A 57,671-nucleotide genomic window follows, 5' to 3' on the forward strand; every position below is an offset into this window, starting at 1 on the left:
GTTTCTTATGCCCCCACCATTGATAAGCTGAAAACAAAAGAAGAGCGCCGGAAGGCATATGCAGAAGCGTTAACCGCAAAGCCTGACATTGTGGAGTCTGACCGGCCGGTGGAAATCTATGAAGTGCTAAGTGAATGATTATGAGGGGATGTGTGGTTTTTGAAGTGTTACATCGCTCTAGATATATTTTAATATGCAATTGGTCTGGTATAAAGCCCGGCATTGTATATATACAATTGATTTTGAATAATCTTGCTAATAGAATTTAAACAAATCATTTTATGAAGAAAATTTTTGCATTGCTAATGTTAACTACAGTATTACTGTATTACGGCTGCGATAATTTTGAAGATCCGGCAATTCCGGAGATCAACAATTGCAGTTTGTCTTTGACAAATACGGAGGGAATTCCGTTATCAAATGTTTGGGTAAAGGTTTATTATTCTGATATAAAACCTGATTTTGTAGTGGATTCTACATTTACTTCTGTTCTTGGAAAGGCGAGCCTCCAGAGTTTGGAGCCCAGAGAATATACATTCAAAGCTTTCAGAACAAACGGAGAAGAGTTGGGAATAACAAACATAGTTGTTACAAACGAAGATGCTTCCAATAATGTAGAATGGTCGTTAGACGTAAGTATTGCTAATTATACTTTTACTATTGTTGTGGTTGATAATAAGGGGAATCCGATTTCTGGTCGCAAAGTGGAATTGCTGACAAGAGATGGAGATAACCTCATTACATTGAAGGAAGGACTTTCGAATACTGAGGGGAAAGTTGAATTTGCAAAGACCGTTGCAGGAACATATTTGGTTTATGTTTACGACGACGATAATTTGTCTGTTTTCGATCAGGCAGAGTCAACCGTTGGTGCTGCAGAGAAAAATACTGAGACTTTCCTTGTTCAGAAAATTTTCCATAGCTCTGATATTGTGATAACAGGTTTTGTGCATGATCCGCGTGGTTCCGATAGTCCTAAAGCCGGAGCTGTTTCCGGGGATGGTCTTGTTCATCCCGGACAGTACGAATATGTACAACTGATGGCGCTGAAAGACATTAGTTTCGCCGAAAATAATTACAGTATTATTTTTACAAATACCACTACTCCTACAGAATACGGATGGGCTGCAGGGTTATACGATGAAACAAGCAAAAAAGTATATCAGATAAACCTGACGACCGGTTCGGTAAAAAAAGGACAATATTTCTATGTTGGCGGAAGCGCCCGGGCTATTTGTAGCTATTATCAACTAACACTTAGTCCTCAATTGAGCGCAGACGTATTTTGGGGCATTGATTATGCTGCTCAAGCCGGAGGAAATGGCAATGGAGCTATGAAGAACGGAAGCGGCCTTATGGGAAATGGCACCGGAAAATCACAGTCTTCTGTAACAAAAAGTGCACCGGATGGAATAGCTGTATTTAAGGGAACAAATGTGGATGAGAACACTGTTCCGATGGATGCCGTTTTTTACGGAACATCTGTTACCTATCAGGCATATCAAATGCCTAATAACGATATATACAGCCGGACGAACTCTGATACCGGAGAGGAACAGGCTTTGTTCGGTGAAGGTTCCAATACTTATTTGTTCCCAGTTGGAGCTCAGGATTTAGGTACTTTTATTAAGCTGGGAGGAAAGGTTACTCCGAACGAATGGCTTACTCCAAGAAGTGGTGCCGTTTTTCTGTTTAATATGAAGGATTACCCCGGAGCATCGGTTGCTGATATTGAAAATTCGGCAGACTGTACCGTCTTTGTAGATAAGTAATATCAATAAAATTATATTTCTGATTATCATGAAATTAATGCATAAAACTAATTGTATAATATTGAGTTCGGCTTTTTTCATCTTTTTGATGGGGAGCCTGACTCTGCGCGCGGAAGGGAACGGGTATTCTTTCCCGTCAGCAACCGTTGCTCAGCAAGACTTAACAGTATCGGGAGTAATCAGTGATGAAAAAGGAGAGCCGCTTGTTGGCGCGTCGATCCAGATTGTGGGTACTACCATTGGAGCTGTTACCGATTGGGAAGGGAAGTTCAGCATTCAGGTGCCTGAAAAGAATTCAAAATTGTCATTTTCTTATATTGGCTACAAAGCCGTTACTGTTGATGTTAATGGCCAGTCGAGTCTTAACGTAACACTTGAAAGCACGATGTCAGACATCGATGAGGTTGTTGTTATTGGTTACGGAACAGCTAAAAAAAGAGATTTGATTGGCGCCGTAGATCAGGTTACTTCCGAAACGCTTGAAAGTCGTGCAACGCCAAGTATAACACGTAGTTTGCAGGGGCAAATTCCAAACCTGAATATCAGCATGAGGGATGGAAAACCTAACCGGGAAACCAGTTACAACGTCCGAGGGGAAACTTCCATTGGAGCCGGAGGTAATGCGCTGATTTTGATTGATGGTGTTGAAGGTGACCCCAGTACGTTAAACCCTCAGGATGTTGAGAGTGTTTCGGTGTTGAAAGATGCTTCTTCTGCGGCGGTTTATGGCGCCCGCGGAACATTTGGGGTTGTTCTTATTACAACAAAAAAAGCAGGTAAAGGAAAACTCAGCGTAAATTACGACGGAAGCGCATCCTTTTTAACGCGAACAGTGAAGCCTTCGTTTGTAACCAACGGTTACGAATGGACAACTTCTTTTTTAGATGCATATTATGGCTACAACGATTATTCTGCATCTGACCCAACATCAATCAATAATGTTTTCCCGTTTTCCCGGTCGTGGTACGAAGAATTAAAGCGGAGAAACGATAATCCGGAGCTTCCGCGTGTAAGGGTGAATAGCGACGGGAATTACGAATATTTTGGAAATACAGATTGGAATCAGTTGTTGTACAAAGATTGGACGCAGGGAACCGACCACAAATTGAGTATTAATGGCGGAAACGATGTGGCAAGTTATTACGTCTCGGGAAGGTTTTTCGCCCAGGACGGAATTTACCGTTACAATTCAGACGATCTGAAACGCTATAATTTTAGGGCAAAAGGACAAATTAAGGTGAGTCCGAAACTGACCATTGATAATAACTTTTCAATGGACAACAATAAATACCATTACCCGCTGATGTCATATGCCGACGAATTGGTGCAGCGAAACCTCGAACACCAGGGGTATCCCATGGCGCTGATGTTCAATCCCGATGGTACTTATACTTATTCTTCTATTTATAACGGAGTAGGAGATTTTCATAATGAAACATCTTTTCAGGATGATAATACGCTGAACGTGCGGAATACTGTTGGGGCTACTTATACGCCGGTAAAAGATGTTTTGACATTTAAAGGCGATTTTACCTACAGTTACAAAGATTACCAGCGTACCCGTGTTAACCGCTACGCTCCCTATAGTGAAGGCCCCGGGCAAAATGCCGAAAAAGGACAGTCGTTGAGAAGGATGTGGAATCAGGAAACAAATTATTTTGCTTCGAACTTAACCGGTAACTATACTCCAAATCTGGGTGAAAATCATTCGTTGAATATTTTGGTTGGTGGCAATGTGGAGTCTTCTACACGAAGAAATATTTACAATAGGCGCGACGGGTATTTGTATCCAGATAAACCAAACTTCATTCTGATGGATGGTATAAATTACGTGATGGAAGAAAGAAGTATCGATTGGGCTTTTATCGGAGTGTTTTTCAGGGCAAATTATGCATATAAAGGAAAATATCTTTTCGAGGTAAGTAGTCGCTACGATGGGTCTTCCAAATTCCCGACCAACGAACAATGGGGTATTTTCCCTTCGGCATCGTTGGGCTGGCGCATTTCAGACGAAGGTTTTATGGAAGGCACCAAAGATTGGTTAGATAATCTGAAATTGAGAGCTTCCGCCGGTACTCTGGGTAACGGTAATGTAAGCCCGTATTCTTACCTGCAATTGATGGATGTTGGAAAAACATCTCTTTTGCTCGATGGGGGTTTTCAAACTTATACCGATTTGCCAACACTCATTCCGGATAATCTGACCTGGGAAAAATCAACAACTTATGATGTCGGTCTTGATGCTGACCTTTTTAAAGGCAGATTTAATTTAGGGTTCGATTGGTACCGAAGAAATACTACTGATATGTATGTTACCGGGCCTCAGCTTCCGCAAACGCTCGGAGCAAATGCCCCGAAAGGTAATTATGCCGATTTGAAAACCCTGGGATGGGAATTGACAATAGGCTGGAAAAATCGTTTTAAACTGGCTGGAAGAGACTTTGCATACAATGCCAAATTCATGCTTTGGGACAGTCAGAGTTGGATAACAAAATACCTTGGCAACGAGAATATGTTGCTGAGTTCTTATTACGAAGGCCAAAAATTGGGCGACATTTGGGGATACACTGTTGAAGGTTTGTTTACAAGTGAAGAAGAAATTGCCGCTCATGCCGACCAGTCAAAAATACCGGTTTCAAAAGGGAAAATGTTGCTTCCGGGTGACCTGAAGTTTAAAAATCTTGATGATGATGATATTATTTATAGAGGAGCCAATACTCTTGATGATCACGGTGATTTAAGCATAATCGGCAACGAATTGCCACGGTATCAGTTTGGGTTCAACCTGGGAGGAAACTACTGCGGTTTTGGTCTGAATGCATTCTTTCAGGGAGTTGGTAAAAAAGATTGGTACCCCGACATCGAATCGGGATATTTCTGGGGACAGTACAACCGTCAGTATGGATATTATCCGACTGACCAAGTTGGAAATATGTGGATTGAAGGTGTAAATGAAGATCCCAATGCTTATTGGCCGCGTTTAAGGTCTTATATGGCAAATTCTTCCAGCAAACCAATGGGAGTCAAAAATACCAGGTACCTGCAGAATGCTGCTTATGTCCGTTTAAAATCAGTAACTCTGGATTACACTTTACCTGCTGATTTTGTTTCTGACATAAAACTGACATCGGTGAAATTTTATGTGACAGGTGAAAATTTGTGGACATGGACAGGCTTGACTAAGCATACCACTAATTTCGACCCTGAAGTAATTGAGTCTGGCGACCCTGATCAGGCAAGTAATTCCAATAGAGAAAATGGCTATAGTTATCCGATGTTGAAAAGCATCACATTCGGAGTTAACATAATATTCTAAATAAGTGCCTTATGAAAAAAAGTATAATATATATGTTGGTTCTCATGAGTGGTGTGTTTGCTGCTTGTGAAGATATGCTGGAAAAAGAGCCGATACACCAGTTGAATGCTTCTACGTTTTTTAGCTCAGAAAACGACCTGAAAATTTATTCGTATTCATTTTATGAAGATAATTTGCCAACAGCCAATGGCGTTGCAAAGGCCGACGGAACTTCTGATTATGCCGCCATTAACAGTCCTTCTGTTTTTCTTTCCGGAGACTGGAGTTCTATTGACCAGTCGGGGTGGGGAGTTGGAAACTGGAGTGCGTTGCGTAACATCAACTATTTCTTGGAGTATGCACCGAAAACTCCTGTTTCTGAAGAGGTATTAAATCACTACATCGGTATTGCCAGGTATTGGAGAGCTGTATTTTACCTGGATAAAGTTCAGACTTTTGGGGCAGTTCCGTGGTACGATAAAGCGCTAAATCCGGATGACCCTGATTTGAAAAAAGCACGGGATAACCGTGAATTTGTAATGGATAAAGTTATGGAAGACATTACTTTTGCCGCTACGCACATCAGGGAAACTAAAGATACATACAGCAGTCTGGTGAACCGGTTTACTGCCCTGGCAATGAAATCGAGAATTTGTTTGTATGAAGGTACTTACCGGAAATACCATACGGAGCTGGGGCTTTCCGATGCCAATACCTGGCTGAAAGAAGCTGCATCTGCTGCAAAAGAATTGATTGAGTCGGGCCAATATGGCTTGTACAACACCGGAAATCCTGAGAGTGATTACCGTGCGCTGTTTGTTGCAGAAGATTTAGCCGGAATGCCCAAAATTGCAAGGGAAGTAATTCTCGCCCGTAACATGAATACCGAGTCGAGGGTCTGGCACGAATTAACCTGGAATTTCAACTCTCCAACAAATGGTAGTCGTTGGTCGTTGATTAAACAGTTTGTTGATACCTACCTGATGCGGGATGGCAGCCGGTTTACTGACAAGCCAAATTACGACGAAGTTGAGTTTTACGATGAGATGAAAAACCGGGATTACCGCTTGAGTCAGACTATTCGTACCGAAGGGTACTTCAGGGAAGACGGAACAATTGCTCCTCCTGATTTTGCAGTGACACTTACCGGTTATCATATTAAAAAGTGGAGTTTAGATGATTCCTGGCACGACGGACAAGGGCAGTGCACCAATAATATACCAATTATCCGGTATGCAGAAGTGCTTCTGAATTATGCAGAGGGCAAAGCTGAATTGGGCGAATTTGGTCCGGCGGAGTGGAATCAAACCATTAGGATTCTGAGAGAACGTGCCGGTGTTTCGGGCGCTGAACCGCAGGTAGCCGATGATTATTTACAAAGTGTTTTCTTTCCCGGAATTTCAGATAAGTATCTCTTGGAAATCAGAAGGGAAAGAGGAATTGAATTGTGTTTCGAAGGCTTCCGTTATCAGGATTTAATGCGATGGAAACGTGGCGATTTGCTGGCGTCAGAAAATATGCTTTGGAAAGGAATTTATATTCCTGCAAAAGATGTAAACTATGATTTGAACGGCGACGGAAAACCAGATGTTTGCATTGTTGATGCGAAACCATCTACCACTACAAGCGGAGTGAAATATGTCATACTCGGAACAAATATCAGGTTGTCAGAAGGAGATAAAGGACATTTAATTTGGGCGTGGGGCGTTGATCGTAGCTGGTCGGACAAAAAATATTTGCGCCCGATTCCGCAAACAGCAATTACCCTTAATCCAAACCTTTTGCCTCAAAATGAAGGATGGGAATAATAAGTTAAAATTTATATTGGAAAGCAAGATCAGGTTCATAAGAATTGCTATCCCGAAATGCAGGCAAGTTTTGTCCTGCATTTCCTGTTTTGGTTAGTCGTTCATTTATGGGTTGATCTGATGTGTAAAATTATATGATTATGTGTAGACAAATTTTTGGGTTTTTTGTTATTCTGCTCCCGTTTTTGTGGCTGATTTCATGTGATAAGAATAGCACCTCCGATTTGGAGGCTTTAACTTTTACTCGGGAAAACTGGTTTGTAAGTGAAGGAGAAGCCTTTCAGCTTGTGTTGGAAGAAACGGTTCCTGCTGAGATGAAACTGATATGGAAATCAACTGATGAATCAGTAGCTTCTGTAGATAGAAACGGAGTTGTTTCGGCTAAAAAAGCCGGTTTTGCTGAAATTACGGTTCTGCTGTCTGAAAGTAAAGTTACTTCTTCTGTTAATGTATTTGTGTTAAAAAAAGCGTTGGATAAAATTGGGAGTCAGCTTTCAAACGAATTGATATACAGTAAGGGAACATATTTGGTTCGCAATACGGTAATTCAATGTTTTGATATTGCTCAAGACGGCACTGTTTTTTATGATCAGCTCGGAGGGGGACTGCCGCACGTTATTTTTGTGGTGAGAGGCCAGGCAAACCAGCCGTATTCCGACTACATGCAACTAAAATATTTTGGGCACGGAACAAATATGGCTATCGAAGAACAAGGAAGCAACGCGTATGTTTGGATAAACAGTAACGGTACCAAAAAAAGTGACGGCTCGTACGGGAGTAATCAAACTTTTTCGCGGTTAAAATATGAGGCCGGCGGAGTTGCTGAAAAATATTCAGGAGAAACTTATTATCTGCCTGAAAAAACAAACATTCATCCGGCAGTTGACGTGGAAAATGATTTGCTTGCCGTTACCACCTCTGGTGGGGGCGACCCATTTCGTTATTTTTATTTTTATAAACTAAGTGAGGCAAAGGCGTTGGCCGAAGAGCAGGTTACCTTATCTGCACTGACTTTTGGTGGCGAAGAGGCAGGAGGGCCAATGGAGCAAACCGAAAAAAGAACATTAAAAGTAAAGAACCTTGGCAAACTAACTCCGGTTAGTTTTTTTAAGGTGTCGCAATCTGTTAGTCCTGAAAAAACTGGGTATTATGCTTTTCAGGGCTTTGATGTTGCTGATGGTTATTTGTATTTCTACGAAGGCGAGGGAAATGAGAATACTGTTTCCAGTGGACCGTCAAATGCATTTGTTTCGGTATTTTCCATGGACGGAACCCTGGTAAAAATAAAAACGAAGATTCAGGCCATATCAGATTTGAATGATTTGGAAAAATATGGGATTACCGCTACCGGGTATATGGAGGCCGAAGGGATCAAAGTAAAAAATGACGGAGTTTATTTGGGTTTTGCCTCCAAGTCAACTGATGATAAGCGAAAGGCAAATATTCTCGTTTACAGGTAAGATGCGATTTTGGTTAGGCTTTTTTTTTGTTGTCATTAAAATATGATTGTCTAAAACGATGCATCAATACAAACGCTTTTCAGAACGAATTTTTTTATTGGGTTTATATCAAATGTTTTTTGTATCGATATAGGAGCAGCAATTGTATAACTCCTTTGCGTCCGGAGTGTAACTATATCCGGGCGGTTTCTTTTATGTGGGAGTGATATTTTTGTCTGATTTTTCAAGGACTTATTTAATAAAAAAGCATAAAAACGATTGTCTTTGATTTCTTTTTATGTATGTTTGCATGTAATAAGTGTATGAAAAGAAAGAAAAGGAAATTTTTAAAAAGTTTGCTCTGTTCCTTTTGATTCGGTGGTGAAAATGTGGGATGGGAGAGTTTTAGGAATAACTGATTTTGGGAGGTTGTAGTTTTGTTTTTCGAAAGAAATAGCAATCAAAATAAGGATGCAAACTCTTTTGTACAGAAGTAATCTTTTCTGAGCTTTAATTTTGTTGGGGGGATTTGGAATAATTGCAGTATCGATTCAGAATAGTTTATCGATTTGATGAATTAATCATCACTTTCAATTAAAAAGATGAAAAATAAATCACAAGCGTTTTTTAATCATATTGGGTTGCCCGGGCATTTGTCGTGGGGATACCTTGGGGTCTTAATCTTCATGATGGGAGATGGGATTGAACAGGGGTGGCTGAGTCCGTATCTGGTTGAGCGGGGATTGACTTTAGAAGCTTCTGCCGCTTTATTTACTGTATATGGGATAACAATCGCCATTTCTTCGTGGTTTTCAGGCGTGTTGGCCGAAACCTATGGCGCCCGAAGAACTATGTTTTACGGCTTGCTGCTTTATCTGCTCGGAACAGTCGGTTTTGTTGGACTTGGAATTCCTGATTTGAATTATTCTGTTATGTTGATTGCATATGCTGTTCGTGGTTTTGGATATCCTTTGTTTGCCTACGCCTTTTTGGTGTGGATAACTTATGGCACTCCAAAAGAGCAGTTGGGGCGTGCTGTTGGCTGGTTCTGGTTTGTTTTTACCGGGGGGCTCAATGTGCTAGGCGCCTATTATTCCAGTTGGGCAATTGTTCGGTTTGGTCATATTTCAACTTTGTGGACAAGTATATTCTGGGCGCTAATAGGGGCTTTTTTTGCATTGGTTTTAAATAAATCCAAAAAGTTGGAGAGAAAGCAAGCCGATTCAAAAATGAAAGATTTGATGAAAGGAATTACCATCATGCGCGACGAGCCGAAAGTTTTACTGGGTGGAATCGTCCGGGTGATCAATACAACGGCGCAGTTTGCTTTTCCTGTGTTCCTTCCTATGTATATGGCAGAGCATGGTTTTAGCACCACCGAATGGTTGCAGATTTGGGGAACCATTTTTACTGGTAACATCATTTTTAACCTGATTTTTGGGTTTGTTGGCGACCGTGTCGGGTGGCGTAATACCATTATCTGGTTTGGTGGAGTTGGTTGCGCAATAAGCACGGTACTGTTTTATTATTCTCCTTTGGTTGGAAATGGAAACTTTTGGATTGTAATGGCCGCAGGAACTTTGTGGGGAGCTTTACTCGCCGGTTACGTGCCGCTTTCAGCATTGGTTCCGTCTCTGGTTAAAGACGATAAAGGAGCTGCAATGGCAGTTTTGAATTTAGGAGCGGGACTTCCGGTTTTTGTCGGCCCGCTGCTGGTGGGTGTGTTTTATAAATTGATCGGAAGTGAGGGTGTGATTTGGCTGCTTGCCGGACTCTATTTGTTGAGTGCCGTGCTCACCCGCTTTATAACATTACCGAATAATGCAAAAACAATTTAGTATATAATATTTCAATAGAAGTGTGCAACAGAATAGATTTCACTGAAATGGGATTGTGAAGAGTGTGTGGATTTTGTTTGTTGCTGAAAGAATTAAATAATTTTAAGAGAGATGAAACTGAATGTAAAAGAAGCGTTGGAATCGGCCCGGGATACGCGGGCTTTAATTATTGACCGGAATATTATAGCGCAGGTTTCCGATTTGTTTAGGGCAAATTTCGAAGGGCGGAAGGCTGTTGTGGTGTGCGACCAGACCACTTTTAAGGTTGCAGGAGAAAAGGTGTACCAATGCCTGAAAAAGGATGGATTAACAGAAATGGAGCCGTTTATTTACGATGAGCCCAAGCCCTATGCGGAATTTGGAAAAGTAGAGAAGCTCGAAGAATTTCTGAAGAAAAACGATGCTATTCCGGTTGCCGTTGGTTCCGGTACATTGAATGATTTGACCAAGCTGGCCTCTAGTCGTGCCGGAAGGCGCTACATGTGTGTTGCAACTGCTGCATCAATGGACGGATACACTGCATTTGGCGCTTCCATCACATTTGAGGGTGCCAAACAAACTTTTTCGTGCCCGGCTCCCCAGGCTGTTATGGCCGATGTTGAAGTAATAAGGCAGGCACCGCCGGTAATGACCGCCTCTGGCTACGCCGATTTATTTGCAAAAGTAACAGCCGGAGCTGACTGGATTATTGCCGATGCGCTAGGCGTGGAACCAATCGATGCACGGGCTTGGTCAATTGTTCAGGATGGGCTGAAAGAAGCATTGGCCGATCCGATAGGCGCAAAAGCTGGTGAGTTAAATGCCATTACTCCGCTGGTTGAAGGGCTGATTTTAGGCGGTTTTGCCATGCAATGGTCTCAATCGAGCCGGCCGGCATCCGGAGCAGAACATCAGTTCAGCCATTTGTGGAATATGGAACATCATACATACAATGGGGAAACGCCGTCTCACGGATTTCAGGTTGGCATTGCCACTTTAGCAATTACCCGCTTGTATGAGAAAATGCTTCAGACTCCGTTCGAAACGCTGGATGTGGATGCATGCTGTAATCAGTGGTGCGAATGGCCGGTTTGGGAACAGAAGATAACAGAGAGATTTAAGGATACCGATTTTCTGGAAACAGCATTAACGCAAACAAAAAATAAGTACATCAACAAAAAGGCTTTAAAAGAACAGTTAACGAAACTGAAAACTGTTTGGCCCGAGTTGAAAAAGCGTTTAAGCGAACAGTTGGTTCCTTCAGAAGAAGTTGAAAAAAGACTGCGTGCTGTTGGTGCACCGGTTGAACCGGAACAAATAGGAATTTCCCGTGAACGCATGAAAGGTTCATTTATCAGGGCTTCGCATATCCGGTCCCGTTTCACCATTTTAGACATTGCAGTAAGAACAGGCTACTTGGAGCAGTGGCAGGAAGAAATATTTGAATAGTAATTATGTTTGACGAGAGAGTATTTTTATCATCCTTTCCGGATGAGCAGGCGTTGTACGCTCACTTGCGAAATATTAAGCATGTGGCTCTGGATATGGATGGCACTATTTATAAGGGGAATACGTTGTTCCCCTACACAAAGCAGTTTTTGGCCGATTTAACTACAATGGGAATTGGTTATTCGTTTTTAACCAACAACCCGTCGAAAAGCACCGCAGGTTACCTGGAGCATTTGGGTAGCATGGGCGTTGTGGCGACAAAAAAAGAGATTTATACCACAGCGCAGGCCACGATTGCTTATTTAAAAACACATCATCCTGAAGTAAAACGGCTTTTTATTCTGGGTACCCCCAGTATGATTGAAGAGTTTGAACTGGCAGGTTTCGTATCTGTTCCCAACGATCCGAAGGAGGAGCCTGACGCTGTTGTTGTAGGGTTCGATTTAACGTTGGCCTACGACCGCTTGTCACGCGCCGCGTGGTGGGTATCGCAAAATAAATTGTATGTCGCTACCAATCCCGATTATGTGTGTCCGACAGATGAGCCTGTGGTTTTGGTTGACTGCGGTTCCATTTGTGCTGCCATCGAAAAGTCAGTTGGCCGCGAGCCCGACGTTGTTCTGGGAAAACCTCAGCCCGAGATGCTTAATGGTATTTTGGAACTTCATCACCTGAAAAATGAAGAAGTGGCAATGGTTGGAGACCGGATTTATACAGATATTCTGATGGCGCACCGTGCCAATAGTTTAGGTGTGCTGGTGTTGTCGGGAGAAGCAACCAAAGAAGATGCAATGAAGGCTGTGCCCAGGCCAAACCTGGTTACACCTACCATTGAGACGTTTGGAGAACTTTTAAAACGGTCGCGGGCAATTAGCCGAGATTATGAAACGAACGTGTAAGAGAGTTACATCTAAAAAAAAAGCGTGAGTTCGTAGTAACCATTAGACTAAATTATTATTGACGAATGAAAGGGGTTATTGGAGCTGATTTTGGGTCGGATTCTTGCCGGGTAATATTGGTTGATGCTCATTCCGGAACGATTTGCGCAACAGCAACGCGTTTCTATCCGCGATGGATGGAGGGCAAATACTGCGATTCGGAGAAAAACAGGTATCGTCAGCATCCTTCTGATTATGTTGAAGCCTTCGAAGGAGCGGTGAAAGAAATGCTACAAAACGCAACCCGTGAGCAAAAAGATAGCATTGCCGGAATTGCTTTTGCCACAACTAGTTCTACAGTCTGTTTGACCGATGTTAACGGCATTCCGCTGGCTTTATTGCCTGAGTTTCGCGAAAACCCGGATGCAATGTTTGCTTTGTGGAAAGACCACACCGCGGTAAAAGAAGCAGAAGAGATAAATGAACTGGTGCATCAGTGGCCGGTTGATTATAATAAATACATTGGTGGGCGCTACTCTTCGGAATGGGTCTGGTCGAAAGTACTTCATCTGTTGAGAAACGATAAAGAAGTTGCTGCACAGGCCTTTTCGTGGATCGAACAATGCGACTGGCTGCCTAATTTATTGTGTGGAATCAATAATCCCGAAAAACGAAAATACAGCCGTTGTGCCGGTGGGCATAAAGCAATGTGGCACCAAGAGTGGGGAGGCCTTCCTTCTTCGGAATTTATGCAGAAACTGGCGCCCGACTTTCCCGGGTTTTTGTTTTGCCCTTATCGCGAAACCTACACTGCCGATACCGCAATTGGAACCTTGACAGAAGAATGGGCGTCAAAGCTCGGGCTTCCCGCCAATGTTAAAGTTGCTGTTGGCTCAGTAGATTGCCATGTAGGAGCAGTGGGCGCTCAGATAAAACCCGGCTTTATGGTGAGTGTTGTGGGAACATCAACTTGCGATATTCTTGTGGCCGAAAAAGAAAAAACAGGTGCTTCTGTAGTTCCGGGAATTTGCGGGCAAGTAGATGGCTCTGTTTTACCCGGATTGATTGGCTTTGAAGCCGGACAACCTGCTTTTGGCGATTTGTATGCCTGGTTTAAGGAGTTGTTAGTTGGTCCGTTGGAGCAGCTCTTGCCTCACTCCGGCTGGCTGGATGAAAATTCTCGCGAACGTTTATTAAATGAAATACGGGAGCAGATGATCCCCTGGCTGACGGCCGAAGCCGAAAAATTGCCGGTTGATTCCAATGCGGTTTTGGCAACCGACTGGATTAACGGGCGTCGTTCGCCTGACGCAGATGAATTGGTAAAAGCAACAATAACCGGCTTGCACTTGGGTAGCAATGCACCAGGTGTTTTTAAAGCTCTTGTAGATGCTTCGGTATACGGATTAAAAGCGATTGTGGATCGCTATTCCGAAAATGGAATGGAAGTGAATGAAGTGATTGGTGCCGGCGGAATTGCACAGAAGTCGTCGTTTGTTATGCAAACCATGGCCGATGTACTGGGGCTACCGGTTAAAATTACCAATGCAAAAGAATCATGTGCACTGGGGGCTGCAATGTTTGCGTCAGTAGCAACCGGAGTTTATAGAAGCGTGGAGGAAGCACAGGAAGCGATGGGGCAGGGATTTTCAAAAGTATATTACCCACGAAACGAATTTGCAGCGATTCATCAGAAAAGATATCAGGAATACCTGAAATACAAAAAGTAACTGGCAGAGAAATCGGGCGCAAAAGAATAAAGAAAGAATTGTAAACTTAGGAAAAAGGGATAACAGTGAATAACATTGAAATAGTGAAAAAGGCAGCAGACAATATTCGCAGACGAGGTAATGTTGACAGATTGCCCGGCGATTGGATTGACGGCCGGCTTGCTAATTACGTTTGAAAAACTGATTGGAACCCGACGGATAGTGTAGGAACTGAATTTTTTCGGCTACTCGGCACCCTGTGAAGTGCTGGATGAAAAGTTTGGCTTCATGGGGACAAACGTTTTTAATCAGGAAAAATTACTGGCTTGTTCCTGAATGCAATAAAACAATGCTGCAGTATTTAAGAAAAAACAAATCTGATAAAAAATAAAATTAGAACGATGACGAATATATTGAGTTTTCTAAAGCCGGCTCCCGAAAGGGAGCAAACCATTACCGACCAAAGTGAGTTAAAATCGAAATACAAATATTGGCGGACACGTGTGCTCTACACAACGATGATTGGGTATGTGATGTTTTATTTTGTGAGGAAAAATATTTCGATTGCAATGCCTGCCATTGAGGCTGATTTGGGAATTTCGAAGGCTGACCTTGGGCTTTTTCTGACCTTGCACGGAGTGGTTTACGGCATTTCAAAATTCGTTAACGGTTTTTTTGGAGACCAGACCAATCCGCGGTATTTTATGGCGTTGGGGTTGTTCCTTTCGGCCTCAATGAGTTTGCTGTTCGGTTTAAGCAGCGGCGTGTTGGCGTTTGGTATTTTCTGGTTGCTGAATGGCTGGTTCCAGGGGATGGGATTTCCTCCCTGTGCCAACAGTTTAACCAACTGGTTTTCGCCTTCAGAACGCGGCGTTAAATTTGCCATGTGGAACACTTCGCATTCTATTGGTGCAGCTTTGGTTTTATTGCTCAATAGTTTTTTGGTGGTTTACGACTGGCGTTATTGCTTTATTGTTCCGGCGGCTTTGGCATTCGTTGGTGTGCTTTTTATTCTGAACCGGCATCGCGATAACCCCGAATCACTGGGGCTTCCGCCTGTTGAAGTTTATAAAAACGAGAAAGCAGAGGTGAGCGTTGAAGAAGAGGAAGAAAAAGGCGATTTCAAGCGCTTTGTCAGGAAACATGTATTTGGGAACCCGGCAATCTGGTTTCTTTGTCTGGCTAATTTCTTTTTGTATACTATCCGGTACGCCATTCTCGACTGGGGGCCAACTTTTCTGACAGAAATGAAAGGAGTTGATTTGCAGAAAGCAGGGTGGCTGGTAGCCGGTTACGAAGGGTTCGGTATTTTGGGAATGCTTTCCAGCGGCTGGATGATGGACAAGGTGTTTAAAGGCCGCGGAGGACGTGCTGCTCTTATTTATATGGCCATTTGTTCGGTAGCAGTGTTCTTTTTCTGGAAACTGCCCAACGAAAGTCCGTTTTTCTACGGAATTCTACTTTGCGTTGTCGGGTTCTTTATTTACGGTCCGCAGGCGCTGGTCGGAATTATTGCTGCTAACCTGGCTACTAAAAAGGCGGCTGCCACAGCAATCGGGCTTACCGGGTTGTTTGCTTACCTGAGTACGGTTTTGTCGGGCTGGGGACTTGGCTACCTGGTAACTCACCACGGGTGGTCGCTTGGATTCCTGCTTCTGGTTATATCCGGAGTTGCCGCTACCGTCTTTTTCGCTTTTACCTGGAACTCAGGTTATATTGAAGAGAAGACAGCTTAGTTAGAAGAACATTAATCATTTAAAACGAAATAGCAATGAAGACAGGAGTTATTAATCTGCTGATTTTTTTGACTGTTTTTGCCTGGGGAAAAACGACATTGGCACAAGAACGGAAATATTCTGTTTACTGGGAACGCAGAGCCAGTTTGTTTGAAAATTTGCCAACCAGCAAAAAGGATATTATTTTTTTGGGAAACAGCATTACCGACGGAGCAGAATGGGCGGAGCTTTTTGATAACCCTCGTGTGAAAAACCGGGGAATTAGCGGTGATGTTACCAGTGGAATTCTGAACCGTCTGGATCCCATTGTTAAAGGAACCCCTGCTAAAATATTTCTCTTAATCGGAATTAACGATGCTTCGCGTGGCATTTCTGTTGATTCAATTGTCGGTAACATTCGTTTGATTATAGAACAAATTCAACGGGAATCTCCCAAAACGCGCCTCTATTTGCAAAGCGTGCTGCCGGTAAATGATGCATTCGATAACTACAAAAAACATGCTTCGCGATGGATGATGGTGCCCGAAATAAACAAGAAACTAGTGGTTCTTGCCAGCGAGAAACGGATAAGCTACATCGACCTTTTTAGCCATTTTACAGATGAATCGGGCGCAAAATTGAATCCTGCCTACACCAATGACGGACTCCATTTGATGGGAGAGGGTTATTTGAAGTGGAAAGAATTACTGGAACATTATGTCAATAACTAATTGCTTTTTTATTTTTTGCAGATAACCCAGGCAAACTAATGTTTGCGAAACTTTGCTGCAAATAGCACATCTGTAGCTGCTATTAAAATGTATACAAAAATAGAGAAGAGGACTTTTTGCAAAGTTTCTCTTCTCTATTTTTTTTGTCACATTATTAAACAAATTATTTTTTCTTGTTAACCCTTTTTTCAATAAAAAGCCCAAAGCATATTGTTGTTAGTTGCTTTTTTATAACAGTGTTTTAAACAGGTATGAGACAGAAATAACCACATAAATTGCATTAGTTCGAGCAGTATTAATGAGGTTCTTTATTGGGTGTGCGGAAGAAAAGGTTCTACCTTTTCTATGTGTTTAGCACGTAATGTATTTAGCACGTAAATGAAATACCCATTTGAGAGAGCCTTTTTGTTTTTTCCTTTTTATTAGAATTGCATTTCGAAAAAATTAGTGGAGTTGTAATGTCGATAATTTTTTTTACTTTCAATTTTTATAAGCCAGTTAGCTAATTTTATATGGTCCGATTGAAGAATACTCCATATCTCATAGTTTTTATCTATTGTAATTTTGTTCTTTTGGGTTACGCCCAAGGGCAGGATTATTCTAATTTATTTTTTAATAGTTTAAATAGTTTAAACGGACTGAACTCTGATGTTGTAAATTCTGTTCATCAAGATAAAAATGGGTTCCTGTGGTTTTCAACATCAGAGGGAATAGTAAGATACGACGGTTATGAATTTCAGAGTTATAAGAATTATCCAGATATCGGTAAGTTGTACGGGCTTAATATAAATGCAATAGAATCCGATAAAAACGGAGGAATCTATATCTGTTCAGACTATGGTTTTTACGCTTTTAATAATTTGTTGGAACCGATTTTCGAAAATTTGACAAGTATGTTAAATGGAGTTGTTGTTTCAGATGTCCATCTGGGTAACGACGGATATATTTATATTGCTACCGACCAGGGATTTTATATTTTAAATGCAAATAATACAGAGATAAAGTCGATAGTGCCAAAGGAAGGTAATGGATTAACCACAGCTATTATTAAGCAAATAGAAGAAGATAATGAAGGTAGAATTTGGGCAGGAAGCTGGCAGGGCGGGTTGCTTAAATTGAACCCAGATAAAAAATCTTTCACTGCATATAAAATTTTTAATGATAAGAGCGCTGCTGTTTATAAAAACACAGTGGTTTCTTTAATGATCGATAGTCACGGGTATATGTGGGCAGGGACATGGTCTTCAGGGATTTATGTGCTGGATATTGGTTCGCCGGATGAAGTTCGAGTAATAAAACGTTTTAACTCAGTTCCAGATGATAGCCGGACTATTCCCGGGGATATTATTCATAGTATGATTGAAGATGAATACAATGGCATTTGGATAGGAACGCCCGAAGGTGTTGCTGTAATTCGTTATCCATTAACGAAAAATTCAAAAATTATTCGTTTTCAGTACTCAAAATTGCCAGGAGATATACTAGTGAATGAGATAAAGAATGTATATCGCGATAGAGAAGGACTTATTTGGCTATGTACTAAGGGAGGAGGTGTTTATTATACCCACATAGAAGCGAATGACATTGAGCATATTGAAATTCCTGATATAGATTCCAGAGTAAAGAAACAGGCTGTACATGCCATCGCGATTGACCATGAAAATTGTTTTTTATTTGGTGTGTCGAGTTTAGGTTTTGTTTCCTATAATACATTAACGAGCAAATTTCATTCTTATAAACAACTCCCTAAGTACCAAACGATAGCTAATTATATTGATTTAAATACCGCGAGAGCATTTTTGTGGGATCGAGATTCAGCACTATGGATTGGAACCAGGTACAACGGGATTTTGAAATTGGAATCTAGAACAGGTCAAGTGACCTTTATAAATTCTACTGTTCATAGTGAAAGCTTTACAGGGCGTGAGGTTTCCTGCTTGTACTCAGAGCCGGATGGTACCGTATGGGCTTGTACAGAGAACGGACTGCATAGGATCCATCAGGGAGATAATAATGAAATATTTATTGAACAGGTAAATTTTGCAGAATCTAATTTGGGGGTTCTTGGCCCAATGAACTTTACCGGTATCATTAAGCGAAATGATAATTATATTGTCGGAAGTAAAGCAGCCGGTCTTTTTTTACTGTCACCTCATAAAGGCGATTTTGAGATAAAAAGGTGGAATGGAGATAAGGACTTAAAAGTAAATACTGTATATATGGACTCCAAAGGTCGTGTTTGGGTCGGAACGTGTGGAAATGGATTAATGTTGTTGGATTCTAATGATAGTTTAATAAATCCCTATGACGCTAATATTACTTTACTTGGAGATGTCATTTACGCTATTAATGAAGACAATTATGGAAATATTTGGTTGACAAGCAACAAAGGACTGGCCCGGTTGAGTTACAAGGAGGGTGATACGTCAGTGAAATCTTTTTCCTATCTAAATGGACTTCAGGGTAATGTGTTTATTCCACGAGCCTTTTTTAAAGATTCTGACGGTATTTTTAGTATAGGGTGTTTTAATGGTGTTTATCGTTTTGATCCTCTGAAAATTACAACAAATCAGCATAAACCGTCAGTTGTAATTACTGAAGTATTAGTTGAGGGAGAAAAATATCCGTATGTACAGGGGCAACGCAACGCAATAAAACTAACTCATCTGAAAAACGATTTGAATGTTGTCTTTTCATCTCTTTCTTATTTGTTTCCCGAAGGAAATCATTTTGCATACAAGATGGAAGGGATTGATAAGAGTTGGAAATACGTAGAGGCGAACATGAGAAGTGCAAACTACAGTAATCTCTCGCCAGGGAATTATGTCTTTAAGGTTAAAGGTTCAAATAGTATGGGAGTATGGAACGATACACCGGTCGAGATTTCAGTTGAAGTGGTCAGAGCATTTTATAAAACGTGGTGGGCGATAGCTTTTTATATAATTTTTGCGCTGTCAGTGCTTTTTGTTTTTTATTGGCAGCGACTTAAGTCAATCAGGGTGAAGCAAATGCTCGATATACGAGAAATAGAAAAGACGGAATCAGAAAAGCTCCATCAATTTAAACTGCAGTTTTTTACTAATATTTCACACGAATTGCTTACTCCACTATCAATACTATTATCTGTTATTGAACGAATAGAAGAAAGAAAGGACTACTCTGCTGAATTGTTCGGTATGATGAAACGTAACACTCTTAATTTGAACAGGCTTATACGTCAGCTATTGTCATTTCGGAAGGTGGAAACCGGACATATGAAGATACAGCTTGAGACAATAAATTTGAGCGAGTTTGTAGAGTGCTGCGCAGGGAACTTTAGAATATTGGCAGAAAAACGTAAAATGAAACTTGTTGTTGATGTGCAAAAGGGGCTAAAAGGAATAATGGATCGGGAAAAACTGGAGATAATTATTCATAATCTGTTGTCAAATGCTTTTCGATATACCGACTCTGGCAGAGAGGTTTGTTGTGTGCTCAAAGAGTCAGAAGATAAAAATTATGTAACAATAGTAATAAAAGACTCAGGTAAAGGAATTGGTGAAAATGAAATGAAAAATCTGTTTAAACGCTTTTATAGCTCGAGTACAAGTGGAAAAACAGAGGATTCAGGTATTGGTATTGGACTGAATCTAACTAAAAGCTTAGTCGATTTGTTAGGTGGAAATATAACAGTAAAGAGCGAACTTGGAAAAGGAACCGAGTTTTTAGTTGAACTTCCTGTCTCAGAAGAACTAATTGACGCAACAAGTCTGAATAAAGATGAAACTAATCTCGCATACAGCATGGAGTCCGGTAGAGATGACATATATGTCGTCGAAGAAGAAAGAATTCAACAATTTTTAAAGTCCCATGAGCCTTTTACAATTCTAGTAGCAGATGATAATGATGATTTTAGAAAAATTCTAGTAGATTCACTTCGGGATAACTTTAAAGTTTTGGAGGTTGCAGATGGCAAAAACGCTTTAAAAACTGTAATGACTACTCATGTAGATTTGATTATTTCAGATGTAATGATGCCTAAACTCAACGGATGGGAGTTGTGTCAATCGATTAAATCTAATCTTTCAATTAGTCACGTTCCAGTAATTATAATAACTGCAAAAACAGGTGACGAAAACAGACTTGAAGGATATCAGGTAGGAGCTGATTCTTATATCGAGAAACCTTTGAATATGAGATTGCTAAAAGTGCGGATCGTTTCTCTTTTAATGCAGCGTGAAAAGTTGAAGCAAGCATTCTCTACCGGGCTAAATCTTGTTCCGGATAAAATAGCAATAACCCCGATTGACGAACAGTTTATTGAAAAAGCGAAGAGACTTGTTGAGAAAAATTTATCGAATACTGAGTTCTCTGTAAAGGATTTGTCCAAAGGTTTAAACGCAAGTAATTCTATGTTGTATCGAAAGATGAAGAATGTATTGGGACTCAATCCAAATGAGTTTATCAGGAGTATACGTTTAGGAAATGCAGCCAAAATGCTGGAAAATAGTTCTTTCACTATTTCTGAAGTAGCTTTCAACTGCGGCTTTAATGATCTAAGTTATTTCGGGAGTTGTTTTAAAAAGAAATATGGAGCTACACCAAGTGAGTATCAAAATGGTCAAAAGCAGTTTTGAATTGGAAGGTAGTATAATTATGATTGGTCATATGTCTGGCAAAAAAGGAATAGTAATAAGAATGTTTATTAGATAGGAGCATGTTAATCGCCCAGAATACTTTTGTTTCTATTTGTCCCCATTTTATTTTCAGAAAGGCACTTATTCGGAGTAGCTATGGACTCTATGAAAAATTGTGCCTTTTTGAGCAATGCAACACGGATAAATTTGGAATGAGTGTTGTCCCCATACCAAAGTTTTTTGCTAAAGACCCTGCTCAATAAATATACAGCGAAAAAACTGCATGTAGGTTATCTGTATTTTTATATTAATTACCCCTCTAATGCCAAATAAGAATAACTAACATAATCAATATTATAAATTATTAATCAGATAATGCAATATATTATTCGTATTTATATGCAATGTGCTTGTAGTCAATGCTTTTTGTTTTTATCTGGTTTTGTCAGAATTATCATATTCAATGATTAGATATCCATAACAAATCGTATCCATGTTCAATACTTTTGGAATCAGAACTAGGCATGTATTTAAAATGTGCCAAATCAATGAATTAATAAATAATCTAAATTCTATGAAAAAAATCCAATTAACTGTTTTTACGCTACTGATTGTTGCAGTGGGTTGGGCTCAAAAACTTACAGTTAAAGGCATCGTTTCTGATAACGGCGAGCCTTTGCCTGGGGCAACAGTTATTGTAAAAAATGCATTAGCAGATCAAAAAAGAGGAACAGTAACTGATTTTGAAGGCAGATTTAGTCTTGATGTCGAGACTGACAATGTTCTTATTATATCCTTTGTCGGATATAAAACTGAAGAAATTCAAGTTGATGGACAGACATTTTTTAAAATTAACCTGACTAAAGACTTCACAGAACTTGAACAAGTTGTTGTAGTAGGTTACGGTGTTCAGCAAAAAGCATCATCAATTGCATCAATATCGCAAACCGACGGCGAAGAACTGTTGAGGGCGGGAAACGTAACAACTGTTTCGCAGGCTTTACAGGGGATGTTGCCTGGTGTTACTGCAATTGTAGATAATGGAAAACCTGGTGCAGATGCAGCAGATATTTTCATTAGAGGCAAGGCCAGTTGGCAAAGTTCTTCTCCATTGGTGCTGGTTGATGGTGTAGAACGTGATATGAATGACATCGATCCTAATGAAATAGAAACACTGTCAGTTTTGAAAGATGCTTCTGCAACAGCTGTGTTTGGGGTGAAGGGTGGTAATGGAGTTATTCTTGTCACTACAAAACGAGGAAAGGTTTCTGCCCCGGATGTTGGTTTTTCTGCAAATTTCGGGTTTAAAATGCCAACAGTAAAACCAGAATACGGTGATTATGTAACCGCCATGGAGCTATGGAACGAGGCTTTGATAAACGACAAAGAATGGGACAAGTTGATTCCTGAATCCACAATTGATGCTTGGAGAAAAGCATATTCTACTGGTAACTATGGAGCCTACAATGATTATTTTCCTCAGATTGACTGGTGGAATGAAATGATTGACGTCGGTTATCAACGAAATTATAATGTTAATATCCGCGGTGGGACAAGTTTTGTGAAATATTTTGCGTCTCTTGGATATTTATACGACGGAGATATTTTTAATTCAGAAGAAAATGAATTATTCGACCCATCTTTTAATTATAAAAGGTATAACTGGCGATCTAACTTCGATTTTAACCTGACGAAAACAACGGTGCTGTCAGTAAACATTGCAGGGAAGTTAGGTTATCGAAACCAGGCAGGTTATCGAATTGACGGTAACGGAGAAGATGGTTGGGGGCAGGAACAGTTCTTTCAGGCATTATATCGATCAGATCAAAATACTTTCCCTATAAAATATTCTGACGGAGAATGGGGAACAGCAGAAAATGGGGAAGGCAATTTGATGACTGCTTTTGATAAAGGTCAACGTATATATAAATATTATCAGGGTTTTGTCGATTTTAAATTAGAACAGAAATTAGATGCAATAACTGAGGGACTGTCTGTTAAAGGTACAGTGTCTTTTGATTCTGAATCAGCAAATGCCTCTAGAATACAGCGTTATTCTGGCGGAAATTTCGGACCCAACGCTATTTCGTATCATCGAAAATATGATTATGCTAATCCAAATAGTAACGGTACCTATCCGCTACTAAAAGAAGAGAGATGGCCTAGTGATAATGCGCAAAATCCCGAACCATCAGCATCTTACGACTATATGTTGGGTAATGGTTTTCGAAAGTTTTTGTACTACGAAATTGCTTTAAATTATGCACGTTCCTTTGGAGATCATAATGTTTCTGCTTTAGCATTATTCAGCCGTCGTGAAAACGAAGGACTGTCTGGAACAACAACCTTTAGAATACCCCACAGACAGGAAGATTGGGTTGGACGTGTTACCTATAATTGGAACGGACGATATTTAGCTGAAATAAACGGCGCATATAATGGGTCAGAGAATTTTGCACCGGGTATGCGATTTGGATTTTTCCCTTCTGTTTCTGCCGGATGGCGTGTTTCAGAAGAACCCTTTGTTAAACAATTTGCAGAGGGGTTTTTAACCAACTTGAAACTGAAATATTCTTACGGAATGTCGGGTATGGATAACGGAGCAAATCGTTTTGGTTACCAACAATCGTATAATACAGGCGGAAGTGTTCAATTTGGAGAAACAAATTCTACAAGTTATGGCCCGCTTTATACCGAAGGTAATGCAGCCAATGAAAACGCAACCTGGGAAGAGGCGATAAAACAAAATTATGGTTTGGAAATTACGTTGTGGTCAAAACTTAGTGGCGCAATTGATATCTATAATGAGAAACGTACCAACATTTTGATGGATTTGTGGTCGCCTATCTGGTATGTTCAAAAAGCGGCTAAAGCGAATATCGGTGAAACAAAAAACCAGGGAACAGAGATTGAGCTAGCTTGGAACGATAAAATTGGGTCTAATTGGGAGTACCGAATTAAAGGGAATGTCGCTTTCAACGAGAACCGGATTGTTGCTCGGGGTGACGGAGTGAATACACCTGAGTATCAAAGACAGGCAGGGAAGCCAATTGGTTTTCAAACCCGTTATCTTGTTTACGATTTTTATTCAGATCTGGATGATATTTTTATCTATTCAACACCAAATAATACTACACTACAAGGACAAATTGTTCCCGGTGATTTTATGTATGTCGATTATAATGCCGATGGAGTTATAGATCAGGATGGCGATAGAGTGGTTATAAGGGAACTAAGTTATCCATTGAAGACATATGGGTTAACTTTAGGATGTGGTTATAAGGGTTGGAATATTGACATGACATGGTATGGTGTTACCAATATGTCAAAAGAACTCGACAAGTTTATTTATTGGGATAATGTTGACGGAGGAAATGTAATCTATAAAGTTAGTCCGGACGCAACAAATCGTTGGACGCCTGAAAATGCAGACTCTGCAACCAAACCGGTGCTTCACTCTGTAAACACTTCATTTAGTATGATGCCAAGCACTTATACTAATCGCGACGCTTCTTATATTCGGTTAAAGAATGTGGAGATCAGTTATACATTCAATAAGAAGTTTCTTCAGCAATTTGGGGTAAAAAATTTTCGAATTTATGGGAATGGCAACAACCTCATAACTTTAACTAACCTCGATAAACGCATCGATCCGGAATCAAAAAGCTCCGGGGTGTATCCCGTTGTAAAGCGGATGAATATCGGTGTACGTGCATCTTTTTAAATAAACCAAACAATTGATATGATGAAAAGAATAAATATACTACTACTTGCATTGATATTTTCAGCATGTGAAACATATCTGGATTTAGCCCCAGAACTGGATATTGACGAACCGGATGTTTTTGAAAATTATTTGTCTGCGCAAGGGTATTTGGATAATTGCTACAGAGCATTGAATGACTATATGTATTGGAAAAGTCAGACAGTAAACAGGCCACATATTGCGGCATTGTCGGATGAAGCCGCAACAACCTATATCTATTCGAAACTTGTACATGTTATGAATGCAGGCAATTGGTTTAACCAATCAGAGGCTTTGGAAGTAGGTTATGGCGATGGAAGTCTTGGGAACAGAGAAGGATACGTCATTTCCAATGCATTTTACAGCATTCGAATTGCAAATAAAATTTTAAAAAATGTGCCGGAAATGAATACCATTTCCGATGCAGAAGAAAAAGAGTTGCTTGGGCAAGCCTATTTTTTTCGGGCATGGAATTATTTTGAAATAATAAGGAGGTGGGGAGGAATGCCACTGTTTGATCATGTATTTGTTGGGGATGAGGAGCTTGATCTTCCCAGAAAAACATACCAGGAGTCAACTGAGTGGATGCTTTCGGATCTAGATCTGGCCATTGACTTACTCCCCAATGAATGGTCGGAAGCAAATACCGGAAGGATAACAAAAGTTGCTGCAATGGCCGTTAAGTCCATGGCAAGTTTATACGCGGCTAGTCCGCTTATGAATAATCCAATTGGCACGGTTCAGAATAGCGGGTATAATCAACAATGGGCAGAAAAGGCAGCTAAATATGCAAACGAAGTATTACAATATATAGATAATGAGTTGCCGGCAAAAAAAATGATGGGAGAAGATTTGCCGGAAGATCAGAAGGCAGACGCATATCGTTTCGTTTTTTATCATTATCCAAATTTTGTAAGCGAAGAGTCTTTGTGGTATCTCAATTCAACCGGAGAAAGTAGAAAAAATGATATGATTATTCATTTTCAGAATATGCGCTTTTCTAAAAATACAGGGAATTACGGTTGGGCAATAACAACTCCTTCTCAAAATATTGTAGATATGTTTGAAGTCATCAATACCACAGATGGACAGGCTTATCCATTCGATGATCCAAATTCCGGCTTTTCCTGGAGTAATCCTTATAATAACCGCGACCCCCGTTTTTACAACAATATTTTATACCCCGGAAGAGAGTGGGGATTATTTAAAGATGGTACTCCTATGTATCTTGAAACATGGGATGGTGGAGCAGACTTGAGCGCTAATGTCTTACGAACTGTTCCTACCGGTTATATGTGTGTTAAATGGTGGTGGCCCGAAGCTAATGGTTACAATAATGCCGGCTTTTCTAAATATTATTACAATACAGTTTACATCCGAACGACTCAAATATTTCTTGACTATGCTGAGGCTATGAATGAAGCTTACGGTCCGAATTTAGATCCGGAAGGCTATGGAATGACGGCAGTTGAAGCAATAAATCGCGTAAGAGCCCGTGTGGGAATGGTTCCGGTAAATAGCAAATTTACTTCTTCAAAGGAATTATTCAGAGAACGCATAAGAAATGAAAGAGCAATAGAATTAATGTGGGAAAACCATCGTTGGTTTGATATCCGCCGCTGGATGATTGCAGAGGATTTGTTCAATGAAACATATCCAATTAAAGGTATTCACGTGATTGACCAGACACCACGCGTAAAAACGGTTCCAGATAAACAATTTTCCTATTTTCCTATGGATGTAACCACTGAGACAAGGGCATTTGATAGTAAACATTACTGGTATCCAATTGCAAAAGATCATATTGATCATTTGGGAAATTTGGAACAAAACCCAGGATGGTAAATAAAAAATCAAATAAAATGATGTCATAATGAAACAGATATTAAAAAATATAGAATATGTATTAATACTTTTCTTTTGTCTCACCAGTACATTGGTTGCTCAGAATCAGGCAAAAGAAAAGTCAGCAAGAATGATTGACATTTCGGGTGTAGTAGTCGGGGAAGATAATATGCCGTTAAAGAATGTGAAGATTTTCTCTAATGCAGGAGACATAATAACCCCAGCATCAGAAGATGGTTGGTTTTCTGTGAGCTTAAAAGAAAATTCGGTTATTACAGTAGAAGCATTCGGTTATGAAACCTATGTGTGGGAAATAGCAACAACATTGCCTAACAGAACCATTGTTATGAAACAAATACCCCTTTTTACAGGGGAAAATTCGGCGGTTGAATTACCAATGAAAATTTCAGAAGAAAGAAGAAACATTGTCGGGGCAGTTAGCATAATTAAAGGAGAAGAACTGGAGTCGTATTCAGACCACGCGTTGTCAAATGCTTTGCAAGGCAAGGGGCTTGGATTGGTCTCAATAATGAATGGAGGAGGAGTGATCGATAATTCCTCAACGTTGTATCTGCGAGGAATACATCGTAGCGGAAGCAATGAAATATTGACTATTGTTGACGGAATTGAGCGTCCTATTGATGATGTTTTGCCTGAAGAAATTGAACAAATTCAGTTGTTGAAAGATGCAACTGCAAAGATTTTATATGGAGCCAGAGCTGCTAACGGAATTTTGCTTGTCACAACAAAACGCGGAGTAAAACACAAGAGAGTTATAGAAACAAGTTTCGAGAGTGGAATTGGTCTTCCTACCAATACTCCGAGTTTTCTTGATTCGTATGAGTATGCAAAATTATATAACGAAGCGAGGGTTAATGATGGGTTAAGTCCGATATATAGTGATGTCGCTTTGGAAGGGTATAAGAACAGTGAGGGGGAAAACGATTTGCGTTACCCGAATGTAGATTATTACGATTATTTTTTGAGGGATTATACGACATATTCAAAGTTTTCGTCGGAGTTTTCAGGGGGGAATGAAAAGACTCAATATGCCATGATACTCGGTTATGTGGGGTCTACCGGATTAGAAAAGATTGGAACCAACCCACGCAATAATCGTTTTTCATTACGTGGAAATCTTGATGTCCAAATATCAGAGAACTTAAGTGGGTTTATGGATATTTCGGGTAAAATAAACTCTGCGAAAAGAAGTGCAATTAATCACTCTACTGCCTTTAGCCGACTAAGCTCACATCGTCCAAACGAATATCCCTTAGTGATTTCTGAAGACTATATAGAAGCAACCAATAAAGGTGTTCCTGCGTTGGGTGGAAGCACAGATTCCCCGAATAATTTGTTAGGCAGCTTTTTGTATAGTGGTTATGCTAAGTCTGAAAACATTAATGCTCAAATGAATTTTGGATTGAATATGGATTTAAAGGCTGTTGCCGAAGGCCTTTCTGCTAAAGCTTTTATAACCTTTGATAATTATTTTTATGGTCAGGAGGTATTAGACAAACGCCCTGCGACCTATTCTCCGCTTTGGCTCACCGGGCATACCGGTTCCGATTCTGTTGCTTTTATAAAAGTACAGGATGAAAAAATAAACAAAAATGTTACGCTTGGGGGTAATAATAATGTGCGAAATGTTGGCTGGACTGGCCAGCTAAATTATAGCAGAGCTTTCGATAATCATAACTTGAATTCTTCGTTAGGGTATTTTTATTATAGAAAAGAGATTAGTGGAGCATCGCAGGATGTTGAAAATACAAACGTATATTTTAGGTCTAATTATTCTTATAAACATAAATATATTGCTGAGTTTAATGCTTCATTAATGGGGAGCAATCGTTTTAATAAAGAAAACAAATACAGAACTTTTGCCGCTGCCGGATTAGGATGGGTTATTTCAGAAGAGGACTTGTTTTCTGACATTAATTGGGTTGATTACCTGAAAATAAAAACAAGCTACGGTGTTTTAGGTTATGATGCCTCTACTCCTTATTACCTGTATACAAATCGTTGGTATGATAATGGAAACGTCCAGTTTGGAGAAAAAAATTCAGGGACAGATCAAACTCGAATTTCGCTAGATTGGATTGGTAACCCTAATCTGGATTGGGAAACTTCACGTGAGCTTAATGTTGGTGTGGAAGGATTGCTTTTCAACAATAGACTGACATTTGATGTCAACTACTTTAACGAGTTGCGCGATGGAATAATACAAAAAGTTAATTCGGAGTATTCTAGTATTTATGGAGGGCTGTACCCATATATGAATTGGGGCAAAGTTGCTAATAATGGGATTGAAGCAGAAGTACACTGGGGAGAAAACAAGGGAGATTTCAGCTATCAAATTGGTGGTAATATTATTTGGTCCAAAAATGAGGTGAAGAAAAAGGATGAAATTCTATATTCTGAGGACTATCGCAGAACGATAGGAAAATCATCTGATGTAATGATTGGGTATGTTAGTGAAGGACTATTTGGTAAAGATGTTGATTTGAATAGACAAGTGCTCCAGACATTGGGCTTTTATGGCGAGGGAGATATTGCTTATAAAGATTTGAACGGAGATGATGAAATCAATGATCTGGACAGAAAAGCGTTGGGAAATTCATTTCCAAGGGCTGTTTTAGGTTTTGATATTTCATTAAATTATAAAGGCTGGGGTTTTTATGTGCTTGGTACGGCACAGGTAGGTGTATATAAATGGCTTAAAAATAGTTATTATGCCAACTATGGAAATGGGAAATATTCGGTTCTTGCTTCAGACCGATATCACGCCATAAATAATCCGGAAGGAACTTATCCGCGGTTAACTACGACAAGAGCTGACAACAATATGAACAATTCTGATTTTTGGATTGAGAATACAAGTTTCTTCAGATTGAAAAATGTTGAACTTAGCTATACTCTGTCTAAAATACCGGTTGCTCACAGCGTGAAAATATACACCAGGGGTACAAATCTATTTTGCATCTCAAAAGTAAAAGATCTGGATCCGGAGGTAATCAACGCCGGGGTATCAAATTACCCAGTACTGTCAACCATAACTGCTGGAATTGCGGTATCATTTTAATACAAAATATACAATAATGAAAACATATAAAATATTATTCGTTATACTCTTCATAATAAGCTTTTGTTCTTGTGAAGATGTATTGGAACCTAGAATAGAGAATTCTTATGGTGATGAATGGACATGGACACTGCCGAGTAAAGCACAGGGAGTTTTAATGAATGCTTATTCAGATATTCCTGGACAATTTGACCATTATAGTGGAAGTAACTTTTTGGATGTAGCAACCGATAATGCCGTTTTAAATGATTTTGGATCTGACTTATATACCATGTCTCAAGGTGGCCTTACCGCCTTCTCAAATCCTTTACAGAACTGGGGTATTGCATATAATCAGTTCCGTAATATAAACCTTTTTCTGGAGAATGGCCTGGGTGAAAATATAATTTATTATCTCGCAGACGAGCAGATAGACGGGCAATTTAGAATGCGCTTGAAAGGCGAAGCACATTTTCTTCGTGCATGGTGGGGGATGGAATTACTGAAAGTTTACGGCGGTCTGACAGATGATGGTGAGGCATTAGGATACCCAATTATAACACGTAGCATTGGAGAAAGTGATAAACTGGATGTAGAATCCCAAAGTAGGAATACTTACGAAGAGTGTGTTGCGCAAATAATTAGTGATTTGGATACTGCTATTGCTTATCTCCCATTTGCATATACGTTAAAAGGCGATGCCGTTTATAGCGACGCTGAGGTCGGGCGTGCAACCCAAAAAGCTGCTTTTGCTCTGAGGTCTAGAGTTTATACTTATGCTGCAAGCCCTGCATTTCAGCCTGAATCTGAAGAGTCTGCTTTATCTGTTGAACAAAAGTGGATTCGAGCAGCACTGGCTGGTTATACAGCAGTAGTTGAGGGTCAGCTCGGCGACTATTCTGCCCTGAGTGAAAAACTATATAATGATGTAGCGACTACTCCTGATGAATTTTTGTTTCGTAAATATCACAACAATAGAACTCTGGAATTAAGAAATTTGCCTCCTTATTTGTTGGGAGCCGGACGCACCTGTCCTTCTCAGAACTTGGTAGATGCTTTCCCTGCGGCTAATGGTTATCCTATAGCCCGGGAAGAGGCTGATTACGATCCTCAGAATCCGTATGTTAACCGCGACCCACGATTATTATTAACAGTGTATTATAACGGTATTCCTGCCGAAGAAGACGGGCGACCTTTGGAAATTTATTATGATGTTGAAAAAGGCAAGCCCGGGCTTGATGCTCCCGGCTACAACTATCAAAATACTAGGTCAGGATATTATTTGCGAAAATGGTTATCAAGAAAGCCGGAGATGCTGAAGGTGGGTGAATTACAAAATGATTTTCACCAGCATGCGTTACTACGAAGAGCTGAAATATACTTCAACTGGGCAGAAGCATCAAATGAGGCTGTGGGACCAGAAGGTATTGCACCGGGAACAGATAGAAGTGCTGCCGATATTATACGGGACATTAGGAAAAAGACTCTGGGCATTAGTACTGACCCGTATTTGGATGAAGTAGTTGCCCAGGGAAAAGAAGCATTTCGTAAGCTCATTCAAAACGAGCGGCGTATCGAATTTGCTTTTGAAAATCACCGGTACTTCGATATGAGACGATGGAAAATGCCTTTAAATGAATCAGTAAGAGGTGTTAAGATTGAGAAAACATCTGACGGTATTCAGTTTCTGGGAACCAACCCTGATGGAGAATTGATTGAAATTGAAAAGAGACAATATAATGGAGAGAAGTATTATTATTCGCCTCTCCCATATGCTGAGCTGATTCGAAATCCTCATCTGAAAAATAACCGAGGGTGGAATAAATAAAGTACGGATATAAAAAATGATAACCAATGAAAATAAGTAAAGTACTAATTCTAGCATTCCTTTTAATATCGCTGCTTAATGCTTGTGAAGAATATGAGGAATACATTAAAGATTATGATTATTCTGCAGTATATTTTGCCAGTCAGAAACCTTTGCGCACAATCGTGGCTCGTGAAAATATGACTTTTCGTTTCGGAGTTGTGCTTGGCGGGGTACGAGAAAATACTCAGGAAGAATGGGTGAAGTATAGAATCGAGCCTGATTTGTTAAATGTGGTAGAGGGTGCCAATAAGTTCAAGTTGTTACCTGAGTCATATTATACTCTCAGTAACAGTGAACTTTTTAAAATTCCTGCAGGGGAATTTATAGGAGATGTTACATTAACTCTCAACAGAGAATTATTTACTTCAGATCCGTTGGCAACTCAAAATACTTATGCATTGCCTATAGAAATTTATGAAACATCGGCCGATAGTATCTTAAAAGGGGATGCCTCAACTGCCGCTCGAGATTACACGATCATAGTGGTAAAATATGTCAGTCCCTATCATGGTGTTTATTATCAGAAAGGAATTGAAGAAACGCTTAATGACGATGGTACCGTTGTAGCAGAGGTGGTATATTCCGAAAAAGATCTAAGTCAAAACATTTCCAAAGAATATAAAACCATTTCTTTAAACGAAATCTCCACGTCAGGTCTTAATAACGGAAGAAAGGGGAACTTGGAACTCTCTGTCAACGACGATTATTCTGTTGATATTGATGTCGTAGATAATAATTCTATCACGTTACTAAATAGTTCCGGAACATACAATTCTGAAAACTCTAAATTCTTTTTAGATTATTTATTTGCAGATGACGGAATAAACTATCATGTGACAGATACTCTGATTTTGCGCCAGAAGCCTGAGTTTGATCTTCGTTATGAGGAATGGTAACATCGAGAACCTAAAACGATGTAAAAAAAAGACCGCTTTCTCTCTTGTACGCATCTTATCATAAAAGGAGTAAGCTAAAAACAAGTTTTCTCAAATTAATTACGGATGTTGATTTGTAACGTTGTTGCATACTGTCAGAAATGACTTTGAGTGCACGTGTTTATTGTCACCTGTACATGCATTGTTTGTTTAAATGTGATTAAGTGGGTCGGTTGTTAGGAACTTAATAAGTAAGTAGTTGATAAATAGAATAGTTAAATTAAGTAGAATGAAAAAGTTTAGTAGCAAAATTGTGGCAGCATTATTTGTATTAATCGTATTAGTGAGCTGCCAGCAAGGTAATCCCAAAATTTTAATAATTGGTGACTCTACTTCTTTGGGATATACTCCTTTTGTAAAAGAAGATTTAAAAGAGGTTGCAGACGTGTTTCATAACCCGGGCAATGCTCAGCATACCGGAACAGGTCTCGAAAATATTGAAGCTTGGATTGGCGATGAAAAATGGGATATTATACAGTTTAACTGGGGGCTTTGGGACTTATGTTATCGGCATCCGGATTCAAAAGAACAGGGAAAAAGAGATAAAATAAACGGAACGATTACATTCAGCATAGATGAATATCGAAATAATCTTGATTCAATTGTTAAGCTGATAAAAAAGAAATCGGATGCCAAATTAGTTTTTGTGACATCTACTTATGTCCCCGAAAACGAGGCAGGAAGATATCAAGAAGATGTGATAAGGTATAATCAGGCGGCAATAGAAGTAATGAAAAACAATGGAGTAGAAATTAATGACATCTTCGAAAAGTCAGTATCGGTACATAAAAGACACGGAAGAGATACTAACGATGTTCATTATTCAAAAGAGGGCTACGATGAGATAGGAAAACAAATCTCTAATTTTTTGAAAAAAGAAATTGAATAGCGTTGATTGATTTTGAGTGAATAGCTGATTGATTTCAGGAATGATGGAAACGATTTCTTAGTGGTTTTTTAGTGTGGAACGTGAGATAGTCCGGAAGATCATATAGAAAATTGCTTTGTTATCGGAATACGCCATTCCAGAGTCAATAGAACAGTAGGAGAATTAAGTTGACTAACATTATTGGGCATGTTTGTATGGCGTTAGCCTTATCTCCTGAGAGTAAAAAACCGGCATAAATAAATCATTGTAGATATTTAAGTAGTAGTAAAAAACTAAAAAAGGAGGTCAAAGATGAGAAAAAAACAATTTCCCCAGTTAATCCCGATGAAGTCGGCACGAAGTAGTCTAACAAGATGCATACTATATGTGGTACTAGTGTTGGGAACTGGAATGACAAAGTTACAGGCACAGGAAAGTGTAAACTCAACAGGCGGTAATGGAAAGTAGATGGAGGATGGAGAATGGTTTTTACAGAAAAACTGTTTTGTGGGTAATCTTATTATTAACAGGGTTTAGTTGTGACAATTTTTCTATTCATAAAAAGCATTTAGTTCATGAAAGACCCAACATCGTTTTTGTTCTGGTTGATGACTTGGGATGGAACGATGTTGGCTTCATGGGGAGCAGCTATTTTGAAACTACGAACTTGGATAAGTTTGCGAAAGAAAGTATTGTCTTTGAGAATGCCTATTCTGGAGCCCCTAATGGTATGTCAAGCAGAATTTGTTTGATGTCGGGGATGTATGATTTAAATACAGAGGTACGCAACCGAACAGAATCATTACGGATAGAAAAGCTAGTTGGTGATTCAGATTTAGTATCCAATTTTACATTTTTGGAGGATAGTGCCTATACCATGGCTGAGATGCTAAAAGATGCAGGTTATGTCACCGGAATGTTCGGGAAATGGCAACTAAGTCACGATCCTACGACGCAGGGATTTGATGTAAATGTAGGTGGAGGAATTGAAAGCTCTCCAAAAAGCTATTTTGCTCCTTATCAGAACCTTGATATTCAGGCTCCAGAAGGCGAGTGCTTGACAGACAGACTGACAGACGAAGCATTAAGATTTGTTGAAAATAACCAGAATAATCTTTTTTTTCTGTATTTACCGTTTTACGCAGTTCATACTCCAATTCAAGGTAAACAAGCTATTATAAAAAAGTATCGGCAAAAGAGAGAAGAGGAGAATCAGAATAATCCTTCATATGCTTCTATGGTTGAAGTTGTGGACTACAACATCGGAAGGCTTCTTAATAAAATTAATGAGTTGGGATTATATAAAAATACATTAGTTGTTTTTACTTCTGACAACGGAGGAATTTCTGCATTTAGCAAACAAAATCCGTTAAGAGCGGCCAAGGGGTCCTGTTTTGAAGGGGGAGTAAGGGTTCCAATGGCTATTCGCTGGCCAGGCAAAATAAAGCCTCGTCGGTCTGATATGCCGGTGGTAAATCTTGATTTTTTTCCAACTTTTATGAATTTGACTCAAGGAACCCATCCCAATGCTCAGGCTCTTGATGGCACAGATATTTCAGAATTTCTACTGGATAACAAAGCGTTGAAGGAGCGACCAATATTGTTCTATTCCCCAGGCGTGTTACAGACTAATGAAAAGGGTGAATGCCTAGATCGACTATTAGATGAGGAATCGGAGGCTTCTGTCCGTTTAGGCGATTGGAAACTTCATTATTCTCTTGAAAGCAAAGAAACATTACTGTTTAATCTGAAGGATGATATAGGCGAAAATGATGATCTCTCTGTTGTTTACCCCGAGAAGACGAATGAATTGAAGAGGATATTGGAAGCGTGGGTTAATGATAAAAACCGGAGAAATTTCAATAGCGCAGGTTTGAATTTTTAATGACAGAATTGATCAAAATAATTGAAAGACGTAGGTATTTGATTTGCGATAGTGAGAGTTTTTTTGAAATGGAGGCTATTAATGTTATTAACAGAGTATTATGAAATTGAAACTATTAAGTGTTTTTTTTGTGTCGATATGTCTGGCGTATAGTAGTGTCGCTCAGGTGTCGTTTGGAAATCCTGAAAAGATAAATGATTCTTGGAAATTCCTGTTAAAGGACGTTGAAAGCGGAGCAGATCCTGATTTAGACGATTCAAAATGGAGTACAATTGAGTTGCCCCACGACTGGAGTATTAAGCAACAGTTAAGTCCTGATAATGCCAGTGCAAGTGGCTATTTGCCAGGAGGTGTCGGGTGGTATCGAAAATATGTTGAGATTCCTAAATACAATGATGGTAAAAAAGTGTATCTGTATTTTGAGGGAGTCTACAACAGGAGTGAGGTCTATTTAAACGGAGTGCTTTTGGGAAAACGTCCCAATGGTTATGTGTCGTTTATGTACGATGCAACTCCATACATAAAATATGGAGAAAAAAATGTTATTGCAGTAAAAGTTGATCATAGTCAATCTGCAGATTCACGGTGGTACACGGGGTCAGGCATATATCGTAATGTCTGGATCGTGTATGCTAATTCAATTCATGTCGAACAATGGGGAGTTTATGCCTATCCAGAGAAAGTTGGCGACGAATACGACCTTAATGTTGAAGTGTCTGTCGAGAATGGAAAGAACACGCTTTCCAAATTAACTGTTAGAAATAAACTATTTGATCGGGAAGACAAGCTAGTGGCTGAATCTTTAGAAAAAATAACTATTGAAGGAGAATCTTCAGGAACAATAAATACTCGCCTACGTGTTCAAAATCCTTTACTTTGGAGCCTTAGCCATCCAACTTTGTATACATTAAAAACCTTGGTCTATAATGAGGGAGAGCTCGTTGATGAGGTGAAGACAAATACTGGGTTTAGAACATTTTCTTTTGATCCGAACAAAGGGTTTGCTCTAAACAATGAGTGGATGAAGGTGAAAGGAGTTTGCCTTCATCATGATGGTGGAGTATTGGGGGCAGCTGTTCCTCGCGAGGTATGGAAAAGAAGACTTTTAATTTTAAAAGAAATCGGGGTAAATGCAATCCGAACAAGTCATAATCCGCAAGCCCCTGATTTGTATGAGTTGTGTGATGAATTAGGACTGCTTGTTTTGAATGAGATATTTGACGAGTGGGAATTTCCTAAACGAAAATGGCTCAAGGGCTGGAATGTTGGCATTCCCGGCTTTCAAGGTTCGTTCGACTATTTTGATGAATGGGGAGAAATAGATCTGGCGGACGTAGTTAGGCGAGATCGAAATCACATTTCTGTTTTTGCCTGGAGTATTGGAAATGAAGTCGATTATCCTAATGATCCGTATTCTCATCCGGTATTGGATGGTGGCGGCGAATCAGGTTTTACTCAACCTGTTTTTGGTGGGTACAAGAAAGATGCTCCGAATGCCAGTCGCCTGGGAGATATTGCTAAACGACTGGTGAAAGTAGTGAAGCAATATGATCAATCAAGGCCAACCACAGCCGGATTGGCAGGAGTGGCAATGTCGAATAAAACCGATTACCCATTTGCTTTGGATATTACCGGATATAATTATACGGAGAGTTTATATGAGCGCGACCACGTGAAATATCCGGAGAGAGTAATATTTGGAAGTGAAAATAGACATGACTTGAAATCCTGGAACATTGTAGAAGACAACGAATTTGTTTTTGGACAGTTCCTTTGGACTGGCATCGATTATCTGGGAGAGTCAGGCCGCTGGCCATCGCGTGGCTTTTACTCCGGCTTGGTAGATTTCGGCGGTTTTATCAAGCCCAGAGGTTATTTTCGTAGATCTCTGTGGTCCGAAGAGCCCATGGCTTACCTGGGAACTTATCCGGTACCGGGAGAAAGCGGCACTAGTAATATGGAAGATGTGTGGTCTCAATTGGAAGATGAAAACCAGGCAACAAAGAAAAAGGAGAAAGCTCCGTCGATGGATGCATGGCCAATATGGAACTATCGGAGCGGTCAACTAATCAGGGTGGTTTGTTACACAAATGCAGCTAAAGCGAAGTTGTTACTGAATAATGAGACTGTTGGAGAAACAAAGAATTATGATAAAAAGAATGGGATTATTTTTTGGGATATTCCTTATACGCCCGGAAAGCTTGAAGTGATTGCGATGGATGCTCAAAACTTAGAAACAAGTAGATCTTATATACAGACTTCCGGCAGACCGTATAAAATTAAAATACTGCCCTATGAAAAAGAGATCAAACAAGGAGGCGTTGCCCAGGTGGCGATTCAAATAGTAGACGATCAGAATGTCCCTGTAATGCTTTCTGAGGATGAAATAAAATGTCAGATTTATGGGGATGCTCATTTGCTGGGAATAGAAGCTAGTAATAATAAGGATATGACTGATTATACCGATAATGTTCATCGTGCTTTCCACGGGCGATTGATTGCATACATCAAAGCAGGAATGGAACAGGGAGAGGTAATGGTTAGATTTTCTGCGAATTGGCTAAATAGTGCAGAGGCAAAACTTCAAGTTAAATAGGTTTATAAAAAAGAATTTATATGTTAAATAAAGTAGCTGTAACAATATTTTTGCTGGTATTTGGCTGTTTATGGTTAAATGCCAAAGACAAAAAGCACCCAAACGTAATATTTATTCTAGTAGATGATTTGGGATGGAAGGATATTAGTTCCTTTGGGAGTGACTTTTATCAAACTCCCCATGTGGATGACCTTGCAAGTGATGGGGTAATGTTTACTAATGCCTATTCTGCGTGTACTGTTTGCTCTCCTTCTCGCGCAAGTATAATGACAGGAAAATACCCGGCCAGGTTGCGCTGCACAGACTGGATTGAAGGATGGAAATATCCAAAGGCTAAATTGAAAGTACCAGATTGGACCATGTATCTCGATAGTAATGAGGTTACCTTAGCTGAAGTCTTTAAGAATAATGGATATAAAACGATACACATTGGTAAATGGCATCTGGGCGAAGAAGAAAAGCACTGGCCTGAAAATCATGGATTTGATGTGAATATTGGAGGATGGGCAAAAGGCTCTCCAAATAGAAATAAAAAACAGGGATATAATGGATATTTTCCACCATTTGGAAATCCACGTTTGACTGATTGTTCAGATGATGAGTACCTTACGGAACGTTTGGCAAATGAAGCTTGTTCTTTTTTGGAAAAGAATCAGGAAAAACCATTTTTTATGAACCTCTGGTTTTATAATGTGCATACCCCGTTGCAGGCGACAGCAGAAAAAGTAGAAAAGTACAAGTCTCTTTTGACTTCGGAAAATCGACAAGATAATCCGGTATATGCAGCTATGGTTGAACATATGGATGATGCGGTTGGAAAGATTACAGAAAAGCTAAAAGATTTGGAGTTATATGAAAATACCATCATCATTTTCACCTCGGATAATGGAGGATTAATAGGAAATGGCAAGCAGCCGGTAACCAACAATTACCCTCTTCGGTCAGGTAAAGGTGATATATACGAAGGTGGAGTTAGAGTCCCTTTAGTTATTCGCGTTCCTGGCATAACTAGTCCCGGCATTATTGATTCAACATCAATGATTATTTCTCCGGATTTTATGCCGTCCTTAATCAAGCTGGCAAAGTTGGATGTTGATCGCAAAGTAATGCGTTCTTTTGATGGTGTTGACATTTCTCCGGTATTAAGAAATTCTTCAGCTAAGCTGGGGCGGAACGAGATATTTTGGCATTATCCACATTATCATATTGAGGGAGCAACGCCATACAGTTCAGTGCGAAAGGGAGACTGGAAACTTATCCATATTATGGAAACAGATGAATATAAATTATTTAATCTGAAAAAAGATATCGGTGAAACCACAGAGCTTTCATCAAAGTACCCAAAGAAAGTTCAGAATTTGAAGAGGGATATGGCAAAATGGAAGAATCGGGTTGATGCTCAGATGCCGACATCTAACCCTGACTATGAGAGATGATATTCTTGCGAATCTATTCAAGAAAAGAGATTTAAGTTAATCAATTTGGAATTTTTATTAAACCACAAACGAAAAAAACAGATGAAACGTATTTTTTTATTTTTTCAAATCCTTGCCTTTAGCTTGGTTTGCAGTAGCTGTGAGAAGCAAATAAGTGAACCTGATATTCCTGACGAAATTCCAGAAGAGGTTGTTGTTCCGAAGGAATCTCCGAAAGTCATCGTTTCTTCAGAAGAAAAGCAACAGATTAAATTGGGTATTGATGCTGAACGTTTATGGTATTGGCGTAGTAATATTAAAGAAGAGTTGGCTCAATTGGCTGTAAAAGAACTCCATGCTGAATATATACGAGTGGCTATCTCATGTGCGTATGAGCCAGAAGAAGGGGTTTATAATGAGAATGCCTATGAGCAGGAACTAGAAATGATGAATGCCATGAAAACAGCAAATCCCGACATAAATTTTTTCGCCAGTCCAAGGCCGTTGGACGAAGCTTATAGTAAAAGCGAAAAGGAGGAGGTTTGGGGACATGAAAAAAATGTGCCTTGGTCGCCCTACCCGGCTTGGATACAGGAATGGTATTCGGATGGAACTAAAAAAGTTGATGGCATAGATGTGCCTCGCTGGAAAAAAGGGAATTTTCATGTGGATAAGCTGGTGCAATATTATGCCAATTATCTCAATCTAATGAAGGAGAAAGGTTTCGATATTACATATCTTGATGCATCAAACGAACAGACAATTATTACTCCGAGCTATTGTAAATACCTTAGAGATAGCCTCCCGGTGAAGTTAGCTCCCGGGGTTAATATGCCTTTGCTCATCGCTCCTTCAACTTGGAATGTGCAGGGCGGAATAAACTGGTTAGACAGCATTAATACTGTATCGGGTGAGCAAAATGGGTTTGATATTGCCTCCGTCCACAATACTGGTAGTGGGGGAGTTTTAGAGGAGTTTACCCGTGCTGCAAACAGCTGGGGAAAAGCTGCATGGAATACCGAACTGCATGGGTGGATAGGGGTAGAGTTACAGGATGAAATATTAAATTCCGCAATTTTTTGGGAGCATATACGAGCCGGTTTCTCAGGAATAGACACATGGTTATTTTTTGGTCCGGACGGGGGAAAGGGGCACACAATGATCTGGTCTCATTGGAATAATCGTTCGATCACAAAGAGTGGAAAGTATGAAATTTTTAAGCAAGTGGTAAATAATGCCAATGGAGGTAAGTATGTCGAGGTAAGCATGCCTTCCAAAAATGCAATTACCGCAGCATTTATTAAAGAAAATACTTTGTCTTTGTGGATATTGAATAAAAGTTCAAAAAAACTTGATGATGTTGTTTTCGAGCTGGCGAATCGGGACATCTCTGGCAAAATAATTGACGTTGTTAAGTGGCAAAAGGATTTGCCGCGTTCGGGTGCCGAAAGTAAGTTTGCGGCCAAGGAGCAGAGTCATTTTAGTTATGATATTGATGGGCAATCACTCTATTTTTTCAAGATAATGCTTAATAATTAAGAAGGTTTTTGGGCTTTATTAAATATTTAGTTTGTTAATAGAAGGATACGAATATCTCGGAAAAAGAGAATAACAAATAGAAAATGAATATTAAAAGAGCTTTTATATCCATTATCATTCCAGTTTTCGTTTTTATTTTTAGTTGCTCGGGTCAAAATTATACTCCGGTTGAGCGTAATGTGCCGAGTGGAGTTGTAGTGGAGAAAGATATTAATTACGTGAGTTACAATAACCGACAGTTGTTCCTTGATATATATCGACCAAGTAATGTTGGAAATGAAAAGCTTCCGGTTTTGATCGTTGTCAGGGGCGGCGGCTGGGCGAGGGGAGATAAGGAGGGGTTTGGTCACATGGCTGCTGCCTTGGCTCAGAGAGGATTTGCATCAATTTGTATTGAGTATAGAACATCTACTGAAGCGCTGTTCCCTGCTGCGTTAATGGATCTCAAATCAGCTGTTCAGTGGATTGAGAGTAATTCCGATAAATATGGATTTGATCCTTATTCAATCGGAGCAGTTGGAGGGTCTGCGGGAGCTCATCTAGCGGCGTTACTAGGAGTTACAAGTAAAATTAATTCGCTGAATCCTTCGGCCCGGGATGAAGGTTTTGCTATTCAGGCAGTTGTCGGATTAGCTCCACTCATGGATTTTACAAAACTATCTGATAATAAAGGGATAGTCAAATGGCTGGGAAAACCTTTGGTTGTAGATTACGAATTGTGGAAGTCAGCATCTCCCATCTCGTATGTTGATAAAGATACTCCCCCGATGTTATTAATACACAGCTCCAGCGATCCTGTGGTGCATTACGAGCAGTCAATATTGGCTATTGACAAACTTGCAAAAATGGACATTTATACAGAACTGGTTTTGATCCCTAATGCACCTCACGCTTTTTGGAATTATGAAGAATGGTTTGAATATACAATGGACAAAACTGCTTCTTTCTTCAGGGCTAAATTGATTGAATAGTTAGTAGAAATTATTTTTAGACTGAGTAAATGGAAATATTGGTCGCTTCCGGTATTCTATTTTTTCGTCCTTAGCTGTGAAGCAAAAGTTTTCGGACAACCACTCTTAGGTAAAAGGTTATTTCAATAGAAGATTGGTCTGTGTAAGAAAATAATTAGAAGGTATGCGCGCCCTTAAAATAAGAAGGAATTTAGGAGGATCTGCCCTGAACGTTTTTTTTGCAATTTGAAGTTCAAAGCCACGTCTTTTAGGCGTGGCCTTTATTTTTAGATTCAAAAAAACCAAACAAGATCCCGACTTATTAAAAAAAATAAATCGGTCAGCGTTTCAGATTGATCCTTGGTCTATTAATGGGTTTTTGATGCGGGAGTATGATGAGTCTGTTCTGTCTCTTTGGGAGCAGTATCAGGCGTCTTTGCAAACAGTGGGGGTAAACAATGCCAATAGAAATAGGCTGAACGTGTTTCTTCAAAATGGCGGAAATGACCTGGCTTTGATTGACCTGCCGGTTGGTGCGAATCATGTTTCAATTTCTAATATAACCGGGTGTGTTCTATTTAACGCTGAGATAATAAATCAGAAAACGGCATTAGTAAATGTGGAATATTTGCTCCCCGGTATTTATGTGCTTTTTCTGGAAAATAAAGGACTGATCAATCGCATAAAATTTGTCAAATAATTAGAAAATAAAGGAGATAATGTAATTGCTATTTCCCTTTAGTTTTAGTGTGTTTTAGAAAACTATTTAGTATTCCAGAAAAATACCATCACAAAAAGACAAAAAACTATTAAATCGTTTAATGGTTTTTGTTTACTATTGTGTGCTGAATTGTTATTCATAAACACATATAAATATATCGCAAATTAGTTATGACAACAAAACACATTTTATTTTTTGTGTTGGGAATGCTTATGTCCGGAATATTGTTCGGTCAGATTCAGTTTTGGTCTGATGACTTTGAGGCCCCTGGATCTCCATCTTCCGGAGTAAGAACCCCCTCGAACAATATAGGTTTAGGTGACCCTTCTTCCATGTATTTCAAAAGAACAACCAATAGCGAAATCAACTTATCTTTTGATTTCTACACGGGTCAGAGTGGCTCGTATTTTTGGGCCGGAGAAAATCATGGAGGACTTTTTGGGGCTGGTAACGAAGAACAGAACATTGTCTTTTCCAGCATTGACATCAGTGGAAAAACAGGACTGACTTTCAAAGGTCTCTTCGCGGCGAATAATCAGGGGGCAGCGTTCGAAAATCAATTACTTGGGCACTCTCATAGTGATTACATCATTGTCGAATATAGTATTGATGGTGGTGCGTACCAATCTTTTCTTCGCTTTTTTTCCAACAACAATACCTCAAGTGGAGTCGATAACAAAACGCTTGCAGAAGATACAAATGGCGATGGTATAGGAGACGGAGCATTGCTGACTAAGAATTTCACAACATTCACTAAAGCAATAGCAGGTACGGGTACAACGCTAACCTTAAGAGTACTTTGTTTTTCAAATGCGGGCAATGAGGAAATGGCTTTAGACAATTTTCAACTACTTGCAGACGCTTGTGTTCCTCCTGTAGTAACAGCTAATCCTCAGGATCGGAGTATCTGTTACAATGGAAATACTACTTTCGAAATTAGTGCAACAGGTGCAACAGCCTACCAATGGCAGGTAGATGCAGGAGGCGGATTTGCAAATGTATCTGATGGAGGAACTTATTCAGGGGTAACTACTTCGACATTAACAATTACAGGTGCATCGGTTGCAATGACCGGTTATAATTACCGTTGTGTAGCCATAAACGAAACTGCTGACTGCTCAGCAAATTCAAATGGAGCAACTCTGTCCGTCTCTAATATTAATGTTTCAGGTTCAAAAAGTGATGCAACCTGTAATGGAGCAGCTAATGGAGCAGCAGGAGTAACACCGTCAGGAGGAGTAGCTCCGTATTCTTACAGCTGGTCACCATCCGGAGGAACAGGAAATACAGCAACTGGTCTTGCTGCCGGAACATACACCGTAACTGTAACTGATAATATTGGTTGTATAGCTACTCGTAGCTTTACAATCGAGCAACCAGCCGCTCTTACGGTAACAGCTGACGACCAGACCAACGTTTCGTGTAACGGTGGATCAGATGGCGCAGCTTCTGTATTGGTTTCAGGAGGAACAGCTGATTACACGTATGACTGGACTGGGACACCAACCGGTGACGGAACCGCTTCGGTGACAGGATTAAGTGCTGGAACATGGACCTGTACTGTCACTGATGCAAGTGGATGTACCGCTTCGATTGATGTTATTATCACTGAACCAGATGCGATTACGGTAACAGCTGACGACCAGACCAATGTTTCGTGTAACGGAGGATCAGATGGCTCAGCTTCTGTATTGGTTTCAGGAGGGGAAGGCACATATACCTACGATTGGACAGGAACACCAGCCGGTGATGGAACTGCTTCTGTAACAGGATTGAGTGCTGGAATATGGACGTGTACAGTAACTGATGCCAATGGTTGTACTGCTTCTGTTGACTTCATTATAACTGAGCCTGCCGCTCTTACGGTAACAGCTGACGACCAGACCAACGTTTCGTGTAACGGTGGATCAGATGGCTCAGCTTCTGTATTGGTTTCAGGAGGGGAAGGCACATATACATACGACTGGATTGGAACTCCAACCGGTGACGGAACTGCCTCTGTAACAGGATTGAGTGCAGGAACATGGACGTGTACAGTAACTGATGCCAATGGTTGTACTGCTTCTGTTGACTTCACTATAACTGAGCCAGTCGCTCTTATGGTAACAGCTGACGACCAAACCAACGTTTCTTGTAACGGTGGATCAGATGGTGCAGCTTCTGTATTGGTTTCAGGAGGAACTGCTGATTATACATACGACTGGACTGGAACACCAACCGGTGACGGAACCGCTTCGGTGACAGGATTAAGTGCTGGAACATGGACCTGTACCGTAACTGATGCCAACGGTTGTACGGCTTCAGTTGACTTTATAATTACTGAGCTGAGTGGTTTTTCAGTAACCGCTGACGACCAGACCAACGTTTTGTGTAACGGTGGATCAAATGGCGTTGCTTCGGTATCGGTTTCCGGTGGGGAAGGACCATTTACCTACGATTGGACACCAGGTAATCCTGCAGGTGACGGAACTGCTTCAGTAACAGGATTAAGCGCTGGACTATGGACGTGTATGGTAACTGACATTAATGGATGTATAGCTACTGTTGATATTAATATTACCGCGCCAACTGCATTGGTTCTTGTTGTTGATGAACAAACCAATGTCTCATGTAACGGAGGAGCAGATGGGGCTGCAAGTGTTTTTAATGCTACGGGCGGAGTTGGCGGATATCGTTATAATTGGACTCCCGGGACTCCGGAGGGAGATCGAACAAACTCGGCAACCGGCCTTGAGGCAGGTACATGGACTTGTATCGTAACAGATGCCAATAATTGTAGTAGCACTGTAAGGTTTTATATTACAGAGCCAGATGCCATCACCTCTTACATTATGGAAACAGCGTGCGAAAGCTACACTTTGAATGGCGAAACGTACAATGCTACGGGAGTTTATACTCAGAATTTGACTGCAAGCAACGGGTGCGATAGTACGCTGGTAATAGATTTAACGATTCTGAATAGTACAACATCAACCATTGTAGAAACAGCATGTGACAGTTATTCGTTGAATGGCGAAACTTATACAGAATCGGGTATATACACACAAACTGTTCCCAATGCCGTGTTGTGCGATTCGATAATCACCATCGACTTAACAATTAATAAAAGCTACTTTGAAAGTGAAACCGTAGAGGCATGTGATTCTTACACGTGGTCCGACGGAAAAGTTTATACTTCTTCCGGTACATATATACAGAACTTGACAACCGAAAATGGTTGTGATTCGACACAGCAGCTTATTCTGACTATTGCAGAAAAACCTGTTTCTACTGTGTCTTCTACCGACGGGATAACGCTTTTGGCAGAAGCCGACGCGGAAAGCTATCAATGGATTAATTGCGCAACAAACGAACCCATTGAAGGAGAAAACTCAAACATTTTTGTTGCAAACGAAAATGGCGAATACGCAGTAGTTGTTTCGAATAAGAGTGGTTGTGCAGATACTTCAGAATGCTTTATCGTAACAACTGTGGGTATTAATGAAAATAAAATTGCAGAAACCCTGGTTCATTTATTTCCAAATCCGACAAAAGGATTGGTTACACTCGAATTAACCGAAATAAGCGAAAGCGACGTGTCTGTATTTAATATGCGGGGAAAACTTGTATTGTCTTTGCCTCGGGTTCAATCCGGATACGAAATAGACCTTTCTTCTTTCGAGCCGGGTGTGTATTTTGTAAAAGGTACGCATAAACGAGGAACGTGGACAAAACAAATCGTAAAAATGTAATACCTCGAAATTTCAAAGGGGATGCTTTTCGCACTTTGAAGTGCTTTAAATAGTGTCCTTTTAAATAAGGAAGAAGCTGTCTGTTTTTCAGACAGCTTCTTTTTTTGTTGGGTTTAGACAAAGTTTTTTTTTGACTAAACAGATAGCTTTTGTTGCGAAAGAAGAGGCAGAATATTTTTTTGCTATATGAAATTCTTTCTTGAGCCGATAAAATTGATGGGAGCTGCTTCCAATACTTTTATGTAGTTGCTCATTCCTTTAGAAATAATGAGTTTTTTCGAATGTCAGGGTAAAAAGAGATGAACCTGATTCGTTCCCAAAAAATTCTTTTTGCGATTTGTTTTTATTCTCCTCTACGAAAAGAAAATGCGTCCACAGGCTTGGCTGTTTTATCACAGGAACGATATAGAAGAAACTAACTTTTACTTTTGTGTAAAATTAATTTAATACTTTTGTTGTTTTAATATTAAATCAATATTTGAGTTGAATACAAATAAGTCAAATGCTGAGCTGGTAAAACTCCTCAAAAACGATGATATGTCGGCATTTGATATTATCTATAAAAAATATTCCAGAAGATTATACGGGTTCGTTTTTCGGTATACAAAACAAGAGTCAGATACTGAAGAAATAGTTCAGGAGGTTTTTATTAAAGTCTGGAAGAGTCGCGACAAAATAAATATTTATTCATCCTTCGAATCTTTTTTGTTTACTGTAGCCCACAATGCAACGGTGAATCTGCTTAAAAAACGTGCAACAGAACAGAAATATGTGGAACATGTAAAATCTCTTCAGCACGTTGATGAAACCTACGAGCTTACCGATGAAATTCATTATAATGAATTAAAAGATAAGTTTCAGAGTCTGTTAAATGAGTTATCTCCTCGTCAGAGAGAGGTTTTTCAATTAAGCCGGGAAGAAGGGCTGACTCATAAAGAAATAGCAGAAAAATTAGATATTTCGGTATATACCGTAAAAAATCATCTGGTAACCACACTCTCTTTTTTTAGAAGAAATCTTGATAATGGATTAATAGTTAGTGGGTTATTTGTTAGTTTGTTCCTTTAGTAAAAAAAAGTCATTTTTTACTAGTCCTTCTTGTTATCCATGTTGTATTACTATTAGAATACGAACTTTATTTGATTGTGAAAATAGTTGTAGGTGGGCTAAATAATTCGAGAGCCCGTTGATAAAAAAAAGAATGACAAAAGAATTACTGGAGAAATATTTGAATAACTGTTGTTCCCCGGAAGAGGTGGAGGAGGTCAACCGGTGGATGAAACAACAATCTTTTTTTGCTGACAGTAAAAAGCTGGGAAAGAGCGATTGGGCGAAGTTTGACGAAAAGGACAGTGTTGTTTCAGACGATAAACTGGATACGCTACTTGATAAAATCCATCACAAATTAAATATTGAAGAGCCCCGTACTATTCATTTAAAAAGCAACAGGTTTATTAGCCTGATGTCGAGAGCTGCAGCTATTATTTTAATTCCGGTTCTGGCTTTTTTGTTTTATACAATTTCTGAAAATAAAAAGCTAACCCATCAAATAGCAACGGTATCAGTCGACTCTTTGGAAATAATTGCGCCGGTTGGTTCTCGAACGGTTGTTGAGTTAAACGATGGGTCGGTGGTTCATCTGAATTGTGGCAGCCGATTGAAATACCCGCAGAATTTTTGGGGACAGACACGTGGTGTGACTTTATCGGGAGAAGGTTATTTCGAGGTGGCACATAATCCTGATAAGCCTTTCGTAGTTACTGCAGGTCGTGTTGATATTAAAGCATTGGGAACAGTTTTTAACGTTAATGCATATCCCGAAAATAATGATATTGCTACTACCCTGGTAGAAGGAAAAGTGTTGGTTGAAGAAATAATGAACAGCGGCCGTGTAGAAACAGTGTCAGAAATGAAGCCGGGGCAGCATGTAAAATTCGATAAGACAACGGGAGAGATAAACTCAAGTTTGGTAAAGGTTGATAAATACATAGCGTGGAAAGATGGAAAACTGGTTTTCGAGAATGAACCCATAGACGGGGTTGCCCAACGGTTAAGCCGCATGTTTAATGTGGATATTCAGGTTGACGAAGGGGTAGAGAAATTCAATTATACCGTAACCTTTGTGGACGAGCCACTCTTTCAAATCCTTGAATTATTATCGGTGGCAACACCAATTAAGTACGAGGCATTGCCGCGCATCAAAAATCCTGATGGAACTTTTTCAAAGCAGAAAATATTAATTGATAAAAAAAAGAATAATAATGTTTTAAAAGACTAATTACTAAAAAACAACAGGGAAATGCGACTAACATTTCCCCGAAGATTACAAAAACTACCCTGTACGCTTCACTTTACAGGGACATTTTTAACTTAACAATACAAAAGTATGAAAAAAAAATTCTGTATTAATCGGAAGCGCAAGTTTTCCGGCTTAATTAAACTTTTACAAGTAATGAGGTTAACGGTTTTTCTGGTGTTGGTTTCTGTTTTTGGGGCACTAGCCAATAAAGGCTATTCGCAAAGCAAAAAGCTTAACCTAAATATGCATGAAGCCACTATTAAAGAGGTTTTAAATAGTATAGAAGAACAAAGTGAATTTTATTTTTTGTACAGTGAAAACCTTATCGATATAACAAGAAAGGTTAGCGTAACTGTCGAAAATAAAGAGATAGAGCGGGTTTTGAATCTATTGTTTGAAGATACCGACGTTGATTATTCTATCCGCGATCGTATTATCGTGTTAACAACCTCCAAAGTTCGTAACGGAGAAACTAAGGTGTTCCAACAGCGGAAAACGATTTCAGGAACTGTTACAGATAAAGCAGGTCTGCCACTCCCCGGAGTTACAGTGCTAATAACAGGTACAACCAACGGCACGGTTACTAATGTTGATGGGGAATATTCGCTTTCCGGTATTTCAGAAGGAACTACCCTGCAATTTTCTTTTGTGGGTATGCGAACACAGGATATTAAAGTTGATGAACGTAGTACCATTAATGTTACTATGGAAATTGACGCAATTGGAATTGAAGAAGTTGTTGCCATCGGCTACGGTACACAAAAGAAAGCAGACCTTACCGGGGCTGTTGAAACCGTTTCGGTGAGCGACATGAAAAGCCGCCCGCTCACCAATGCCAGTCTGGCACTTCAGGGAAAAGTAGCAGGTGCGTTTATCACCCAAAACTCGGGGCAGCCCGGAAGTGACGATGCTACAATTCTTATTCGTGGTGTTGGTACTTTTGGTAATAGTGCTCCGTTAATTATTATCGATGGAATGGAAGGGGAACTTAATGATGTAAACCCCAAAGACATTGCATCGGTTTCTATTTTGAAAGACGCTGCGTCATCTGCAATCTACGGTAACAGGGCTGCAAACGGTGTAATACTTATCCAGACAACTAAAGGAAAATCAGATAAAATGGAGGTGAGTTATACCGGGTATTATGGCGTACAGTCGGTTACCACCATGCCCGATTTATTAAAAGGCGTTGATTATCTCGAATTGAAAGCAGAAGCGTATTACAATACCAACGGCTCATATCCGGATTTTTATCTGAATGAAGAATATATGAATAACTACAGGAATAAGGTCGATCCTCAGAGATATCCTACCGATCAAACCTGGGCCGATGTACTGTTTCAACCTGCTGATATTATTGATAACCATGTGACCTTAACCGGAGGAAATAATCAATTTCAATATTCGGCATCTATTGGGTATTTAACCCAGGATGGAATTATTGTGGGAAACGAGACCGAAAAATTGAGTATGCGTATTAACCTGAGTTCAAAATACCTTAACGACAAATTGAAAGTCGACCTTTTTGCATCTGGGCACGAACAGTCAACCGAAGATATGGTTAATGGAATGAACTCGTCTCTTTACTACGTGTACCTCGGAGCCCCGACAACTCCGCTTAAAATACCGGGATACGGTTACACTGGTAATGGGTATAATTTTGCAGCATCAGAAGCAGGAGGGTATCTTAACACAAAAACAACACCCATAAATCTGCGTTTATCTGCCAGCCTGAATTTGCTGAAAGGCCTTAGCCTCACAGGTTCTTACGGCATTAATCAAAGAAAAACAAAAATAGAAAGGTTTGCCCCGGCTGTTCAACTCTATCAATATGGAGAAAGTGGAGAAGTTGAGGCTTATTACTCTACTTCGCCAACAGGCCTTCGGATAAATAATAACGAATCAATCAGTAAGCAATTTACTTCCAGATTAAATTATAATCAAAAAATATTCAACGGTTTTACCATGAATGCAATGGTCGCTATGGAGGCCAGAGAATTCCATCTTGACAGGATGCAGGTAAGCAGAGAAAATTATACGCTCAAGTTACCTGTGCTGGACAATGGAGATCCCGACAGCCAAAAAAACAGCGGTACTGCAGATGAAATATCATGGCTTTCATACTTTAGCCGGCTTAACCTGAATTACAAAAACAGGTATCTGGCTGGCGCAACAGTCAGAAGAGATGGAAGTTCAAGATTCCAGGAAAAATGGGGAACCTTTCCTTCTGTATCTTTTGGGTGGAGAATTTCAGAAGAAAACTTTCTGAAAGGAAAAGTAAACTGGCTTGATAATTTGAAACTGCGTTTTTCCTGGGGACAACTCGGAAACGAAAGTATCAATCAGTACTATGCCGCTTACGACGAACTCTCCCTTGCTTTGGTTACAAATTTTGGAAACACACTGCAACAGGCAGCAGCCATTACAAAACTGGCCAATAAAAAAACCTCGTGGGAAACTTCAGAACAGATTAATTACGGTTTAGACTTTGCGGTACTCAACAATGTTCTTTCCGGTTCTATTGAATACTATGAAAAGAAGAACTTTGATATATTAACACAAATTCCTATTTCATCCACACTGGGGTTAACTACAATTCCATTCCAAAATGTAGGAGAAATGGAAAATAAAGGGGTTGAGTTTCAGTTAAATGTTGCAAAAAAATTAGGTAAGGTAAATTTCAATGCCAACCTTAGTGCCAGCCGTACTACAAATAAAATAACCGATTTGGGCGGGCAGGACGAAATAGTTAGTGGTAATATAATATCAAGGGTTGGTTCTCCGTACAGATCATTCTATGCCTACGCTACCGAAGGAATTTACCAGTCGCAGAACGAAATTGACAGTCACTTGAAATTTACCGATGAGGATGGCAATAGTATAAATCCTTACATTGGCCTTACTCCAAAACCCGGTGACATTAGGTTTGTCGACCAGAATGGTGATAAGATAATTAACGAAGCAGATAAAACAATCATTGGTCAGTCTTACCCCGACTGGACTTTCTCTTCAACATTTAATTTTGAATGGAAAAATTTTGATGCTTCATTATTCTTTCAGGGAGTAACAGGCATTAATTATCTCAACCGCTTTTTTGTAACCGTGCCATTTGTAAGTGGAAATGCAAATACCGGCGCCTGGTATAAAGATGCCTGGAGAGAAGATAAACCAAGTGAAACAATCCAACGACTAAATGTTGACCTTACCAGAAGTGAAACTGATTCTGAATATTACCTTGAAGACGGATCGTATTTAAGGCTCAAAAATATAGAAGTGGGTTATTCGCTGCCTAAACGAATGGTTTCAGACATTGGAATCGCGCAACTACGTGTTTTTGTTAATGCTCAGAATGCTTTAACATGGACAAAAATGAGATATGGCTTTGATCCTGAAAAGCCGTCAGCAACCACTACTACACTTCAGTACCCGCAAACCAGAATTATTTCAGCCGGTGTTAATCTTAAATTCTAATCTTATGAATTCTATTAAAAATATTTTAATGCTATTTACAGGACTATTATTATTCTCCTGTAGTGATGAATTTCTTGAAAGAGAGCCTCTGGGTTTTGTTGCACCTGAAACCTTCCTGAATAACGAAGAAGAGCTAAATATGATGGTCAATGGAATTTACAATCAAGTTGACTTCATGGGCGTGGCAAATACCCATTTTAAGAACATGAACCCTTATTACAATGAAGCATTAACCGACCTGGTTTATGGGGCACAGCCCTGGCAAGGGTGGACCGAGTTTGCCAGGGGGCAGGGAAACTCGGAAAGTAACAGAGTTGAATGGAAGTGGGACCGAAACTACCAGGGAATTGCCAGAGCAAATTCGTTTCTCCTGGCAATTGAAGAAAAAACTGAACTCGACCCGGACATCAGAAAAAGAGGGATTGCCGAAGCTAAATTTTTAAGAGCATGGTTTTACCTCGATTTAATTAGTTTTTACGGCGATGTTCCATTGCTGCTTGTTCCTGGCGACTTGGAAAACAGCACGCCGGAAAGGACTCCGGTAGACCAGGTGCGGACACAGATGTTAAAAGATCTGGACGAAGCTATCCCGGATCTTCCTAAAACTTATCCCAATGCCGAAGATGCCGGAAGGGTAACACAGGGAGCAGCTTTAGCTTTAAAATCAAGAATACTGCTTTATGGCGGAGAATGGGCCGGCGCCGCAGCTGCCGCAAAAGAAGTTATGGACCTTGGAGTATATAGTTTATTTCCTGATTACAACGGCTTGTTTCTGGAAAAGAATGAAGCACAAGCTAGCAATACTGAAGTTATTTTCCAGGTTTACTACACTGCTACAACTAGTCCCAGTGCACAAAACATGATGCTTATGAACTGGTGGCCGTCATTTTGTCCCACACTAAAAGCTGCTAATTCGTATTACATGGCAAATGGATTACCAATTACAAATCCGGAATCAGGATATGATCCGGAAAATCCTTTTATTAACAGAGACCCGAGGTTTGCTATGTCCATTTACTATCCCGGAGGACCTTTCAAATATGCCGCAATGCCAAACCTAAAAGTTTTTGATTTTTATATGCTCGGCCAAACAGGTTTTAAATGCCGGAAGTTTGTTGATGAAGAATTGGAACAAAGTAATCTGCAGAGAGGACAAGGAGAGAATAAAATTTTTATGCGGTATGGAGAAATTCTCCTTAATTATGCAGAAGCACAAAACGAAGCTGTTGGCCCCGATGCAACTGTATATGATGCTATCGACCAATTGCGCAACAGGGTTGGAATGACTACTCTTTCTGAAGCCATGCCCGGTTTGTCAAAAGATGAAATGCGGGAAGTAATCAGAAACGAACGATTAGTGGAATTGGCATTTGAAGGCTTACGGATTTTCGACATCAGACGATGGAAAATTGGGGAAGAAGTTATGGACGATGCAATAGGACTCGACAACAGGTTCTTAAAACAAAATAAATATCCGGGCGACGGAAACGGCATAACTGCAACTTGGTATTATGTAGAGAAAATATCTGATACGAGGGCGTTTGTTCCAACCCGTGACTACTTGTGGCCAATTCCTCAAAAAGAAATAAATGCCAATCCTAATATGACCCAGAATCCGGGGTACAATTAAAAAATATTGCGTTGTTTTAAGATTACAATTTCTGAAAAACTACATATTGGTCTGCTGACCGGAATTGCTCGAAGGTAGAGCCAATAGTGTAATCTTAAAAAACATTTTGTCTAATCAAATAAATAAACTCCCCGCCGCACTGCGGCGGGGGGATTAGTTGCGTGGCGATTGCTTCTTCATTAGAAGAAATGGTTGTGGTGCCAAAGCACTGATAATCTGTGCCGCTCGCTGCGCGATCTAATACTAATAAATTTATGAAGTATTCATTTATCACCCTGCTTATTTTAAGCATAATCGTTCAGGCTAAAAAGCTGGATGCACAATTGGTAAGCGACCATGCTCTCGTTAACCGTCATGAGAATAAATTCGACTATTTAACACTTTCAGATGGTGTTGACAGGAATGTTTCAACCACAAAAAAATGGAATATTGCGTTAACTAATATTTCCGGCAGATATAACCCAACCGTTCAGGAAGCTTCTTCAAATTATTATGGTTTGGCAGACTCGTACGCTAAAACCTATTTTGAAGGGCTCAAAGAATGGGGCTATTCAATGCACCACTTGCATAATAAAATAGACGGTGCCGGTAATTTAATTGTCAGCGGACCAGACTTTGGGTTCGACGGGGTTCCCTCTTCTCCCGAAGATGCTCTGAGCAAAACAGAAGCATGGTTCTTAAAACAAATAGATAATTTCCATACTCCCAATACGCATTTCATTACTAAAAATGCACACTATTTCTACCATCATTACGGAGCAGGCTGTTATAATGATGTAGATGTTATTGCGTGCGAAGTGGGCGAAAATATTGCAAGTATTAATGCCCATGTTGCGTTTACCCGGGGGGCAGCAAGGCAGTACAACAAGCCTTTCGGAATTAATCTTTCTTCGTGGTGGGGACCTGCAATAAGAGATTATACCCGCCAATGGGTTAAATTAGGAAATGATATTCAGGATGTGCAAGTTGAAGGAACCCGAATTGGGATTTTGCTTAAAGACGGGACTTTGCAAGTGAAAGAGGGAGGTTTGGATGCCTCATGGACAACAGTTGGTTCAGATGTTACTGCTTTTAAACTGAACGGAGATAGAATTGGGAAACTGGAAAGCAATGGCGATTTCTATGTTAGCGAAGGGGAAATTAGTGATACCTGGGTTCTTCAACTCAAAGGTGTAGATAAATTTGTACTTGAAGGAGACCGGATTATTGCAATCCTTCAAACCACCGGATATATTAAATTCAAAGAAGGAGATTTAACTACCGCTTTTTCGAATTTGGGAAGCAACAGTCAGAAGTTTTTAATGGACGGCGACCGAATTGCAAAGTTGGAACCAAACGGAACTTTGAAAATGATTGACGGGGCTGACCCTGTGAAGCAATGGTACACCTCTGTTTCTTCTGGTGTTGCAGACTTCGATATATCCGGAGATCGGATTATTATATTGAAAAAGAATAACGACCTGTTAATCAACGAAGGTCCCATTACCTCTGAATTCACGAATGTGGGGAGTAATGTTACTGCGTTCGATGTGGAAAATTTGCGCATTGGAAAAATAGAAAACGGAAAATTATTCATTAAAGAAGGAGATATAAGTTCAAGCTGGGGAGATGAGATAACAGATGAAGCAATAAGTTTCAAAATGACCTCGAGCCGGGTGGCTTATGTTGATGCCGGAAAAAATTTGTTTGTTAACGATGGCGCAATTGCCTCAGCTTTTTACGAAATGTTTGGCTTTACGGATAAGTATGAACTTGAAGGCACCAGAATAGTGGCAATGTGGGATGATGGAACGTTATTCGGGAGGGATAACGAATTGATGTCCATACAACCAGAAGTTGCACAACTTTGGAAAGATGGTGGCCCATCCCGCGGGCATGGCATTTCACTGTCGAGACGCACCTTTTTTAATTCGTATATGTCGGGGGCAAACCTTTTGTATCCGCAGGCTGCAAGTGCCAATTATTTTGCCAGTGAACACGATTATCAGGGAAAATTTATGCTCTCTCCATTGGGTCGCGTAGGACAGGATATTTATGCGTTTTCGCACGACTCTTTAAATCAGGAACAACGGGGCGTGCCTTGGGTTCCTGTTGCAATATTAATGAACCGGGCACATGGATTAGGCCTAAGAACATGGAGCAATAATAAAATATTTTCAGGCCTTCCGATGGACGATAAAGACTATATGAACAAATCTTTATTGCAATCGATTTGGGGAAGTAGCTTAGTTCCTCAAAAAACGAGTGATGAATATCCATTCCTTCAGAATAATGATTTAGGTGAAATTTTTGATGTTTTGCTGGAGGATGCTCCATTGAATGTATTGAAGAAATACGCGATGATAGTACTAACCGGAGACCTCAATCTTAATGCAACATTGGTTCAGAAATTAGCGGACTACGTTAATGCCGGGGGAAACCTTATTGTTAATGTAGAATATGCCGATGCAAACAGCACCATTAAAACCATGGCCGGGGTAAATCATACCTCTGCAATAACAACGCAGGTTAACCAGGTTTTGGCAGACGGTGTTTTGGAATCATTCGCCAGTCAGAATATAGAACTAAAACCATTACAGACAACCCAGAGCGCCACTTCATTTATTACTGGTGGCTCTTCCGAATCGGATTACCTGCTGGTTTCCAGCAATGCTGTTGGAAACGGAAAAGTTTTTTGCGTGGCATTTACCAATTTGCGTAATGACCTTATCTGGAAACTCATTTTGAAAAATCTGGTGAAACGCCCTGGCATTGTTCCTTTTAATATTGATGGCGATATACAATATTCATATACCTACAATCCCAACGAATGGATTATTACGTTAATCAACAACAAAGGGGTAAACAAAACAAATACTACGCTGGAAACAATAGACCACAGTTTCGACCAGAACATAGGTATTACCTTGCAGGAAGCCGATGCAGATATTTTAAGTGTAACAGAATTAATTGACGGACAAAACATTATCAGTGCTGATGATGCTTTTTCGGTTGATGTTGCTGCGGGAGAGGTGAAAATAGTCAGAGTATCAACACAAAGTACAATGACTACCAAAATCTCCAATTATGATTTAGACGAAAGAACGGCAAAACTGATTGTTTTTCCTAACCCTACAACCGGGAATACCAGCTTTAATAAAGAAGTTGAGGAGGTTCAGATTTACAATGCTTCAGGTGTATTAATTAGAACAGTAAACAATGTAAAAACAGTAGATATGAGCACTTGCAGTAAAGGCATGTATTTATTTAAAGTAAGGGATGCAGAGAGCACTCAAAACTTTAAAATTATAAAAATGTAAAAAGAAAGGAGCAACAAACTTTTAGCTGAGTAGAACCGGCGGAGCAATTAAGCAAAGCATGTTCATGTAGGTTGAATTATGTCTTTCGGATTTTGTACGATGCCGACGAGAAATAATGTAAACGCTTAGTTAAAAGTCAGATGTTTGATGCAGTTTAAAAGCCAGCATTTTAACCTCGTTTGTTGCCAGCTATAAAAAGAAGAGGGTACTGTTTTGAATGGCGCCTTCTGCTAAAAGAAATATTTAGCAAAACAAAGCGAGCACGGTAGTTATTGTTACACAAGATAATAACTGCCGTGCGAGTTGCATAAGTTACCATTAGAAAATAAAAATATAAACGAATGAAAAACAAGTTGACGATTCTCCTTTTGTTAATTTCAACTTTTGGATATGGGCAAAAGCGAGGTGTAAATTTCGACCCGGAGTCAAATGCCAAAGGCACTAAACCTTATGAAATGGCTTCGCGTCAGGAAGACAAAACTCCCTTCGTTCTTTTTAACGATTGCGAAAAATGGATAATTGAAACTGAAAACTGTGACGCCAACCTCTATTTAACATCTGAGCAGAGGCTCTATCGGGAAA

30 protein-coding genes (1 of these 30 running past the window's edge) are annotated in these 57,671 nt (G+C 39.9%); all 30 read left to right on the top strand.

What is annotated here, in order from left to right; translation table 11 throughout:
• The first annotated feature begins 281 nt into the window (after positions 1–281).
• On the top strand, positions 282–1,772 hold the full coding sequence (locus BUB08_RS03295; protein WP_072998939.1) for a collagen binding domain-containing protein: 1,491 nt from the start codon (positions 282–284) through the stop codon (positions 1,770–1,772).
• A 37-nt stretch (positions 1,773–1,809) separates the two neighbouring features.
• Positions 1,810–5,088 (top strand): SusC/RagA family TonB-linked outer membrane protein, encoded by a 3,279-nt coding sequence (locus BUB08_RS03300; protein ID WP_217651548.1) that lies wholly within the window; start codon positions 1,810–1,812, stop codon positions 5,086–5,088.
• 11 nt (positions 5,089–5,099) lie between these two features.
• Positions 5,100–6,875, top strand: coding sequence for a RagB/SusD family nutrient uptake outer membrane protein (locus tag BUB08_RS03305; protein WP_072998943.1), 1,776 nt, complete (start codon positions 5,100–5,102; stop codon positions 6,873–6,875).
• Between the two features lie 140 nt (positions 6,876–7,015).
• Entirely contained in the window at positions 7,016–8,335 is a 1,320-nt protein-coding gene (locus BUB08_RS03310; protein ID WP_217651549.1) for an Ig-like domain-containing protein, read from the top strand.
• Between the two features lie 581 nt (positions 8,336–8,916).
• The gene (locus BUB08_RS03315) at positions 8,917–10,152 is read left to right on the top strand and encodes an MFS transporter (protein WP_072998947.1); all 1,236 of its coding nucleotides are present in this window, start codon (positions 8,917–8,919) and stop codon (positions 10,150–10,152) included.
• A 111-nt stretch (positions 10,153–10,263) separates the two neighbouring features.
• Positions 10,264–11,580, top strand: a complete 1,317-nt coding sequence (locus BUB08_RS03320) for a sn-glycerol-1-phosphate dehydrogenase (protein ID WP_083570556.1) — start codon at positions 10,264–10,266, stop codon at positions 11,578–11,580.
• A 5-nt stretch (positions 11,581–11,585) separates the two neighbouring features.
• A complete protein-coding gene (locus tag BUB08_RS03325) occupies positions 11,586–12,479 on the top strand; it encodes an HAD-IIA family hydrolase (protein ID WP_072998949.1) in 894 nt (297 codons plus the stop codon).
• 65 nt (positions 12,480–12,544) lie between these two features.
• Positions 12,545–14,188, top strand: a complete 1,644-nt coding sequence (locus BUB08_RS03330) for a ribulokinase (RefSeq protein WP_072998951.1) — start codon at positions 12,545–12,547, stop codon at positions 14,186–14,188.
• 380 nt (positions 14,189–14,568) lie between these two features.
• Positions 14,569–15,903 (top strand): MFS transporter, encoded by a 1,335-nt coding sequence (locus BUB08_RS03335; RefSeq protein WP_072998952.1) that lies wholly within the window; start codon positions 14,569–14,571, stop codon positions 15,901–15,903.
• A gap of 35 nt (positions 15,904–15,938) precedes the next feature.
• Complete coding sequence (locus BUB08_RS03340; protein ID WP_083570557.1) at positions 15,939–16,613, top strand: GDSL-type esterase/lipase family protein; 675 nt, start codon at positions 15,939–15,941, stop codon at positions 16,611–16,613.
• A gap of 521 nt (positions 16,614–17,134) precedes the next feature.
• Positions 17,135–21,229 (top strand): hybrid sensor histidine kinase/response regulator transcription factor, encoded by a 4,095-nt coding sequence (locus tag BUB08_RS03345; protein WP_175549935.1) that lies wholly within the window; start codon positions 17,135–17,137, stop codon positions 21,227–21,229.
• A 574-nt stretch (positions 21,230–21,803) separates the two neighbouring features.
• Positions 21,804–24,953 carry a SusC/RagA family TonB-linked outer membrane protein gene (locus tag BUB08_RS03350; RefSeq protein ID WP_072999816.1) on the top strand — a complete coding sequence of 1,050 codons (3,150 nt, stop codon included), beginning with the start codon at positions 21,804–21,806 and terminating at the stop codon, positions 24,951–24,953.
• A gap of 18 nt (positions 24,954–24,971) precedes the next feature.
• Positions 24,972–26,819 (top strand): RagB/SusD family nutrient uptake outer membrane protein, encoded by a 1,848-nt coding sequence (locus BUB08_RS03355; protein WP_083570558.1) that lies wholly within the window; start codon positions 24,972–24,974, stop codon positions 26,817–26,819.
• 28 nt (positions 26,820–26,847) lie between these two features.
• Positions 26,848–29,901, top strand: a complete 3,054-nt coding sequence (locus BUB08_RS03360; protein ID WP_072998957.1) for a SusC/RagA family TonB-linked outer membrane protein — start codon at positions 26,848–26,850, stop codon at positions 29,899–29,901.
• A gap of 82 nt (positions 29,902–29,983) precedes the next feature.
• The gene (locus BUB08_RS03365) at positions 29,984–31,708 is read left to right on the top strand and encodes a RagB/SusD family nutrient uptake outer membrane protein (protein WP_175549936.1); all 1,725 of its coding nucleotides are present in this window, start codon (positions 29,984–29,986) and stop codon (positions 31,706–31,708) included.
• 26 nt (positions 31,709–31,734) lie between these two features.
• Complete coding sequence (locus tag BUB08_RS03370; protein WP_072998961.1) at positions 31,735–32,646, top strand: BT_3987 domain-containing protein; 912 nt, start codon at positions 31,735–31,737, stop codon at positions 32,644–32,646.
• A 268-nt stretch (positions 32,647–32,914) separates the two neighbouring features.
• Positions 32,915–33,574, top strand: a complete 660-nt coding sequence (locus tag BUB08_RS03375; RefSeq protein WP_072998962.1) for an SGNH/GDSL hydrolase family protein — start codon at positions 32,915–32,917, stop codon at positions 33,572–33,574.
• Between the two features lie 436 nt (positions 33,575–34,010).
• Positions 34,011–35,438 carry a sulfatase gene (locus BUB08_RS03380; RefSeq protein ID WP_072998964.1) on the top strand — a complete coding sequence of 476 codons (1,428 nt, stop codon included), beginning with the start codon at positions 34,011–34,013 and terminating at the stop codon, positions 35,436–35,438.
• 100 nt (positions 35,439–35,538) lie between these two features.
• Complete coding sequence (locus BUB08_RS03385) at positions 35,539–38,034, top strand: glycoside hydrolase family 2 TIM barrel-domain containing protein (protein WP_072998966.1); 2,496 nt, start codon at positions 35,539–35,541, stop codon at positions 38,032–38,034.
• Positions 38,035–38,054: 20 nt separating this feature from the next.
• Entirely contained in the window at positions 38,055–39,470 is a 1,416-nt protein-coding gene (locus tag BUB08_RS03390; RefSeq protein WP_072998968.1) for a sulfatase, read from the top strand.
• A gap of 81 nt (positions 39,471–39,551) precedes the next feature.
• Complete coding sequence (locus tag BUB08_RS03395; protein ID WP_072998971.1) at positions 39,552–40,988, top strand: glycoside hydrolase; 1,437 nt, start codon at positions 39,552–39,554, stop codon at positions 40,986–40,988.
• Between the two features lie 179 nt (positions 40,989–41,167).
• A complete protein-coding gene (locus tag BUB08_RS03400) occupies positions 41,168–41,959 on the top strand; it encodes an alpha/beta hydrolase (protein WP_217651550.1) in 792 nt (263 codons plus the stop codon).
• 361 nt (positions 41,960–42,320) lie between these two features.
• Positions 42,321–42,638, top strand: coding sequence for a hypothetical protein (locus BUB08_RS03405; protein WP_139249606.1), 318 nt, complete (start codon positions 42,321–42,323; stop codon positions 42,636–42,638).
• 191 nt (positions 42,639–42,829) lie between these two features.
• The gene (locus BUB08_RS03410; protein WP_072998977.1) at positions 42,830–46,390 is read left to right on the top strand and encodes a T9SS type A sorting domain-containing protein; all 3,561 of its coding nucleotides are present in this window, start codon (positions 42,830–42,832) and stop codon (positions 46,388–46,390) included.
• Positions 46,391–46,873: 483 nt separating this feature from the next.
• Entirely contained in the window at positions 46,874–47,458 is a 585-nt protein-coding gene (locus tag BUB08_RS03415; protein ID WP_083570559.1) for an RNA polymerase sigma factor, read from the top strand.
• A gap of 133 nt (positions 47,459–47,591) precedes the next feature.
• A complete protein-coding gene (locus tag BUB08_RS03420; RefSeq protein ID WP_072998981.1) occupies positions 47,592–48,668 on the top strand; it encodes a FecR family protein in 1,077 nt (358 codons plus the stop codon).
• A gap of 174 nt (positions 48,669–48,842) precedes the next feature.
• Complete coding sequence (locus BUB08_RS03425) at positions 48,843–52,160, top strand: TonB-dependent receptor (protein ID WP_175549938.1); 3,318 nt, start codon at positions 48,843–48,845, stop codon at positions 52,158–52,160.
• Positions 52,161–52,164: 4 nt separating this feature from the next.
• Positions 52,165–53,790: a RagB/SusD family nutrient uptake outer membrane protein gene (locus BUB08_RS03430; protein WP_072998987.1), complete on the top strand. Its 1,626-nt coding sequence runs from the start codon at positions 52,165–52,167 to the stop codon at positions 53,788–53,790.
• A gap of 254 nt (positions 53,791–54,044) precedes the next feature.
• Positions 54,045–57,089: a T9SS type A sorting domain-containing protein gene (locus BUB08_RS03435; protein ID WP_072998989.1), complete on the top strand. Its 3,045-nt coding sequence runs from the start codon at positions 54,045–54,047 to the stop codon at positions 57,087–57,089.
• A 341-nt stretch (positions 57,090–57,430) separates the two neighbouring features.
• On the top strand, positions 57,431–57,671 hold the 5' portion of the coding sequence (locus tag BUB08_RS03440; protein WP_072998991.1) for a hypothetical protein. The gene runs 2,642 nt beyond the window's last position; the window shows 241 of its 2,883 coding nt (coding positions 1–241); the start codon lies at positions 57,431–57,433; the stop codon falls past the right edge of the window.

Origin of the sequence: Mariniphaga anaerophila, from assembly GCF_900129025.1 — a bacterium.
Lineage (GTDB): Bacteria > Bacteroidota > Bacteroidia > Bacteroidales > Prolixibacteraceae > Mariniphaga > Mariniphaga anaerophila.

Excerpts from the sequence above, each read along its gene's own strand:
- BUB08_RS03295 (WP_072998939.1), top strand. The coding sequence starts at position 282 with ATGAAGAAAATTTTTGCATTGCTAATGTTAACTACAGTATTACTGTAT.
- BUB08_RS03300 (WP_217651548.1), top strand. The coding sequence starts at position 1,810 with ATGCATAAAACTAATTGTATAATATTGAGTTCGGCTTTTTTCATCTTT.
- BUB08_RS03305 (WP_072998943.1), top strand. The coding sequence starts at position 5,100 with ATGAAAAAAAGTATAATATATATGTTGGTTCTCATGAGTGGTGTGTTT.
- BUB08_RS03310 (WP_217651549.1), top strand. The coding sequence starts at position 7,016 with ATGTGTAGACAAATTTTTGGGTTTTTTGTTATTCTGCTCCCGTTTTTG.
- BUB08_RS03315 (WP_072998947.1), top strand. The coding sequence starts at position 8,917 with ATGAAAAATAAATCACAAGCGTTTTTTAATCATATTGGGTTGCCCGGG.
- BUB08_RS03320 (WP_083570556.1), top strand. The coding sequence starts at position 10,264 with ATGAAACTGAATGTAAAAGAAGCGTTGGAATCGGCCCGGGATACGCGG.
- BUB08_RS03325 (WP_072998949.1), top strand. The coding sequence starts at position 11,586 with ATGTTTGACGAGAGAGTATTTTTATCATCCTTTCCGGATGAGCAGGCG.
- BUB08_RS03330 (WP_072998951.1), top strand. The coding sequence starts at position 12,545 with ATGAAAGGGGTTATTGGAGCTGATTTTGGGTCGGATTCTTGCCGGGTA.
- BUB08_RS03335 (WP_072998952.1), top strand. The coding sequence starts at position 14,569 with ATGACGAATATATTGAGTTTTCTAAAGCCGGCTCCCGAAAGGGAGCAA.
- BUB08_RS03340 (WP_083570557.1), top strand. The coding sequence starts at position 15,939 with ATGAAGACAGGAGTTATTAATCTGCTGATTTTTTTGACTGTTTTTGCC.
- BUB08_RS03350 (WP_072999816.1), top strand. The coding sequence starts at position 21,804 with ATGAAAAAAATCCAATTAACTGTTTTTACGCTACTGATTGTTGCAGTG.
- BUB08_RS03355 (WP_083570558.1), top strand. The coding sequence starts at position 24,972 with ATGATGAAAAGAATAAATATACTACTACTTGCATTGATATTTTCAGCA.
- BUB08_RS03360 (WP_072998957.1), top strand. The coding sequence starts at position 26,848 with ATGAAACAGATATTAAAAAATATAGAATATGTATTAATACTTTTCTTT.
- BUB08_RS03370 (WP_072998961.1), top strand. The coding sequence starts at position 31,735 with ATGAAAATAAGTAAAGTACTAATTCTAGCATTCCTTTTAATATCGCTG.
- BUB08_RS03375 (WP_072998962.1), top strand. The coding sequence starts at position 32,915 with ATGAAAAAGTTTAGTAGCAAAATTGTGGCAGCATTATTTGTATTAATC.
- BUB08_RS03380 (WP_072998964.1), top strand. The coding sequence starts at position 34,011 with ATGGAAAGTAGATGGAGGATGGAGAATGGTTTTTACAGAAAAACTGTT.
- BUB08_RS03385 (WP_072998966.1), top strand. The coding sequence starts at position 35,539 with ATGAAATTGAAACTATTAAGTGTTTTTTTTGTGTCGATATGTCTGGCG.
- BUB08_RS03390 (WP_072998968.1), top strand. The coding sequence starts at position 38,055 with ATGTTAAATAAAGTAGCTGTAACAATATTTTTGCTGGTATTTGGCTGT.
- BUB08_RS03395 (WP_072998971.1), top strand. The coding sequence starts at position 39,552 with ATGAAACGTATTTTTTTATTTTTTCAAATCCTTGCCTTTAGCTTGGTT.
- BUB08_RS03405 (WP_139249606.1), top strand. The coding sequence starts at position 42,321 with ATGCGGGAGTATGATGAGTCTGTTCTGTCTCTTTGGGAGCAGTATCAG.
- BUB08_RS03410 (WP_072998977.1), top strand. The coding sequence starts at position 42,830 with ATGACAACAAAACACATTTTATTTTTTGTGTTGGGAATGCTTATGTCC.
- BUB08_RS03420 (WP_072998981.1), top strand. The coding sequence starts at position 47,592 with ATGACAAAAGAATTACTGGAGAAATATTTGAATAACTGTTGTTCCCCG.
- BUB08_RS03425 (WP_175549938.1), top strand. The coding sequence starts at position 48,843 with ATGAGGTTAACGGTTTTTCTGGTGTTGGTTTCTGTTTTTGGGGCACTA.
- BUB08_RS03430 (WP_072998987.1), top strand. The coding sequence starts at position 52,165 with ATGAATTCTATTAAAAATATTTTAATGCTATTTACAGGACTATTATTA.
- BUB08_RS03435 (WP_072998989.1), top strand. The coding sequence starts at position 54,045 with ATGAAGTATTCATTTATCACCCTGCTTATTTTAAGCATAATCGTTCAG.